This window comes from Archangium lansingense (genome assembly GCF_026626635.1).
Taxonomy (GTDB): Bacteria; Myxococcota; Myxococcia; order Myxococcales; family Myxococcaceae; genus Archangium; species Archangium lansingense.
The window spans coordinates 11,945,250-12,001,161 of sequence record NZ_JAPNKA010000001.1 but is presented as its reverse complement, the minus strand read 5'-3'; the positions used below and the strand labels follow the sequence as shown (position 1 = coordinate 12,001,161).

52 protein-coding genes and 1 pseudogene (2 of these 53 only partly in view) are annotated in these 55,912 nt (G+C 68.3%); 35 read left to right on the top strand and 18 right to left on the bottom strand.

Translation table 11 applies throughout. The features are described from left to right. Positions 1-856: the 3' portion of a dipeptide epimerase gene (locus OV287_RS48000; protein WP_267540790.1), read on the top strand. Its footprint begins 221 nt before the window's first position; the window shows 856 of its 1,077 coding nt (coding positions 222-1,077); its start codon lies off the left edge, out of view; its stop codon occupies positions 854-856. Positions 857-920: 64 nt separating this feature from the next. After that, positions 921-2,600 (top strand): FAD-dependent monooxygenase, encoded by a 1,680-nt coding sequence (locus tag OV287_RS47995; RefSeq protein ID WP_267540789.1) that lies wholly within the window; start codon positions 921-923, stop codon positions 2,598-2,600. Positions 2,601-3,035: 435 nt separating this feature from the next. Here OV287_RS47995 and OV287_RS47990 read toward each other — a convergent pair whose 3' ends face one another. Next, positions 3,036-3,884, bottom strand: coding sequence for a DMT family transporter (locus OV287_RS47990; protein ID WP_267540788.1), 849 nt, complete (start codon positions 3,882-3,884; stop codon positions 3,036-3,038). 80 nt (positions 3,885-3,964) lie between these two features. On the opposite strand from OV287_RS47990, the gene OV287_RS47985 reads away from it, so the two are divergent. Further along, positions 3,965-4,852 (top strand): EamA family transporter, encoded by an 888-nt coding sequence (locus tag OV287_RS47985; protein ID WP_267540787.1) that lies wholly within the window; start codon positions 3,965-3,967, stop codon positions 4,850-4,852. Between the two features lie 15 nt (positions 4,853-4,867). On the opposite strand, the gene OV287_RS47980 is transcribed toward OV287_RS47985, so the two are convergent. From OV287_RS47980 to OV287_RS47970, 3 genes are all read right to left on the bottom strand, one after another. Next, on the bottom strand, positions 4,868-5,737 hold the full coding sequence (locus tag OV287_RS47980; protein ID WP_267540786.1) for a DUF1206 domain-containing protein: 870 nt from the start codon (positions 5,735-5,737) through the stop codon (positions 4,868-4,870). Between the two features lie 131 nt (positions 5,738-5,868). After that, positions 5,869-7,728, bottom strand: coding sequence for a putative Ig domain-containing protein (locus OV287_RS47975; RefSeq protein ID WP_267540785.1), 1,860 nt, complete (start codon positions 7,726-7,728; stop codon positions 5,869-5,871). A 90-nt stretch (positions 7,729-7,818) separates the two neighbouring features. After that, the gene (locus tag OV287_RS47970; RefSeq protein ID WP_267540784.1) at positions 7,819-8,472 is read right to left on the bottom strand and encodes a proline and serine-rich protein 1 family protein; all 654 of its coding nucleotides are present in this window, start codon (positions 8,470-8,472) and stop codon (positions 7,819-7,821) included. A gap of 146 nt (positions 8,473-8,618) precedes the next feature. On the opposite strand from OV287_RS47970, the gene OV287_RS47965 reads away from it, so the two are divergent. The 4 genes from OV287_RS47965 (at position 8,619) to OV287_RS47950 (ending at position 13,550) form a co-directional block, all read left to right on the top strand. Beyond that, the gene (locus OV287_RS47965; protein ID WP_267540783.1) at positions 8,619-9,107 is read left to right on the top strand and encodes a transcriptional regulator; all 489 of its coding nucleotides are present in this window, start codon (positions 8,619-8,621) and stop codon (positions 9,105-9,107) included. 105 nt (positions 9,108-9,212) lie between these two features. Continuing rightward, complete coding sequence (gene grpE, locus OV287_RS47960; protein ID WP_267540782.1) at positions 9,213-10,160, top strand: nucleotide exchange factor GrpE; 948 nt, start codon at positions 9,213-9,215, stop codon at positions 10,158-10,160. Between the two features lie 6 nt (positions 10,161-10,166). Beyond that, positions 10,167-11,999 carry a molecular chaperone DnaK gene (dnaK, locus tag OV287_RS47955; RefSeq protein ID WP_267540781.1) on the top strand — a complete coding sequence of 611 codons (1,833 nt, stop codon included), beginning with the start codon at positions 10,167-10,169 and terminating at the stop codon, positions 11,997-11,999. Between the two features lie 45 nt (positions 12,000-12,044). Then, positions 12,045-13,550: a serine/threonine-protein kinase gene (locus OV287_RS47950; RefSeq protein ID WP_267540780.1), complete on the top strand. Its 1,506-nt coding sequence runs from the start codon at positions 12,045-12,047 to the stop codon at positions 13,548-13,550. Here the strand turns inward: OV287_RS47950 and OV287_RS47945 are convergent. Then, entirely contained in the window at positions 13,547-14,242 is a 696-nt protein-coding gene (locus tag OV287_RS47945; RefSeq protein WP_267540779.1) for a hypothetical protein, read from the bottom strand. The genes OV287_RS47950 and OV287_RS47945 overlap by 4 nt on opposite strands. Before the next feature lie 260 nt (positions 14,243-14,502). On the opposite strand from OV287_RS47945, the gene OV287_RS47940 reads away from it, so the two are divergent. From OV287_RS47940 to OV287_RS47920, 5 genes are read left to right on the top strand one after another with little or no spacing between them, the layout of a single operon-like run. Next, complete coding sequence (locus tag OV287_RS47940) at positions 14,503-15,708, top strand: ABC transporter substrate-binding protein (RefSeq protein WP_267540778.1); 1,206 nt, start codon at positions 14,503-14,505, stop codon at positions 15,706-15,708. Next, entirely contained in the window at positions 15,708-16,637 is a 930-nt protein-coding gene (locus OV287_RS47935; protein ID WP_267540777.1) for a branched-chain amino acid ABC transporter permease, read from the top strand. Before OV287_RS47940 ends, OV287_RS47935 begins: the two co-directional genes overlap by 1 nt. Positions 16,638-16,645: 8 nt before the next feature. Continuing rightward, positions 16,646-17,713: a branched-chain amino acid ABC transporter permease gene (locus tag OV287_RS47930; protein ID WP_267540776.1), complete on the top strand. Its 1,068-nt coding sequence runs from the start codon at positions 16,646-16,648 to the stop codon at positions 17,711-17,713. Next, positions 17,713-18,564 (top strand): ABC transporter ATP-binding protein, encoded by an 852-nt coding sequence (locus tag OV287_RS47925; RefSeq protein ID WP_267540775.1) that lies wholly within the window; start codon positions 17,713-17,715, stop codon positions 18,562-18,564. The genes OV287_RS47930 and OV287_RS47925 overlap by 1 nt, the downstream gene beginning before the upstream one ends. Then, positions 18,561-19,316 carry an ABC transporter ATP-binding protein gene (locus OV287_RS47920; RefSeq protein ID WP_267540774.1) on the top strand — a complete coding sequence of 252 codons (756 nt, stop codon included), beginning with the start codon at positions 18,561-18,563 and terminating at the stop codon, positions 19,314-19,316. The genes OV287_RS47925 and OV287_RS47920 overlap by 4 nt, the downstream gene beginning before the upstream one ends. A gap of 67 nt (positions 19,317-19,383) precedes the next feature. Here the strand turns inward: OV287_RS47920 and OV287_RS47915 are convergent, their stop codons facing one another. Further along, on the bottom strand, positions 19,384-20,394 hold the full coding sequence (locus OV287_RS47915) for a hypothetical protein (RefSeq protein ID WP_267540773.1): 1,011 nt from the start codon (positions 20,392-20,394) through the stop codon (positions 19,384-19,386). A 423-nt stretch (positions 20,395-20,817) separates the two neighbouring features. Here OV287_RS47915 and OV287_RS47910 point away from each other — a divergent pair, with 423 nt between their 5' ends. From OV287_RS47910 to OV287_RS47900, 3 genes are all read left to right on the top strand, one after another. Continuing rightward, complete coding sequence (locus OV287_RS47910) at positions 20,818-22,674, top strand: PQQ-binding-like beta-propeller repeat protein (RefSeq protein WP_267540772.1); 1,857 nt, start codon at positions 20,818-20,820, stop codon at positions 22,672-22,674. A 118-nt stretch (positions 22,675-22,792) separates the two neighbouring features. Further along, the gene (locus tag OV287_RS47905) at positions 22,793-23,530 is read left to right on the top strand and encodes a hypothetical protein (RefSeq protein WP_267540771.1); all 738 of its coding nucleotides are present in this window, start codon (positions 22,793-22,795) and stop codon (positions 23,528-23,530) included. A 126-nt stretch (positions 23,531-23,656) separates the two neighbouring features. After that, a complete protein-coding gene (locus tag OV287_RS47900; RefSeq protein WP_267540770.1) occupies positions 23,657-24,424 on the top strand; it encodes a methyltransferase domain-containing protein in 768 nt (255 codons plus the stop codon). 10 nt (positions 24,425-24,434) lie between these two features. On the opposite strand, the gene OV287_RS47895 is transcribed toward OV287_RS47900, so the two are convergent. The 4 genes from OV287_RS47895 to OV287_RS47880 form a co-directional block, all read right to left on the bottom strand. Beyond that, positions 24,435-26,738, bottom strand: coding sequence for a MopE-related protein (locus OV287_RS47895; RefSeq protein WP_267540769.1), 2,304 nt, complete (start codon positions 26,736-26,738; stop codon positions 24,435-24,437). 29 nt (positions 26,739-26,767) lie between these two features. Beyond that, positions 26,768-27,388: a YiiX/YebB-like N1pC/P60 family cysteine hydrolase gene (locus tag OV287_RS47890; protein ID WP_267540768.1), complete on the bottom strand. Its 621-nt coding sequence runs from the start codon at positions 27,386-27,388 to the stop codon at positions 26,768-26,770. Between the two features lie 86 nt (positions 27,389-27,474). Beyond that, complete coding sequence (thpR, locus tag OV287_RS47885; protein WP_267540767.1) at positions 27,475-28,023, bottom strand: RNA 2',3'-cyclic phosphodiesterase; 549 nt, start codon at positions 28,021-28,023, stop codon at positions 27,475-27,477. A 4-nt stretch (positions 28,024-28,027) separates the two neighbouring features. Beyond that, the gene (locus OV287_RS47880) at positions 28,028-28,561 is read right to left on the bottom strand and encodes a metal-dependent hydrolase (RefSeq protein WP_267540766.1); all 534 of its coding nucleotides are present in this window, start codon (positions 28,559-28,561) and stop codon (positions 28,028-28,030) included. A 72-nt stretch (positions 28,562-28,633) separates the two neighbouring features. Between OV287_RS47880 and OV287_RS47875 the strand changes: the two genes are divergently transcribed. From OV287_RS47875 to aqpZ, 7 genes and pseudogenes are all read left to right on the top strand, one after another. Next, the gene (locus OV287_RS47875; RefSeq protein WP_267540765.1) at positions 28,634-29,872 is read left to right on the top strand and encodes an adenylate/guanylate cyclase domain-containing protein; all 1,239 of its coding nucleotides are present in this window, start codon (positions 28,634-28,636) and stop codon (positions 29,870-29,872) included. A gap of 62 nt (positions 29,873-29,934) precedes the next feature. Further along, a complete protein-coding gene (locus tag OV287_RS47870; RefSeq protein WP_267540764.1) occupies positions 29,935-31,170 on the top strand; it encodes an adenylate/guanylate cyclase domain-containing protein in 1,236 nt (411 codons plus the stop codon). Positions 31,171-31,441: 271 nt separating this feature from the next. Then, positions 31,442-31,906: pseudogene (locus OV287_RS47865) on the top strand (arylsulfatase); the annotation flags it as partial. Positions 31,907-32,091: 185 nt separating this feature from the next. Next, positions 32,092-32,856 carry a DUF2092 domain-containing protein gene (locus OV287_RS47860; protein WP_267540763.1) on the top strand — a complete coding sequence of 255 codons (765 nt, stop codon included), beginning with the start codon at positions 32,092-32,094 and terminating at the stop codon, positions 32,854-32,856. Beyond that, positions 32,853-33,191, top strand: a complete 339-nt coding sequence (locus OV287_RS47855) for a hypothetical protein (RefSeq protein ID WP_267540762.1) — start codon at positions 32,853-32,855, stop codon at positions 33,189-33,191. Before OV287_RS47860 ends, OV287_RS47855 begins: the two co-directional genes overlap by 4 nt. 47 nt (positions 33,192-33,238) lie before the next feature. Continuing rightward, positions 33,239-33,700, top strand: coding sequence for a hypothetical protein (locus OV287_RS47850; protein ID WP_267540761.1), 462 nt, complete (start codon positions 33,239-33,241; stop codon positions 33,698-33,700). 56 nt (positions 33,701-33,756) lie between these two features. Then, positions 33,757-34,578 (top strand): aquaporin Z, encoded by an 822-nt coding sequence (gene aqpZ, locus OV287_RS47845; RefSeq protein WP_267540760.1) that lies wholly within the window; start codon positions 33,757-33,759, stop codon positions 34,576-34,578. Positions 34,579-34,599: 21 nt separating this feature from the next. Here the strand turns inward: aqpZ and OV287_RS47840 are convergent, their stop codons facing one another. Then, complete coding sequence (locus tag OV287_RS47840) at positions 34,600-35,607, bottom strand: formylglycine-generating enzyme family protein (protein WP_267540759.1); 1,008 nt, start codon at positions 35,605-35,607, stop codon at positions 34,600-34,602. 291 nt (positions 35,608-35,898) lie between these two features. On the opposite strand from OV287_RS47840, the gene OV287_RS47835 reads away from it, so the two are divergent. The 7 genes from OV287_RS47835 (at position 35,899) to OV287_RS47805 (ending at position 42,084) form a co-directional block, all read left to right on the top strand. Beyond that, positions 35,899-37,608: an arylsulfatase gene (locus tag OV287_RS47835; protein WP_267540758.1), complete on the top strand. Its 1,710-nt coding sequence runs from the start codon at positions 35,899-35,901 to the stop codon at positions 37,606-37,608. A 208-nt stretch (positions 37,609-37,816) separates the two neighbouring features. After that, on the top strand, positions 37,817-39,208 hold the full coding sequence (locus OV287_RS47830) for a DUF1254 domain-containing protein (protein WP_267540757.1): 1,392 nt from the start codon (positions 37,817-37,819) through the stop codon (positions 39,206-39,208). A gap of 106 nt (positions 39,209-39,314) precedes the next feature. Beyond that, positions 39,315-39,635 (top strand): hypothetical protein, encoded by a 321-nt coding sequence (locus tag OV287_RS47825; protein ID WP_267540756.1) that lies wholly within the window; start codon positions 39,315-39,317, stop codon positions 39,633-39,635. 27 nt (positions 39,636-39,662) lie between these two features. After that, on the top strand, positions 39,663-40,067 hold the full coding sequence (locus OV287_RS47820) for a hypothetical protein (RefSeq protein ID WP_267540755.1): 405 nt from the start codon (positions 39,663-39,665) through the stop codon (positions 40,065-40,067). 12 nt (positions 40,068-40,079) lie between these two features. After that, complete coding sequence (locus OV287_RS47815) at positions 40,080-40,247, top strand: hypothetical protein (protein WP_267540754.1); 168 nt, start codon at positions 40,080-40,082, stop codon at positions 40,245-40,247. Between the two features lie 150 nt (positions 40,248-40,397). Further along, the gene (locus OV287_RS47810) at positions 40,398-41,324 is read left to right on the top strand and encodes a DUF6310 domain-containing protein (protein ID WP_267540753.1); all 927 of its coding nucleotides are present in this window, start codon (positions 40,398-40,400) and stop codon (positions 41,322-41,324) included. A gap of 1 nt (position 41,325) precedes the next feature. Continuing rightward, on the top strand, positions 41,326-42,084 hold the full coding sequence (locus OV287_RS47805; RefSeq protein ID WP_267540752.1) for a DUF5953 family protein: 759 nt from the start codon (positions 41,326-41,328) through the stop codon (positions 42,082-42,084). A gap of 69 nt (positions 42,085-42,153) precedes the next feature. Here the strand turns inward: OV287_RS47805 and OV287_RS47800 are convergent, their stop codons facing one another. Both OV287_RS47800 and OV287_RS47795 read right to left on the bottom strand, forming a co-directional pair. Next, positions 42,154-43,089: a DUF2381 family protein gene (locus OV287_RS47800; protein ID WP_267540751.1), complete on the bottom strand. Its 936-nt coding sequence runs from the start codon at positions 43,087-43,089 to the stop codon at positions 42,154-42,156. Between the two features lie 105 nt (positions 43,090-43,194). Next, a complete protein-coding gene (locus tag OV287_RS47795; protein WP_267540750.1) occupies positions 43,195-44,898 on the bottom strand; it encodes a serine/threonine-protein kinase in 1,704 nt (567 codons plus the stop codon). 249 nt (positions 44,899-45,147) lie between these two features. On the opposite strand from OV287_RS47795, the gene OV287_RS47790 reads away from it, so the two are divergent. Together OV287_RS47790 and OV287_RS47785 are read left to right on the top strand one after the other, a co-directional pair. Further along, the gene (locus tag OV287_RS47790; RefSeq protein WP_267540749.1) at positions 45,148-46,074 is read left to right on the top strand and encodes a DUF6310 domain-containing protein; all 927 of its coding nucleotides are present in this window, start codon (positions 45,148-45,150) and stop codon (positions 46,072-46,074) included. 1 nt (position 46,075) lies between these two features. Then, positions 46,076-46,834, top strand: coding sequence for a DUF5953 family protein (locus OV287_RS47785; RefSeq protein ID WP_267540748.1), 759 nt, complete (start codon positions 46,076-46,078; stop codon positions 46,832-46,834). Between the two features lie 18 nt (positions 46,835-46,852). On the opposite strand, the gene OV287_RS47780 is transcribed toward OV287_RS47785, so the two are convergent. From OV287_RS47780 to sulP, 5 genes are all read right to left on the bottom strand, one after another. Beyond that, positions 46,853-47,257: a hypothetical protein gene (locus OV287_RS47780; protein WP_267540747.1), complete on the bottom strand. Its 405-nt coding sequence runs from the start codon at positions 47,255-47,257 to the stop codon at positions 46,853-46,855. Then, a complete protein-coding gene (locus tag OV287_RS47775) occupies positions 47,250-47,393 on the bottom strand; it encodes a hypothetical protein (protein ID WP_267540746.1) in 144 nt (47 codons plus the stop codon). The genes OV287_RS47780 and OV287_RS47775 overlap by 8 nt, the downstream gene beginning before the upstream one ends. 93 nt (positions 47,394-47,486) lie before the next feature. Then, on the bottom strand, positions 47,487-48,962 hold the full coding sequence (locus OV287_RS47770; protein ID WP_267540745.1) for an arylsulfatase: 1,476 nt from the start codon (positions 48,960-48,962) through the stop codon (positions 47,487-47,489). Between the two features lie 124 nt (positions 48,963-49,086). Then, entirely contained in the window at positions 49,087-50,100 is a 1,014-nt protein-coding gene (locus tag OV287_RS47765) for an HAD family hydrolase (protein ID WP_267540744.1), read from the bottom strand. Between the two features lie 46 nt (positions 50,101-50,146). Further along, positions 50,147-52,024 (bottom strand): sulfate permease, encoded by a 1,878-nt coding sequence (gene sulP, locus OV287_RS47760; RefSeq protein ID WP_267540743.1) that lies wholly within the window; start codon positions 52,022-52,024, stop codon positions 50,147-50,149. A gap of 276 nt (positions 52,025-52,300) precedes the next feature. On the opposite strand from sulP, the gene OV287_RS47755 reads away from it, so the two are divergent. The 4 genes from OV287_RS47755 to OV287_RS47740 all read left to right on the top strand — a co-directional run. Further along, a complete protein-coding gene (locus tag OV287_RS47755) occupies positions 52,301-53,356 on the top strand; it encodes a hypothetical protein (protein WP_267540742.1) in 1,056 nt (351 codons plus the stop codon). Positions 53,357-53,467: 111 nt separating this feature from the next. Then, entirely contained in the window at positions 53,468-54,061 is a 594-nt protein-coding gene (locus tag OV287_RS47750; RefSeq protein ID WP_267540741.1) for a DUF4136 domain-containing protein, read from the top strand. A gap of 101 nt (positions 54,062-54,162) precedes the next feature. Then, positions 54,163-55,401: a chemotaxis protein gene (locus tag OV287_RS47745; protein ID WP_267540740.1), complete on the top strand. Its 1,239-nt coding sequence runs from the start codon at positions 54,163-54,165 to the stop codon at positions 55,399-55,401. A 50-nt stretch (positions 55,402-55,451) separates the two neighbouring features. Beyond that, positions 55,452-55,912, top strand: the 5' end (the start) of a protein-coding gene (locus tag OV287_RS47740) for a hypothetical protein (RefSeq protein WP_267540739.1). It continues 469 nt past the right edge of the window; 461 of the gene's 930 nt are visible here — the first part of the coding sequence; the start codon lies at positions 55,452-55,454; its stop codon lies off the right edge, out of view.

Below are 55,912 nucleotides of genomic sequence, written 5' to 3'. Positions count from 1 at the left end.
GACGCTGCTGGGGAAGGATGCGCGGGGGTGGCGTCCCCTCGGTGCGCTCCTGGGCGAGGCCTTGCCGGGTGCTCCCTCGGCGCTCTGTGGCATTGAGCTGGCGCTGTTGGACGCGCTGGGCCGCCACTACCGGATGCCGCTGGCCACTTTCTTCGGCGGGTCGGGCACGGGGTTGGACATCGACATGACGGTGACGGCGGGTGATGAGGCGCACGCAGCGTCCTCGGCCCGGGCCATCGTCGCGCGGGGCATCCGCACCATCAAGGTGAAGGTGGGCGCGCTGTCGGCGGAGGAGGACGTGCGGCGCATGGTCATCATCCGCCGCGAGGCGCCCGGAGCGCGGCTGTTCGCGGATGCCAACGGGGGCTACACGGTGGCGCAGTCGCGCGCCTTCCTCGCGGGACTGGAGGCCGAGGGTGTTCCCCTGGCCCTCTTCGAGCAGCCCGTGCCTCGCGAGGACTGGGAGGGCATGGCCGAGCTGACGCGCTCGTCCCGGGTGCCCATCTGCGCGGATGAGTCGGCCCGCACGGCGAAGGACGTGCTGCGCCTGGCTCGCGAGGGCGGTGCGCACGGCGTCAACCTCAAGCTGATGAAGAGCGGCGTGGTGGAGTCGCTGGCCATGTGGAACCTGGCGCGAGCCTCCGGCATGGAGCTGATGATGGGCGGCATGGTGGAGAGCACCCTGGCCATGAGCAGCGCGGCGCACTTCGCGGCCGGGTTGGGCGGCTTCGACTACGCGGACCTGGACACGCACCTCTTCATCCGGGAGCACTCCTTCCGCGGGGGCCTGCGGATGCAGGATGGGCGGGTGGACATTGGCCACGTCCAGGCAGGCCACGGCGTCGATTTGGGCTGAGCGCGCCGGGTGCCTGTGCCAGCGTAGCCCGCGCCGGCGGTGTATGCCGGTTGGGGGAGACGGCATGTTGGACGCACTCGTGGTGGGAGCCGGGCCCACGGGCCTGACGATGGCCTCGGAGCTGGCGCGGCATGGCCTGCGGTGTCGAATCGTGGATCAGCTCGAGGCGCCCTCGGTGTTGTCGCGAGCGCTGGCGGTGCAGGCCCGCACGCTCGAGGTCTTCGACGACTTTGGCATCGCCGAGCAGGCCCTCGCGCGGGGGCGGAGGACCGAGGCCTTCAACGTGGTGGGTGGCGGAGGCGTACGCACCCGGGTGCCCATGCAGGCCTTCTCCTGGATGGAGACGCGCTTCCCCTTCATGCTCATGCTGCCGCAGGACGCCACCGAGGCGCTGCTCACCGAGCACCTGGGCGCGTTGGGCGGGAAGGTGGAGCGGGGCCTGGCGCTGGAGGACTTCCGGCAGGACGCGGACGGCGTGGAGGCCACGCTGAAGCGGACGGATGGCCGGGTGGAGAGAGTGAAGGCGCGCTGGCTGTTGGGGTGTGATGGCGCGCGCAGCCGGGTGCGCAAGGCGGCCGGCATCCCTTTCGAAGGCGAGACATACGACGACGCGTGCGTGCTGGCGGACGTGCGCGTGGACTGGCCGCTCGGGCAGGGGGAGCTGGTCATCATGCCGTCCATGCACGGCGTGGTGGGGGCCTTCCCCATGCCAGGGGAGTACCGCTACCGGCTGTTCTGCATCATGCCGCGGGACATGCTCCCGGAGGGAGATGAGTCGACGCCCCTCACACTGGAGGAGATGCAGGGGATATTGGAGCGCATGTCACCGGTGCCGGTGCGCGTGAGTGAGGCGCGCTGGCTGACGCGCTACCGGCTGCACCGCCGGGGTGTGCCGCGCTACCGCCAGGGCCGCGTGTTCCTCGCCGGAGATGCCGCGCACATCCACAGCCCCGCGGGAGGGCAGGGGATGAACACGGGCATCCAGGATGCCTACAACCTCGCTTGGAAGCTGGCGCTCGTCACCCGAGGCCGTGCACCGGAGTCGCTGCTCGACACCTATGAGCTGGAGCGACACCCCGTTGGGCAGATGCTGCTGGAGGGCACGGACAGACTCTTTGGCCTGATGACGCGAGGAGGGACCTTCTCTCGCTTTCTACGGGCGTACGTGGCACCCCGGCTCGCGAAGGGCCTGCTCGGGAGCACCTTCACGCAGCGGCGCCTGTTCCACTTCGTCTCGCAGCTCGCCATCCACTACCGGAGCAGCCCGCTGTCCACCGAGCGCATCTGGGGCGAGGAGGTGGGCGGCGTGCGGCTGGAGGACGGCCCCGCGCCCGGTGAGCGCATGCCGGAGCTGCCGGTGAAGGGGGAGGGCGTGGAGCGCATGCACGAGCTGCTGCGCGGCCCCCAGCACGCGCTGCTGCTGTTCACCGGATTGAAGCCCGAGGCGAAGGGGCGGGGTGAGCTGGTGACGCTCGCGCGGAGGCTGGAGGGGGTGTATGGGCCGCTGCTGAAGGTGCGCGTGGTGGTAGCGGGGGAGGGCACACCGAGCCCCTTCGTGCTGGCCGATGGGGATGGTGCGCTGCATCGCCGCTTCGGCGCTGGGGCGGAGTGCTTCTACCTGGTCCGGCCAGACGGGTACGTGGGGCACCGCGAGAGGCCCATTGAGCCGAAGCGGCTCGAAGCGGAGCTCGCTCGGCGCCTGGGTCCGCTCGGGGCAGGAGGCGAGAAACGCGTCGCGAGCTGAGCCCACGCCAAGACACCCTCTCCCTCTGAGAGAGGGCTGGGGTGAGGGTCATCCTGCTGCCAGAGGTACAAAAGTGCGTTGTTGCTGCTGGCCCGGTGCGTTTCACTGGTCACCGGTGACGAGTGGAATGGAGCCAGCGGGTTTCACTTGTCACCGGTGACAAGTGGAATGGAGCCAGCGGGTTTCACTTGTCACCGGTGACAAGTGGAATGGAGCCAGCGGGTTTCACTTGTCACCGGTGACAAGTGGAATGAACCCAGCGAGTTTCACTGGTCACCGGTGACGAGTGGAATGAACCCAGCGAGTTTCACTGGTCACCGGTGACAAGTGGAATGGTCCCAGCGAGTTTCACTGGTCACCGGTGACGAGTGGAATGGACCGGCCTCGTTTCACTGGTCACCGGTGACCAGTGGAATGGTCCCAGCCGGCGTCTCCTCAGCCCTGCGCCGCCTCCGCCGGGGAGGAGCTCCCGCCTCCGGAGCCGAGCAGCGTGCGCCAGGCGGTGGCCAGGAGGATGATTGCGCCACCTACGATCGCCCAGGGCCCGGGCCGCTCCCCGGCGAAGAGGAAGGTCCACACCGGGTTGAGCACCGGTTCGAGCAGGATGAGCAGCGAGGCCTCCACCGCGGGTGTCTCGCGCAGGCCGCGCTGGAAGAGGGCGTAGGCAAGAGCGAGCTGGAATACGCCGAGGAAGATGAGCAACCCGATGTCCAGGGAGGTTGGCGCGGGGCCGCTGAGCGCGGGAAACAGCACGCTGGCACCCGCGATGAGGTTGCCCCACACGAGCACCGACGAGCCCTCCTCACCCACCGCGCGCAGCCCGAGGATGCACAGCGCGAAGGCGACGCCCGAGCCCAGGGCAATCACATTGCCCCAGAGTTGCCCCGGGGCGAGCTGATCCAAGAAGAAGAGGCTCAGGCCGAGCAGGAACACGGGCACCGCGGCCAGCTCACCGCGCGAGGGGCGCTCGCGCAGCAGGAGTGGGGACAGGAGCAACACGTAGAGCGGTGCGGTGTCCTGCAGGAAGATGGCGTTGGCGGAGGTGGTGAGCTTGTTGGCGAGGATGAACGACACCACCGTGGCGGCGTAGGCCACCGAGGCCGCGAGCCCTCGCCAGGACGGAAGCTTGCGACCGGCGGGGATGGCGAGCGCGAGCACCAGGGCCGCGACGAGCGAGCGGCCGGAGGCGAGCTGCCAGGCCGACAGGGAAGAGAGCTTCACGGCGGCGCCGGCAGTGGACCAGAGCACGGCGGCGGCGAGCAGGTAGAGACGAGAGCGGAGCATGGGATGCGCGGGTGACTCATATGCCGGTCGCCCGGGGAAAACCACCGGCGAGGGGTGCATGCACTGCTACGATCGCAGCCATGAGTGAGGGACCCTCGGTCCGCAGCCCTTTGACCCTGCCGCCCATTCCGGCGGTGCTCATCGCCATCCTCTCCGTGCAGGGAGGAGCCGCTCTGGCCAAGGGACTCTTCCCGGCGCTCGGCCCGGCCGGCACCGCGGGGCTGCGCATCTGTCTGGCCGCGCTCCTGCTGCTCGCCGTCTTCCGCCCGCCTCTCACGCGCTTCACCCGGGAACAGTGGGCCGCGGTTCTTCCCTACGGCGTGGTGCTCGGCGCCATGAACCTCAGCTTCTACCTGGCCCTCGCCCGCATCCCGCTCGGGCTGGCCGTCACCCTGGAGTTCCTCGGGCCGCTCGGGCTCGCCGTGCTCGGCTCGCGGCACCTCTCGGACTTCCTCTGGGTGGCGCTGGCCGCGGCCGGCATCGTGCTTCTCGCCCCATGGAGCGGAAGGGCGGATGCGCTCGACCTCTGGGGCGTGCTGCTGGCGGTGTTCGCGGGTGCTTGCTGGGCCGCGTACATCGTGCTCGGAGGGCGCGTCTCGCGCCGGTTGCCGCATGGGCAGAGCGTCGCCGCGGGCATGATGATCGCGGCCCTCACGGTGCTCCCCTTCACGCTGACGGACGTGCTTGCCGCGTGCTTCACCCCCACGTTGATGGGGGCGGCCCTGGGCGTGGCGGTCCTCTCCAGTGCGCTGCCCTACACCCTGGAGATGATGGCGCTGCGGTCCCTGCCGAGCCGCACCTTCGGCATCCTGATGAGCCTGGAGCCAGCGGTGGCCGCGCTGATGGGCTTGTTGGTCCTCGGTGAGCAACTCTCGGGCCTGCAGTGGGTGGCGATCGTCTGTGTGAGCGCCGCGTCCGCGGGCTCCACGCTCACGGCCAGCCGTGTTCGCCCTCCCGTCGACGCGTGAGGGGACACGCCCCTTTCAGGCACCCAGGAAGCGCCGGTACCGGGCCTCGACGGCCATGTAGACGGCGTAGGCCACGAGGCCCGCGGCGGTCAGCGCCAGCAGCACGGTGCCGTGGGATTGGGCCGCGAGCGTCTCCAGCGCCCCATCCAGTCCCCGGGCCCGCCGAGGGTTGGCGGTGAGCGCCGCCTGGACGAGAAACCCGCCGATGAGCACGAAGACGAGCCCGCGCGCGAGGATGCCCAGCTTGGAGATTCGTACCGCCCACTCCGCTTGCTGCGGGCGCAGCTCGTCCAGCCGGAGCTTCTTGCGGAACTTCTCCTTCCAAGCCTTGTAGACCTGCCAGAAGCCCATGCCGGCGATGACGAGGCCCACGACGGCGACGAGGGCCTGTCCGAAGGGCTGCGACATCAACCGGGCCGTCCAGGACTGGGCGCTCTGGTCTCCACTCGCGCCGGTACCTCCCGTTCCCAGCACCAGTCGGAAGGCCGCCAAGGCGAGGAACGCATGGATGGCGGCACTCACCAGGTAGAACCCTCGGAGGAAGAGTCCCTTCGCGTCGGTGCCCTTGCCGTCCGGGTCCATCCAGGCCTGCACCACGCGCCAGAGGACGTAGCCCACCAGGCCCACCGCCACCACCGCGAGCAGCGCCTTGCTCCAGGAGCCCCGAGCCAGCGTGGCCAGTGCTCCCTTGGTGTCGGTTGTCCTGCCTCCCGAGCCGAAGGCGACCTGGAGCGCGAGCACGCCAATCACCGCGTACACCACGCCCTTGGCCAGGTAGCCGAGGCGGGCCAGCCGCTCCGTCCACGGGTTGTGCATTGCCTTCGCCCCGAGTCGGTCTCCCTGGTGCTTCAGTTCCGAGGCCTTACGGCCGAGCCCGTTCCCCATCGGTCCTCCCTCCCACACCGGAGCGCCAGAGCCACTGTCCGGCGGTGCGGTGCATCCTTTCGGAAGGTAGGCTCATGAAGCGTCGCCTCTCGGGGAGCGCCTGGCCGGAGGCTCGGCCTTCGGGCCACCGGCTAGAAGTCGCTCCCATCCGCCCGCTTGCCCGGCGAGGAACCGAGGGTCGAGTTCAACTCGTCGATGAACACCGGAGGGGGCCACGACACCGTGAAGGCGGTGTCGCTCTGGTCGGCTGCCGCCGGGGCCGAGGCATCGCTCACCCGCACGAGGGCCTGCGCCGTCGTCGCTGTCACCGAGGGCACCGTCCACGTGTACTGCCCGCTGGCCGCCGGCACACTTGGGGCCAGCACCTGCCACGTCAAACCGTTGTCGGGCGAGAACTCGAGCCTCACCGAGCTGATGCCATCTGCCGTCCAGGTGAGGGTCTGCACGGTGCTCGAGGTGAGCTGCTCGCCGCCGTTGGGGGAGGTGAGCCGCAGGGTTGAAGGAGGCGGGGACGTCACGTTGAACCTGAAGCGGCTGAGCACCGGGTAATGGTCCGAGGTGGTGTCCTTGTACTGGGGGATATATTCATCCGGCCGCAGCGCCTGGGCGGAGTTGCTCACGTAGGCCGCCTGCAGCTCGTTGCTGACGAGCTGGTGGTCGATGAACGCGGTGTTGCTCACCGTGCTGCGCACGTTGGCGAGCGACAGGGGCCGGGTGAGGAAGGTGTAGTCCGCCGGGTAATCCAGGAAGTTCTGGTACGGAGTGGGCAGGTAGGGGCTGCTCGAAGACTCCCGGGTGATGGACACATCCACGTCGTCATTCCAGTCGCCGAGCACGATGAAGGGGGTGTTCGGAAACTGTGCATCCAGGTAGCTCTTGAGCGCCACCGCGGCGTTTTTGCGGCGGTTGTAGGAGCCCGTGTCGTTGAACGCCTTCATGTGCAGCACGATGGCCACCAGGTCCACGCTCGTCCCGTTGCGCGTGATGCGCAGCTTCACCTGGAGCGGGGGCCGCGTACCGAATTCGTAGTTACTCGAGGTCAGGATGATCCGCGCGTCCTGCACGCTGACCACGTCCGAGCGGAAGAGGATGCCCACCTTCTGCTCGTCGGGGTCGTAGTAGGAAGTGCCGAACTCGACGATCGGGTCGTTGGCCATGAAGCCGTCGTAGCCGGGCATCTGCTTCAGCGCGTTGAACTCCTCGGCGTCCACCAGCTCCTGAAGGCCCCAGAAGTCCGCCCCGACGGTCGTGATGACCGTCTTCACGTTGTCGAGCTGCAGCGCATCGTCCGTGGGGCCTTGGCTCGCGTAGCCGAACCATTCGACGTTCCAGTTGGCCGCGCTGAACGCCAGGGAGGTCCCTCCGTCACCGCCATCACCTCCGTCGGGCGTACCCGGGCGGACCATCAGTCCGAGCAGCTTCATGGCCTGCGCGCCGTGGACGTCCTGCACGCGCACGGAGGGGGAGAATGAGCCCGACTCCAGCGGCACGCCCGTGAGCTGGCCGTCCTCGCCCAGCGTGAGGCCCGAGGGCAGCGAGCCGCCCACCAGCGTCCAGCGCAGGGGTCCCTGGCCGTCGCTGGCCTGGAGCTGGACCGTGTACGTCTCACCCACGGTGGCGGCGGGCAGCGAGGTGGTGCTGACGGCCGGAGCAGGGTGGACGCGCAGTGGGTACGTCCGTGCATTCACGGCGCCCGCCGAGTCCTTCACCTGCACCGTGAAGGTGTACGGGCCCGGTACCGTGGCCGGACCCTTCAGCAGTCCCTGGCCCGTGGTGAAGAAGAGGCCGGGGGGCAGCTTTTCCAGCGAGTACCGCAGGGGGGGCGTGCCTCCGGTGGCGGCGAAGCTCTGCTCGAAGGGCGCGCCCTCGGTGGTTTCCAACTGCTCCAGCTCGGGCAACTGGAGGGGCGTGTTTCCGCCGGGCGTCGGCCCGGGGCAGGCACCAAGAAAGGCGAGGACGGCGAGCGTCCCCAGCATGCGGGCGAATGGCATGGTGAGTCGGGCTCCGGACTCGGGACCGGGGTGGCCCCAGGGAGCCCGACTCTAGCGTGTCGGCTGGCCGACACAGAAGCAGGACGCGGCCTACGGCGTCGGCGCGGCCAGGATGCGCTTGAGCTCGTCCTTGTCGTTGGAATAGTCGAAGGACTCGTACAGCTTGAAGCCGTTCTCCAGGTCCAGCAGGCGCGGGCGCAGCATGCGCATCGCCTTCAGCCGGTCCTGGGAGAAGCGGAAGTTGCGGAGGATGTCCTGCGTCTGGGCCACCAGGAAGTACTGGGTGCTCACGGCCTCCTCCAGCACGGCGAGCTGGTCATCCGAGAAGGGCTCGTTGCGGATGGCGGCCACCAGCGAGCGCAGCATGGCCTCGGTGATGGGCTGCACCGTGGGCAGCGGCGGGGGCCGCTGAGGCTCCAGGCGCGTGGGGGGGGCATTCGTCACCTGCCGGCCCACCTCCTTGAGATCCGCGCGCGCGTCATCGATCAGCTTCAGCAGCTGCTTGTCCTTCTTGGCCTTGCTCGCGGCCTGGGCGAGCCTGTCGTTGATGACGGCCAGCTGCCGCATCAGCGTGTCGCGATCCACCACCACGGGGGTGGCCTGCGTGTTCGGGAGCGGGGCACCCGGACCCGGACCCGGGGGCGGCCGGAAGTCGGCCTTGGCGGTGGGTGGCTCCTGTTTGTTGTTCTGGGCCAGGGCCGGGGCGGCCAGCAGGGTCGCCACGGCAATCAAGACTGCTCTCATCCGTCTCTCCAGGGGTGAAGATTGCTTTGCGCTCCGGGCGGGGGTGCAGTCTGATGCAGTGGCCTGCGCTCGCCGGATGGGCGCGCACTATAGCTTGCCGGGCCGGATGCCGGCGGCTCGCACTGTCCGTGAGGGAGAAGAGACCGATGGCCGAGAAATGGGACAAGCAGCTGATGGACTTCCTCAAGCGCACCGGGGAGGAGCTCAAGCGCTCCGGCGAGGAGCTCAAGACCGAGGCGCAGCGCTTGATGGTGGAGGTGAAGGATCCCGCCAAGCAGGCCAAGGTGAAGGAGGGCATCGAGAACCTGCGTACCTTCGCGGTGACGGCAGGCAAGCAGGTGGCCGAGCGCATCGAGACCGCCGTGCGCCAGGTGGAGGAGACGATCGAGGGGGCCATCGAGGGCAACAAGGAGTCGCCCCCCCCGGCCAAGCCTCCTCGCACGGCCGCTCCCCCGGCTCCGGCCGCGTCCTCCGAGACCCCGCCCCCTACTGCGAAGAAGGCGGCGTCCAAGGCGGGCACCAAGTCGATTGGCCGCAAGAAGACGGCCACCAAGGCCCCCGCCAAGAAGGCCGCCGCCAAGACGGGGGCCAAGAAGTCCATCGGCCGGAAGAAGCCCGCCCGTCCGGCCTCCTGAGGAGCATTCATTCGCTCTGGAATCCTCTAGGAGGGCCACATGGGCGGCCTGCGTCTGGCCGCCCCGGGCGTTGGATCAACCTGCGCCCCATGACATAGTGCGCCCGTGGCCGGCTCCAATCGAGACGAGAAGGGCAGTTTCCAGACGGACATCTCGCAGGACGTCATCGACGCGGCGCTGGAGAGCGTCGATCGTCACGTCCAGCCTCCCGCCTTGGACGAGCAAGAGGAAGAGCTCCCCGAAGGCGCGAGGACGCTGGAGGTGGAGATGCCCGAGGGCGCGATGACCCTCGACGTGGAGATTCCCGAGGGTGGCTTCGGGGAGCCGGAGGCTCAGGAGGAGGCCAACGCCGGTGGGCTGCGGGCCGCGCTGCATGAGTCCCATCGCGAGCTGAGCGAGATGCGCCGCGAGCGGGACTCGACGCGCGAGCTGTTGGCGCAGGCCCGCCGCGAGCTGGAGGATGCGCGTCAGCAGCTCGAGTTCAGCCAGACCCGGAGCCGCGAGACGATGGAGCGCCTCAAGGACAGCCATGAGCGCGCCCTGCGTGCCGCGGCCGACCTGGAGAACTACAAGAAGCGCGCTCAGAAGGAGAAGGAGGAGGTCCAGAAGTTCGGCTCCGAGCGCCTGCTCAAGGACTTCCTCCCGGTGGTGGACAACCTGGACCGCGCGCTGGAGGCGGCCCAGAAGTCCGCTGACTTCGAGAGCCTGCGCACGGGCGTGGAGATGACGCGCAAGCTCTTCGACAGCGCCTTTGGCAAGCACGGCGTGAAGGGCTTCTCCGCCGTTGGCCAGCCGTTTGATCCTCGCCTGCACGAGGCCATGCAGCAGGCGGAGAGCGCCGCGGTACCCGCGGGCCATGTCCTTTACGAGGCCGTGCGCGGCTACACGCTCAACGAGCGGCTCATGCGGCCCGCGTTGGTCGTGGTGGCGCGCGCTCCGGCGGCCCAGCCGCCCGCGGCCGAGACAACTTCTTCAGAAACGACGCCGGGTGGTGAGCCCACGGGGGGGATCACCACCGAGCAGACCGGAACCACTCCCTCGGGGAGCCAGTAGGACGTCATGGGCAAGGTGATTGGAATCGATCTGGGGACGACGAACTCGTGCGTCGCCGTCATGGAGGGCGGCGAGCCGGTGGTCATCCCCAACAGCGAGGGCAGCCGCACCACGCCGTCGATGGTGGGTTTCACCGAGTCCGGTGAGCGCCTGGTGGGCCAGATTGCCAAGCGGCAGGGCATCACCAATCCGGAGAACACCGTCTTCGCCGTCAAGCGGCTCATCGGCCGCAAGTTCGACTCGCCCGAGGCCAAGAAGGCCATCAGCGTGAGTCCCTTCCGCGTGGCGCCCAGCCCCAACGGGGACGCCTGGGTGGAGATCCGCGGCAAGGGCTACAGCCCGCCGGAAATCAGCGCCATCGTGCTGATGAAGATGAAGCAGACGGCCGAGGATTACCTGGGTGAGCCCGTCACCGAGGCGGTCATCACCGTCCCGGCCTACTTCAACGACAGCCAGCGCCAGGCCACCAAGGACGCCGGCCGCATCGCCGGCCTCACCGTGCTGCGCATCATCAACGAGCCCACGGCCGCGGCGCTCGCCTACGGCCTGGACAAGGTGCGTGAGGCCGGCTCCGAGCGCATCGCCGTCTACGACCTGGGCGGTGGCACGTTCGATATCTCCATCCTGGAGCTCAACTCGGGCGTCTTCGAGGTGAAGAGCACCAACGGCGACACCTTCCTGGGTGGTGAGGACTTCGACCAGCGCCTCATCGACTTCCTGGCCAAGCGCTTCGCCGAGCAGAACAACGGCCTGGACCTGCGCAAGGACCGCATGGCGCTGCAGCGCCTGAAGGAGGCGGCCGAGCGCGCCAAGCACGAGCTGTCCAGCGCGACGGAGACGGAGGTGAACCTCCCCTTCATCACCGCGGACGCCACGGGCCCCAAGCACCTCACCGAGACGGTCGAGCGCAGCACCTTCGAGGCGCTGGTGGCGGACCTCGTCGAGCGCTCCATCGAGCCGTGCCGCATCGCGCTCAAGGACGCGGGCATTGCCGCGCAGCAGATTCAGCAGGTGCTGCTGGTGGGCGGCATGACGCGCATGCCGGCGGTGCAGCAGAAGGTGAAGGACTTCTTCGGCAAGGAGCCGCACAAGGGCATCAACCCGGACGAGGTCGTCGCCGTGGGCGCGGCCATCCAGGGTGGCGTGCTCAAGGGCGAGGTGAAGGACGTCCTCCTGCTGGACGTGACGCCGCTGTCGCTGGGCGTGGAGACGGCTGGCGGCGTCTTCACCAAAATCATCGACAAGAACACCACCATCCCCTGCAAGAAGAGCCAGGTGTTCTCCACGGCGGTGGACAACCAGCCCCTGGTGTCCGTGCACGTGCTGCAGGGCGAGCGCGAGATGGCGGTGGACAACAAGACGCTGGCTCGCTTCGAGCTGGTGGGCATCCCCCCGGCGCCCCGTGGCGTGCCGCAGATTGAGGTCTCCTTCGACATCGACGCCAACGGCATCGTGCACGTGAGCGCCAAGGACCTGGGCACCGGCAAGGTGCAGCAGGTGCGCGTGGTGGGTAACTCGGGTCTGTCCGAGGCGGAGATTCAGGGGATGATTTCCGACGCCCAGGCCAACCAGTCCAGCGACAAGCTGAAGAAGGAGCTGGCCGAGCTGCGCAACAACGCCGACTCGCTCATCTACACCACCGAGAAGAGCCTGGAGGAGTACGGCAATGTCCTCCAGGAGAAGGACCGCGAGGAGATCAAGGCCGACGTAGACAACCTCAAGACGTTGATGACGGGCCAGGATGCCGCCGCCATCAAGGAGGCCTACCAGCGCCTGGAGACCAGCGCCTACCGCATCGCGGATGCGCTCTACGCGGACCAGTCCAAGTCCGGCTCCTGAGCCGGACCGCGGGCCTCTTCCCGGGGCCCGCCTTCCCGGTGTTCAATGGGCAGCGTGGAATTCCCTTCGCTCGAAGCCGAAGTCGCCTTCCTGCGCGGCCTCAACGCCGTGGTGCGGATGTCCGATGACATCCTCGAGGACTGCCTCGAACGGGGCCTGAGCCTCGACGCGGCCGTGGATGTCTTCCTCACCCAGTGCGCGCGGCTGGTGCATGCCTCGGCGGGCTTCGTCAGCCTCCGAGGGACGGCGGGCCCCGTGCTCACCCGGGTGTTGGGCCAGCTCGGGACGGACGTCTTCGAGGCCGCGAGCTGGAAGGGTGCGCATCCCCTGTCCGATGGGCGGATGATCTTCTGCGCTCCGTTGGCGCTCGGCCGGCTGGAGCTGGGCACCCTGGGGCTGGTGGTGGAGGGGTGCTTCGACGATGGCGGCTGGCTGGTGATGAAGCTGGTGGAGGCCATTGGAGATCAGCTCGACAACGCGGTGCTGGCCTTCCTGTCGCTCACCGACGGCCGCAGCGTGCTGGAGCGGCTGGACGAGCTGGCCCCCGACGATGATCCAGTGACGGGGCCGCGCGGACGCATCGGCCGCTACGAGCTGGTGACGCCGCTGGGCACCGGGGGCATGGCGCAGGTGCTGGTGGCGCGCACGCGGGGCCCCGAGGGACTCGGCCGGCTGGTGGCGCTCAAGCGGATTTTGCCGCACCTGGTCTCGGACCCGGACATCGTGAAGCAGTTCCTGGACGAGGCCCGCATCGGGCTGCGGCTGTCGCACCCCAACCTCGTCACCTTCCACGACTTCGGCGAGTCGCAGGGCACGTACTACCTGGTGATGGAGCTGGTGCGAGGGGTGGACTTCGACCGGCTGCTGAAGACCACGCGGCCCTCTCCAGCCATGACGGTGGCCATTGTGCAGCAGGCGCTGCATGGGCTGCATGCGGCACACCTGGCGCGGGGCGAGGACGGGGCCCCGCTGCGGCTGGTGCACCGGGACTTGTCGCCGCACAACCTGATGGTGGGCTTTGACGGGCGGGTGAAGGTGCTGGACTTCGGCGTGGCCAAGGCGCGCGCCCAGCGCACCGTGACGCTGCCGGGCATCGTGAAGGGCAAGCCCCTCTACATGTCGCCGGAGCAGGCGCGCGGCGAGCGGCTGGATGCGCGCAGCGATCTCTTCGCCGTGGGCCTCATCCTCTATGAGGCCTTCACCGGCAAGCGCGCGTTCGACCGGGGGGACGAGCTGGAGTCCATGCACGCCATCTGCGACGACCGGCTGAGCCGACCGGCTAGCATCGCCCTGCCGCTCTGGGAGGTGTTGGAGGTGGCGCTCGCGAAGGAGCCGGGCAACCGCTTCGCCAGCGCGCTCCAGATGGCGGAGGCGCTGGCGGAGGCGTGTGCCCCGGCGCGCGAGGTGGACGTGGGCCGGCTCATGTCCACGCACTTCCCCGAGCGCCTGCGCGGCTTCGAGCGCCTGGAGCGCGTCCACCTCTCGGGGAACACGCCCGCGGCGGGCGAGACGCGCTTGCGCCCCGCCGTGCCGGACCGCTCGAACCGTTAGATGCCGCGCTTGTTCTTCGGGTCGGTCTCGCTGCTGAGGTCCAACTTGCGCGTGCCCTCCGTCTCGTCGCGGCGCGTCCGCATGTGGCCGTCCCCGTAGAGCTCGTCGTGGACCTTCTCCTCGTCCGTCAGTGCGCGGCTGCGGGCCGAGTCTTCTTCGGCGCGCAGGGGCGTCGTGACCACCGTCTCCTCATGGGTGGCGCGCATGACGGGCCGCTCCACCGGCTGCTGAGGGATGGGGATGCCCACCCCCGTGTCCACCGGGGTGGAGATGCCCGTGCGGCTGCCGGTGGAGGTGAAGCCTCGGGTCCGGTCCTCCTCGGTGAGGATGGGGCTGGCCCGAGCGCCCTCCGTGTTGTACGGGCCGATCTCCTGGGCTCCCAGGTCCTGCGTGGTCAGGCCCTCGGGGCGTGAGACGCGGCTGGTCCCGATTCCCTCACGCTGGGCGATGGTGTCGGAGCCATAGGGCATCTCGTCGGAGAACGACCGGAGGCTGTCCTTGCCGTGCGCCAGGATGACCTCCCCGTTGCGCAGCTCGCTGATCTCCGAGTACCGGACGGAGTAGTCCTTGGGGAAGAAGAGCCCCTTCTCGATGTGGAACTCCATGTCGCCTACGGCGTACACCTTGCCGAGCTTGTGCCCGTCGACGCTGCGGACGGTCATGCCTTCCTTGATGTCTCCTCGCTGATACATGTCCGCCTCCTGGGAATGTTCGTCTTCCAGAAAGGTGGGGACCGGGGGGCAGGAGGGCATCCTCCGGGAGGGGGGAGAGGAGGGCCTCGGCGGCTTGTTGGCCCTATAAAGGAGGGGATGCATGTGACTCCGGGTGGAAAAACCCCCGGGCGGGCATCCGGGCAAGGTGTTGCGAGCTTGACCCCTCTTTCGCATCCCCATAGAAAACCGGGGCTTTTGCCGTCGCCCCCATCCTCCCCCAGCCCCAGGAGATGCCCCGCATGCGCCGTTTCGCTCCGATGCTGCTCGCCGCGTTCGCGCTGTTCGCGGCCGCCTGCGAGAAGAAGACCCAACCTGCTCCCTCGGGTGAGGGAGCCCCGGGCGGCCAGGTTGCCCAGCCTGCGGCCGGTGGTGGGACCCCCTCGGATGCGAACACCATCCTGCTCGGCGAGGTGGGCAGCCTCACCGGCGCCCAGGCCACCTTCGGGGTGTCCACCCGCAACGGTATCGAGCTGGCCCTCAAGGAGGCCAACGCGGCCGGCGGGGTGAAGGGCAAGAAGCTGGCGGTGCGCGTCTATGACGACCAGGGCAAGCCCGAGGAGGCTGCTCAGGCTGTTACCCGCCTCATCACCCAGGACAAGGTGGTGCTCATCCTTGGCGAGGTGGCCTCGTCCAACTCCCTGGCCATGGCCGAGAAGTCCCAGGCGGCCGGGGTGCCCATGATTACCCCGTCCTCCACCAACCCCTCCGTCACCCAGAAGGGCGACTACATCTTCCGCGTGTGCTTCATCGATCCCTTCCAGGGCTTCGTGATGGCGAAGTTCGCCCGCGAGAACCTGAAGGCGGGGCAGGTGGCCGTCCTCCAGGACAACAAGAGCGCCTACTCCATCGGCCTCAAGGATGTGTTCACGCAGAAGTTCGCGGAGATGGGCGGCAAGATTGTCGCCACGGAGAGCTACTCCCAGGGCGACACGGACTTCCGCTCGCAGCTCACCACCATCAAGAAGACGAAGCCGCAGGCCATCTACGTGCCGGGCTACTACAACGACGTGGGCATCATCGCCCGCCAGGCGCGCGAGCTGGGCCTGACGGTGCCGCTGATGGGCGGCGATGGGTGGGACTCCGAGAAGCTCTTCGAGCTGGCCGGCAACACGCTGGATGGCAGCTACTTCTCCAACCACTACTCGCCGGACAACCCGGATCCGAAGGTGCAGAAGTTCATCTCGGACTACAAGGCGGCGTACGGCGGCGTGCCGGACGCGCTGGCGGCGCTCGGCTATGACGCGGCCAAGGTGGCCATCGCCGCGCTCGAGCGGGCCAAGGACCTGAGCGGCCCCTCCGTGCGCGATGCCATCGCCCAGACCAAGGACTTCCCGGGCGTGGCGGGCACCATCTCCCTGGACGAGAACCGGAATGCGGTGAAGTCGGCGGCCATCCTCAAGATCGCCAACGGCAAGACCGAGTTCGTCACCACCATCAATCCGTAATGTCCGAGCTCATTCAGCACCTCATCAACGGCATCGCCGCGGGTACCATCTACGCGCTCGTCGCGCTCGGGTACACGATGGTGTACGGCGTGCTCAAGCTCATCAACTTCGCCCACGGCGACGTGATGATGGTCGGCGTGTACATGGGCTACGCCACGGCGTTCGCGCTGGGGCGTGAGGCGCAGAGCTCGCCCTGGGGGGTGCTGACCATCTTCCTGGTGGCCATGGGCGGGTGTGCGCTCATGGGCTTCCTCATCGAGCGCTTCGCCTACCGGCCGCTGCGCGAGAAGCCGCGGCTCACCTCGCTCATCACCGCCATCGGCATCTCGTTCACGCTCTCGTACGGCTTCCAGCTCGACATCGGCTTCCTGCCGGGCTCGGCGCCGCGCGCCTTCCCGCAGATCATCAAGCCCTCGCAGTGGTTCACCCTGGGCGATCCCGAGTTCCCGGACGTGGTGCTGTGGAACTGGCAGGTCATCTCCCTGATTGTGGCGGTGGCGCTGATGGCGGGCCTGCAGTACCTCGTCTACAGCACGCGCTTCGGGCGGGCGATGCGGGCGGTCTCGTTCGACCACCGCGTGGCGGCGCTGATGGGCATTCCCACCGACCGGGTCATCTCGGTGACGTTCATGATCGGCAGCGCGCTGGCGGCGGGCGCGGGCCTGCTGTACGCCATCAAGGACACGTCGGTGAGCCCGCTGATGGGGCTGATGGTGGGCCTGAAGGCCTTCGTGGCGGCGGTCATCGGTGGCATCGGCAACGTGCCGGGGGCCGTGGTGGGCGCGCTGCTGCTGGGCCTGGTGGAAGAGTTCGTGGTGGGCTACGCGGCGAGCACCTGGCGTGACGCAGTGGCCTTCGGCTTCCTCATCCTCGTGCTGCTCGTCCGGCCCGGTGGTCTGTTCGGCCGGGTCGCGGCGGAGAAGGTCTGACGCCGCCCATGCAAACCGCTGCTGCTGTCTCTTCTGGTTCCGGGAGCTCCTCGGGAGTTCCCGCCCCCCTCCGGGGCATCCTGCCCGTGCTGGTGGCCGTGCCAGTGCTGCTCGTGCTGGAGTGGCTGCTGAGCGACTCGCCGTTCGCCACCTACCTGCTGTCCATCATGGCGGTGAACGTCATCCTCGCGGTGAGCCTCAACATCGTGAACGGGATGACGGGCCAGTTCTCCATCGGCCACGCGGGCTTCATGGCGGTGGGGGCCTATCTGACGGGCGTGACGTCGCTGGCGCTCAAGGACGTGGCCCTCTCCTTTCTTCCGGTGGCGGTGAGTGACCAGGTGTTCCTGGTGGTGTCGCTGCTGGTGGGCGGTACCGCCGCGGCGCTGGCCGGCTTCCTGGTGGGCCTGCCCAGCCTGCGCCTGCGGGGTGACTACCTGGCCATCGTGACGCTGGGCTTCGGGGAGATCATCCGCGTGGCGGTGACGAACACCGAGGCCTTCGGGCGCGCACTGGGCCTGAGCGGCATTCCCCAGACGTCCTCGGTGGCCATGGTGGGCTTCTGGGTGTTCCTGGCGGTGCTGGCAGCGCGCCGGATTGCCGGCTCCAGCCACGGCCGCAGCCTCTGGGCCATCCGCGAGGACGAGGTGGCCGCCGAGGCCATGGGCGTCAACACCACGGGCTACAAGGTGCGCGCCTTCGTCGTCTCCTCCTTCTTCGCGGGCATCGCGGGCGGGCTGTTCGCCCACTTCGTCCCCATCATCAACCCGGGCTCCTTCACCTTCGTGAAGTCGATGGAGATCGTCGTCATGGTGGTGCTGGGCGGGCTGGGCTCGACCACGGGCGCCATCGTGGCTGCGGTGTTCCTCACGCTGCTGCCCGAGGCGATGCGCTCGGCCTTCGCTACCTTCGGGGCGGGGAGCACCCTGGCGCAGCAGGTGGATCAGATCCGCATGCCGGTGTACGGCATGATGCTGGTGGTGCTGATGCTGTCGCGCCCTCAGGGCTTGTTCGGCACGAGGGAAATCTGGGAGGTCCTGCCGCGGTGGATTCCCCGCAGCCGGAAGGGGATGTGATGAGCGGCCCGCTGCTCGAAGCCGTGGGAGTGAGCATCCAGTTCGGAGGCCTCAAGGCGCTCTCGGACTTCAACCTCACCATCCACCAGGGAGACCTGCAGGGCCTCATCGGCCCCAACGGCGCGGGCAAGACGACCGCGTTCAACGTGCTGACGGGGGTGTACCAGCCCACCCAGGGCGAGGTGCGCGTGTCCGGGTTGCGCGTGAACGGGCGGCTGCCGCATCAGATCAACCACCTGGGACTGGCGCGCACCTTCCAGAACATCCGCCTGTTCCGGGCGCTGACGGCGCTGGACAACGTGAAGGTGGCTTGCAGGGGCCAGGCGGCGTTGCACTCGGAGGGCGTGGGCCTGGGCGCGAAGTTCACCGGGGCCGTGCGCAACTACCGCGACTGGTGGCGGGCGCTGCTGCTGACGCCGGGCTTCCAGGCCGAGGAGCGGGAGCTGACGCAGCAGGCCGAGCACCTGCTGGAGGTGATGGGGCTGGCGCACCGCCGCGACGAGGAGGCGCGCAACCTGCCCTACGGCGAGCAGCGGCGGTTGGAGATTGCCCGAGCGCTGGGCACGCGGCCCAAGGTGCTGCTGCTGGACGAGCCGGCGGCGGGCATGAACACCCGGGAGAAGGCGGACCTGATGGTGCTCATCCGCAAGCTGCGGGACGACTTCAACCTGGGGATTCTCGTCATCGAGCACGACATGAAGCTCGTGATGGGCATCTGCGAGAAAATCACGGTGCTGGACCACGGTGAGACGATCGCCCGGGGCGCGCCGGCCGAGGTGCGCAATGACCGGAAGGTCATCGAGGCGTACCTGGGAGACAGCTACCTGGAGTCGCACGGAGGCGCGGCGTGAGCGAGGCGCAGGTGAAGGTGCTGGGCGAGCGCCAGGAGTTCTCGCCACTGCTGTCGGTGGACGGGGTGAAGGTGTCCTATGGGGCCATTCAGGCGCTCAAGGGCGTGACGCTCAAGGTGGGCAAGGGCGAGGTGGTGGCGCTCATCGGCGCCAACGGGGCGGGGAAGACGAGTACGCTGCGGGCGGTGAGCGGGATGCTCAAGCCGGTGGGCGGGCGCATCTCCTTCTCGGGCGAGGACACGACGGGGGCGAAGGCGCACACCCTGGTGCCTCGCGGCATGGCGCACGCTCCCGAGGGCCGGGGCATCTTCCCCAACCTGACGGTGCTGGAGAACCTGGAGCTGGGCGCGTACCTGCGCAACGACGCGGACGGCATCGCGGCGGACATGGAGAAGAGCTACGGGCTCTTCCCGAAGCTCAAGGAGCGGCGCAAGCAGCTGGCGGGGACGCTGTCGGGAGGCGAGCAGCAGATGCTGGCGATTGCCCGCGCGCTGCTGAGCCGGCCCAAGCTGCTGCTGCTGGACGAGCCCTCGCTGGGGCTGGCGCCGCAGGTGACGGAGACCATCTTCCGCAACCTGAAGGACGTGAACGCCGCGGGGGTGAGCATCCTGCTGGTGGAGCAGAACGCGCACCTGGCGTTGAACTTCGCTCACTACGGCTACGTGCTGGAGACGGGCGAGGTGGTGATGGCCGGTCCGGGCAAGGCGCTGCTGGAGAGCCCGGAGATTCGCAAGGCCTACCTGGGCGAGTAACCCCCACTCTCATTCTCCCTCTCCCTTTGGGAGAGGGTCGGGGTGAGGGTCTTCGCGTGGGAGCGCTTCAGGGCAGGAAGCCGACGACGCTCACGCCACCGGGGCCGACCGAGAAGGCGGCGACACCGGGAGTGGGCGTGGCGGCCCGCCGGTCATCGAGCCAGAGGTAGACGCCGGTGCCGACGAGCGCGACCCCCACGGCGGCGCTCACGCCCGCGAGGACACGCTGCTGGGAGGCCTTCGCACGCAGCTCGCTGATGCGGCCCAGGTCGGACTGGGGCGGGTACTGGTTGTTCTCGTAGGGCTTGTTGGACTCGACCATCGCGTTGTTTCCGTCGATGACGAAGAAACCCGCGAGACCGAGCGCCGCGATGCCCACGCCCGCGGAGGTATAAGCCACGGGCTTCTTCCAGGAGCCTCCGGACGGGGCCTGCTTGCTGACGCCGAGGGCGTCAGGTGGGGCGGACACCGGGGGCGCAGGTTGCTCGGCTTGCGCCGTGTCCCGGGGCTGCTCGGAGACCTCCGCGGGAGGGGGAGCCGTCGTCACGAGCGGAGGGGGAGCCGGCTGCTCGACGAGGGGCGTGGCCTTGAGGGGCACGAGGTTGAGCTGCTCGCGCAGGCGGGTGATGGCGGTGCGGACGAGCTCGGCCTGGGGCTGGCCGCGGCTGCGGATCTGAATGCTCTTCTGGTCGACCAGCTCGCCTGTGGGGTTCACGACGAGGCCGGAGACGCGCGTGAGCTGCCCTGGGTTCAGGGTGATGAGGACGGCGCGGCTGGCCTGGGTGGCGGTGGCGAGCCTGCCGAGGCACTCCGAGGGCTTCTTGGCCAGCGCGCACGACTTCTTGGGCTCCTTATCGAGGAAGGCGCGGACCTGATCAGACGGCACGAGCTGCACATCACCGCGGGCGATCTCCGTCGCGCAGGTGGCCTGGTAGTCCTGGATGGTGTTCTTGTCCTTCTCACCGACGATGGCACACGGGTGCAGGGCGATGGAGTCCGTCTGCGCCGAGGCGGCGGGAGCGAGCAAGAGACCGAACGCGAGGAGGAGAGGGGGCCGCGAGGCGGGAAGAATTTTCACGGTGGGCCCTCGAGAAGGGACAGGTTGGTGGCGGAACGGTCATCGTGTGGGGATGACCAGGGGAGCGCAACTTCCGCGAGTAGGGGCACCATGCTATCCACCAGAGGAGGTGGGCCGTCAAATGGGTTTGGAGAGATGACCGTGATGCTTCGCAAGGTCCTCGGAACGGTGCTGCTGTTGGGGGCACTGGTGGGATGCACCGCACCGCTTCGCGTGTGTGAGTCGAACGCGGATTGTCCGGGCGGTGGAGTGTGCGATCCGGAGCGAAAGTTGTGCTTCTCGGGGAGCGCGGAAGGGGGCTCGTGTGAGCCAGCCTGTGCGCCGTACCAGGCGTGCACGCCGGCGAACGTGTGCGTGCAGCGGTACACGGCGCTGACGGTGACACCAGGGGACGGAGGCGTGGTGGGGGCAGGGGCGGTCCAGGTGCGGGCCGAGCTGCTGGTGGGCACTGGATTCGCGGGGAACTTCCCGGAGACGCTGAACTTCAGTGTGGCGCGGAGCGACGGTGGGGTGGGTGGCACGCTGGCTGCGGTGACGAGGAGCGAGGGGGTTTACACCACGCAGTGGACGCCGGCCGGGGAGGGCGAGTTCCGCCTGACGGCAGCGCATCCGGAGGCGGGAGGCCCGAGCACCACGGTGAACCTGACGGCGGACACGACGGGGCCCTCGTTTGTGGTGGTTGTGCCCCAGGCGGATGCGGGCGTGCCTGGTGGGGGGACGGCGTATGGGGACCCGGCTCTCGCCAACGCGTGGCGCCGTGATCAGGTCGTGCCGGTGGAGATTCGGACGAACGAGCCCAACCTGGATTTGAGCACGGTGACGGTCACGTTGGTGGGCACGGATGGAGGGAGCGTGCCTGGAGGCTCTGTCACTGCGTTTGCGCAGAGCGAGAGCTGCGACGCGGGATTCTGCGGTGTGGCCCAGGTGAAGCTGTGGGAGCCTCCGTTCGATGCCTTCCGCGGGACGATGACTGTCGATGTGCAGGGCGAGGACACGGTCGGCAATACAGGCAGTGGAGCCGCGACCTTCAATGTCACGCGCTGGAAGTGGGCGTTCGATGTACAGACGGGAGTCATCAAATCCACGCCGGCCGTTAGTCAGCAGGGAACCATCTATTTTGGGACGACGACAGGAACGGACGGGAAGGTGTTTGCCGTCAGTCCTGATGGTCCTAAGCAGTGGGAGACGGGGACGGGTGTTGTCGTCAGTGGGCCAACGGTAGGGGTTTTGAATTCAGGCGTGGAAAAGGTCTACGTTGGCATCAACCCCAGCAGCACTTCAGCCGCGTTGGTTGCATTTAATGGGAGCACTGGTGCTGAGATTGTCCGCTGTGATGTCAATAAGGGACAGATTGCAAGCAGTCTCGCCCTGACGCAAAGCCCGGTCGAAACAGCATTGGGGGTTGTCAATGTGAATGTGGGGGGGCCGACTGGGGTTGTTGGAGCCCTGCTTGCAATCCGTCCAGAGGGAGCTGCAACGACCTGCAATTCGACTGATCCCATCGCTCGCAGCCAGGTGAGCAGTAGTGGTGTGGGACCTCTCGTCATCGAGAGTGATGCGGTCTTTTTCTCTGACGCATCGGGGCGGCTGACAAGCTATCAGCTTGGCTCAACAACCGCGCGCTCGGGTTGGCCCGTACCAACAAGCTTTCCAATCAACGGATTGGCACTGGCTGGAACCGATGTCGTTGGGGCGAATGGGGGTTCTTTCTCTGATCAGGGGCAACTCTTCTCGGTTCCGAAGGTTGGTGGCGTAGCGTCTCCTCCCTGGCGCTATCCCTCTACGACGGACATGTTCATCAACCAGCTTTCTGTCGGACCGGCGAATGTCATCTTCTTCGGTTCGGAGAACCTGCCGAATCCTCCTGGCTCGGCGGGGCTGGCAGCCATTCCGTTGAGCGGGAATACGCTCAATGCTCTTCAGGCCGGAGCAGGCAGCTTCAAGGGGGCTCCTGCAATCGGACGTGGTGGCATGCTCTATGCTGCGACTGAGGGAACAGGGCTGGTTGGCGAGTGGTCTACGGACAACTTCAGCAATCGCTGGACGCTGGCCAGTGGTATTGGACCCACCTCTATTTCGCCTGCGCTCGACTGTGCCCGTGATGGGGCGGGGGCGGCGCGTGATGAGAATCTCGGCGTCCTCTACGTCCCCGCGGGCGGCAAGCTGTACGCCTTCGTCGTCGACAGCCGCGGTCTGGACACCTCGGCCCCTTGGCCCAAGTACCAGCACGACTCGCGCAACACCGGCAACCCGGCCACTCCCATCACGTCTTGCCCTTGAGGGTGACGCTCCTCGTGAAAGCCGTCACTCCCGATACTCCCCCGTAGCGACCGGCGGCGAACTCGTCGTAGGTTCCGCCGCTATCTCTTTCCACCCCCAACCTTCAGGACTCGCTCTTATGTCATCGCTGTCCCGACTGTTCGCTGCTCTTGTCACCATCTCCCTGCTCGGCGCCGGCTGCGCCACCAAGGAGGGCGCCACCACCGCCGGTGGTTCCTCCACCGTCGAGGATGTCCCCACCGAGGGCAGCACCACTCCCGCCGAGGAGGCCAGGCCCCCGGTGCAGTTCCAGAAGCTGGAGGCTCCCGAGGGCTTCACCGTGATGTTCCCCGGTGCTCCCGAGCCCCAGCGCGGTGAGGTCGCCATCCCCGGTGGCAAGGTGAAGACGGCTGCCTGGACGGCCAACCACCCGAGCGGCGTCCTCTACTCCATCAGCACCGCCGACTACCCCGAGAAGGTGGTCGCCTCCAACCCCGCCGCCGCCTTCCTCAACGAGGGCAAGAACGGCCTCGTCAACCAGCTCAAGGGCACCGTCAAGGCCGAGGAGGACATCACCCTCCAGGGCTACGCCGGCAAGGCGTTCACCGTCTCCTCCGACGCCGGTGAGGTGCGCGCCCGCAACTTCCTCGTCGGGCCGCGTCTCTACACCCTGCTCGTCCTCTACAACCCGAGCATCGGCGCTCCCGAGGCTGATCAGTTCCTCACCTCGCTCGCGCTGATCAACCCGCCGCCCGCCATCACCCCGGCTGCCCCTGCCGCCGCCCCGGACGCCGGCACGGGCACCCCCGCCCCCGCCCCCGGCGCTGGCACGGGCACCCCTGCCCCCGACTCCGGCACCGCCGCGCCGCGCAAGTAGTCCCACCGGGACACGCGGGCTTTGCTGCTCGCGTGTCCTGGCCCGCCCGGCGCGGTGTCCTCATCCGCCGGGCCATCTGCCGTACCGGATTGGCCCCGTCGTCCCCGGCTCTCGCGGAGGTACGCCATGTGGGATCCCCAGCAGTACGAGCACTTCCGCGACGCGCGAAAGCGCCCTTTCTTCGAGCTGCTCGCACGCGTGCCGGTGTCCTCACCCGGTCTCGTTGCCGACCTCGGGTGTGGCACGGGAGATCTCACCCTCACCCTCGCTGAGCGCTGGCCCGGAGCCCGCCTGGTTGGCGTCGACTCCTCCGAGTCGATGATCTCCGAGGCCCTCCGCCGTCCCGCTCCTGAGCGCGTCCGCTTCGAGCTCGCTGACCTCGCGGCCTGGAAGCCCGCCGCGCCGCTCGATGTCCTCGTCTCCAATGCCGCCCTGCACTGGCTGCCCGACCATGCGGCCCTGCTCTCGCGGTTGGTGGGACTGCTCGCTCCCGGCGGTGTGCTCGCCTTCCAGGTGCCCGCCAACTTCGAGGAGCCCTCGCACCGGCGCATCGACGAGGTGCGCGCGCTCCCCCGCTTCGCCCCCTCGCTGGCCTCCGTGCGCCGCGGGCACGCGGAGTCGCTCGCCTTCTACGAGGCCCTTCTCGCCAGACTCGGCTTCTCCGTGGACGCCTGGGAGACGGCGTACCTCCACGTGCTCCCGGGTGAGGACGCTGTGCTGCAGTGGCTGCTCGGCACAACGCTGCGGCCGGTGCTCGCCGCGCTCGGCCCTGGGGAGGAGCAGGCCTTCCTGGACACCCTCCGGCCGCTGTTGCGCCAGGATTACCCGGCGGCCCCGCACGGCACGCCCTTCCTGTTTCACCGGCGCTTCGTCGTGGCCGTACGCCCTTCCTGAGGCCCCTCGCTCAGCGGGGCCAGTGGAAGCGCTTGCCCTTCTCCCCCACCACCCAGATGTCCTCCGGGCTGCTGCCGGCGAGGTCGTTGAACGCGTTCCCGCTGCTCACGCCGGACACCTGGCTCCAGGAACTGCCGTCGTACCGGTAGACCTTTCCGTTCGCGGCGGCCACGTAGACGGCGTTCCTTCCGAAGGCGAGCACCGAGAGCAGATCCTGCGTGTTGGGCCCGGACATCGGGCTCCAGGACGTCCCGTTCCAGATGAGCATGGCGCCGTTCTCCCCGACGGCATAGGCCAGCCGCGGGTTGACGACCCAGACGCCGCGGAGGCGGCCGTCCACCACGCCCGGGATGTTGTGGACGTTCTCGTCCTCCCAGACGCCCTGGTCCGGTTTGTAGCGGTAGAGGCGTGCGTTGATTCCAGTGATGGAGATGTAGCCGCCCACCGCGAAGAGGACCTCGCGCGAGATGCCATGCACATCGAGGAGCGGGTCCGCCACGGTGCCATTCTGGAAGGGGCCGCCGGTGGACCGGAGCACGCGTCCTCCGTAGGGATAGACATTGTTGAGGCCCACGAGGTGGTACTCGTAACTGCTGTCCGGCAGGCGGACTCCGGCGACTCCCTGCACATCCGTGTCCGTGGCGTCGGTGCTGTTGGTGCAGACCGTGGTTCCGGTCGCGTGATACCCGAGGGCCGCGCTGTTCCCGCCGAGCGTGGCCTGCCCATTGCGCGGATCCGCCCAGACGGCATTCCACACCCCGGTGCACTGCCCATTGAGGCTCACGAAGGAGGTCTGCCCCGGAGGAATCTCCCCCAGGAGGTTGGTACCTCCAGCGACCCAGACGCCCCCATCACCCCAGACGGACACGGACTGCCAGGTGTCCGAGCCCCCCGAGGACTTGTCCACCCAGCTTCCGCCGCCCGCGGGGCAGGCGTTGCCCTCGTCCGGCGAGCCGTTGCAGTTGTTGTCCTCCTCGTCGCACAGCTCGCGCGCGTCCACGTGCGTGAAGGGGTTGCCGTCGTTGCAGTCGCCGCCCGCGAGGATGTAACCGGCGCTCGGCGCGCAGGTCTGGACGCCCGCGTCCGCCTTGCCGTGCAGGTCGAGGTCGTCGTCCGGGTAGTAGGTGGAGGGCGGGGTGACGAAGGCGCAGAGGATGCCACCGTCCGTCTCGCAGGCCTTGGCGCCCGTGCAGCCAAGGCCCGGGTCGCAGCTCGCGCCCAGGTCGAGGCCTTCGTCTGGCGAGGTGTCGCAGTCGTTGTCCAGCGTGTCGCAGAGCTCCGGGGCGCCGGGGTACACCTTCGCCCGGGTGTCGTCGCAGTCGGTCGAGTTGGAGACGTAGCCGGAGCGGGTGGGCCCGCAGTTCGTCACGCCCGCGTCCGCCGCACCGTAGGAGTCCTGGTCGTTGTCCGCGTACAGCACGGTGGGCGTGGGGCTGTTGCACATCACGCCTCCGTCCGTGCCGCAGACGCGCGTGCCCGTGCAGTTGCCCGCGCCCGTGCAGCTGAAGCCCAGCTCCAGCCCGTCATCCGGCGTGCCGTCGCAGTTGTCGTCCACCGTGTTGCACAGCTCGGGTGCACCCGTGTAGCGCTGGGCGTTGGAATCGTCGCAGTCGAGGGCGTTGGCCACGTGGCCGGCCGGCGGGGAGCAGCTGGTGACGCCGGGGCCCTGGCTCGAGCCCTGGCCGTCCTTGTCCGCATCGGGGCGCCACTGGCCCGGCTTCGCCACGCAGGTGCGCGTGCTCTGGGAGTCGCATGACCAGGCGCCCTTGCAGCCGTCCGTCGCGTCGCAGAGCTGGCCTACTTCGAAGCTCTCGTCCTTCTTGCCGTCGCAGTTGTCGTCCCTGTCGTTGCACAGCTCCTGCGCGCCCGGGTGCAGCCCGGAACTGGAGTCGTCGCAGTCCGTGCCCCCCGTGGACTGGGACACGTACCCGTCGCCGTCCGCGTCGGTGGCCGCCAGCTTCAGCTCCTTCTCGGCCACCTCGCCCTGGGCCACCGTCACCGTCTCGGAGGTGGTGACTACTGGGGTGCCCGAGCACTGCGTCTCGAAGGCCTCGGCCGTCGCGGTCAGGGTGGTGCCCCAGCCGGACTCGCGGAAGGCGGCCACCGTCACCGTACCGCCGGTGACCTCGCCCTTGCCCGCGAGCTCCGTGGTGCGAGGCTCGCCCGCCCCCTGTGCGTCCTGCACCCCCACCCGAATGCAGCCGGGCTTGAAACCCGAGTACGAGACGGTGAGCTTCACCGCTCCGTCATTGTTGCGACAGCCGAGGCCGATGAGGGCCAGGAGGCCAACGAGGTTCAGAAGGCGCGGAGGCATGGCCTCCTATTATGCCTCCATTCGGGCGTTCAGCGGACTCCGGGGAAGTCTGTATGCACCACCGTGAGGCGCTCGTCCGCGGCGAGGCTCGCCGGGGTGATGAGCTCCAGGTTCAGGGGAATGTTCCCGCCGTAGCGCTGCTGCAGCGCGGGCCCCAGCTTCTTCACGTTCAGTGTGCCCAGGCGCTCCATCTTCCCGTAGTCCACGCCCGCGGCGGCCGAGTACGCCTTCCGCGCCAGCTCCGAGCAGTACATGGCCTTGTCATCCCAGCCGAAGCGCAGATCGTACGGCTTGCCCAGGTGCCGCTTCGCCTCCTGCACCGCCGCCACCCGCTGCTCCTCCGAGAGCTGCTCGGGACGCAGCACCAGGATGCGGCCATTCAACCCGCGCGCCTTCCACTTCGCGAAGGGAGTCCGCTTCACCGGCTGCACCGCCTCCACCACGAACACCCCCGCGGGCGTCACCTCCACCAGCCCCACATGTGACAGGGGGCTGTTCGTTGCCGCCTGGATGGGCGCCGATTGCTGCGAGCGCGAGGTGTGGAAGACGAGATCTCCCGTTTGCAGCTTCCCCACCAGGGGTTGTGGCTCGGCGGCCGCGGTGTGGGCCAGGAGCGACAGCGACAGCAGCGAGAGCTTCAGCCAACGCATGGAAACCCGGTCCTTTCGGGCGCGATCCCCGCGCCTCGCCGTCTTCCAATGCAGGGTGGATGCCAGGAGCGCTGTGGGAGAGGGTGTTACTTGCTCAGGGGGACTTCGGCACGGGGGTGGTACTTACCGCCCAGGCTCTCGAAGAGGACGAGCCGGTCCACCCGGGCCTCGCCCCACTTCTCGCCCTGGAGCGCACGCACGCACTCAGACAACTGCCGGTCTCCGCGGGGCACCTTGGCTCGTGCCAACGTGAGGTGCGCGGCGTACTCGCGGTGCTCGGGCTCGAAACCCAGCGGCTTCAGCCCCTCCGCCACGTCCGCCTGCAACGCCCCCAGGGCCTTCGTGTTCCCGCCCACGCCGGCCCAGAGCACCCGCGGGTGTGCTGGCGAGCCGAAGCTACCTCCGCCCTGGATGGTGAGCACCAGCGGGGCATGCGCCGGGCCCACGCGCGTGAGCACCTCCTTCACCGCGGGCAGCCGCTCCGCCTCCACCTGCCCGAGGAAGTTCAGGGTGAGGTGCAAGTTGGTCGTGGGCACCCAGCGCGCATGGGGCGCCAGGGCCTTGATGCGCGGGAGGGCTGCTGAGGCCTGGGACTCGACGCCTTGTCCGAGTGTGACGGCGACGAAGAGGCGCATGGTGTCATCCCTCCACCGTCCGGACGGCCCTTCGACGCGGCCAGATTGCGTAGGCCCAGAAGGGCAGGAAGAGGAGCAGCTCCACGGTGACGACATACAGGCCGCGAGCGGAGAGCATGCCCGCACCGATGGGGGCCACGGGGATGGGGCGCAGCGGCAGGAAGTAGCGGACGTTGTCGGCGGGCCAGAGGAGCGCCGCGCCCAGGCCTCCCGTGGTCATCGCGTCCAGCACGCCGTGGCTCCCCATGGCGACGAGGGTGAGCAGCCCCGCCTTCACGGCCGGCCCCCGTGCCAGGCGCGTCCCGGCCGCCACCGCCAGCGCCACCACCGCCGCGAGGAAGAGCGAGTGCGAGGCACCCCGGTGCCCCCACGTGGCCGCGTAGGGAATCCGCAGCGCGAAGGCGATGACGTCCGCGTCTGGCAGCATGGCCAGTGCGGACATCCCCACCATCCAGGCGCCGGTGCGTCCCGGGGACGCCTCGCCTGCGCCCAGCCGCCCGAGTGCCATGCCTATTGCCACGTGACCGAAGCTCGCCATTGTACCTCCAACCATAGCCTGCCCCGCCCCTCTCTGGAGAACGCGCGGGCGCTGGACTAGCCTTCCTGCTCCGTGGTGACCGAGTCCGTTCTCGACGACATTCTTCGCCAGAGGCTCGACGCACAGCGCGTGCGGATGGGGCGCTGGGTGTACCGCTTCCGCGCGCTGGGCGCCCTGGGCTGGCTCGCCTGTGCCTGGGTTTTCGACTGGGCCGTGCCCCTGGCGAGCGTGGCCGCCTACGTGCTGCTCGCGGCGGCCTTGTGGGCGGGCGGCCGCTTCGTCCCGTTGCTCCGCCGCAGGCCGGACCTCGCCGTGCCGCTGCTGGACATGCCCGCCGTCTTCGTCATCCAGGCCCCGGCGGTGGCGCTCTCGTCCAATGGCGAGGTCATCGCCGGCATCTCGGTGGGCATCTACATCATCCTGGTGATGATGACGGCGCTGCTGGGGGGCTCGCGCGTGATGTTGGCCCTGGGCACCCTGCTGGGCATTGGCCTGGAGACGGCGCTGGTGCAGCGGACCGGCCGGGGCGTGGCGGACAACCTGCCGGGCGTGGCCCTGGTGCTCGTCATGGCGGCAGTGGCGGCGGAGTACACCCGCCGGCAGATGCACAAGCTGGTTCTCGAGGTGTCCCAGGAGCAGACGCACCGCACGCGCCTGGGTCGCTACTTCTCCCCCGAGGTGGCTCGCCGCATCCTCGAGGCCGGCGCCAGCTCTGACGGCGCGCAGGGCGAGCACCGTGAGGTGACGCTGCTGTTCGCCGATATTCGCGGCTTCACCTCCATGTCCGAGCGGATGGAGAGCCCGCAGGTGGTGCGGCTGCTCAACGAGTATCTGGCGCGCATGGTGGAGGTGGTGTTCCGCCACGGGGGCACGCTGGACAAGTTCATCGGGGACGGGATTCTGGCGTACTTCGGGGCGCCGCTGGATCTGTCGGGACACCCGCAGGCGGCGGTGTCGTGCGGGCTGGCGATGCTGGACGCGCTGGAGACGCTCAACGCCGAGCGCCGTGCCCGGGGCGAGGAGCCCCTGAACATCGGCATTGGCCTCCACACGGGCAGCGTCGTCGTGGGGGACGTGGGGCCCCAGCAGCGGCGCGAGTACACGGTGATTGGGGACGCGGTGAACCTGGCCAGCCGCATCGAGGGGCTGACCAAGAAGGTGGGCGTGTCCCTGCTCGTGTCCGAAGCCACGCGCGTGCGGTGCGGCGACGAGTTCCATTTCGAGGCCGCGGCCCCGCTTCCGGTGGCGGGCAAGAGCGAGCCGGTGGCCACCTTCGTCCCGTCGCGCAAGCCGCTTCGCGCCGCGGGGTAGGGGCGGGGGTTCTCCCGGAGTTCGTGGCGGCAGCACGGAGAGTGGTTTAGCCTACCTCTCCCGTGTCCCCGGATCCTTCCAACCTCGACGACCTCATCCAGCAGCGGTTCGAGGTGCAGCGCGCCAGGGTAGGGCGCTGGACGAACCTCCTGCGTGTCCAGGTAGCCCTGGCCTGGTTGCTCGTCGCCTGGCTGTTCCACTGGAGCGTGCCCCTGACGGCGGTGGTCGCCTACCTGCTGCTCGCGGTGGGTCTCTGGCTGGGGAGCCGGTTCCTCCCGGGCCTGCTCTGGCGGCCAGGGCTCAGCCTCCTGCTGGTGGACATGCCCCTCTTCTACTTCATCCAGTTCCTGGGGCTGGACTCCTCGCTGGACAGTGCGCTCGCGGTCGGGCTGACGGCCTGCATCGCCGGCTGTCTCGTGACGGGCATCTCCATGCTGAGCGACTCACTCAGGAGCGTGGGCGCCGCCACCGCGCTCGCCATCGTCCTGCAACTGGTGCTGATGTCCCGCCTGGGCTTCATGTCGGCGAACCGGGCCTCGGGGGTGGTCCTGGTGTTGCTCATCGTCGCGGCCGTCTCCTCGCTGGCCAGCCGCCAGGTCCGCGGGCTCGTCCGCGAAGTGACCCGTGAGCAGGTCCGGCGCACCCGCCTGGGCCGCTACTTCTCGCCCGAGGTGGCCCGCCGCATCGCCGAGCGCGGCACCAACGAGTCCACGGGGGAGCACCGCGAGGTGACGCTGCTGTTCGCCGACATTCGCGGCTTCACCGCCATGGCCGAGCGCATGGAGAGCCCGCAGGTGGTGCGGCTGCTCAACGAGTACCTGGCGCGCATGGTGGAGGTGGTGTTCCGCCACGGGGGCACGCTGGACAAGTTCATTGGCGACGGGATTCTGGCGTACTTCGGGGCGCCGCTGGAGCTGCCCGGGCACCCGCAGGCAGCGGTGGCATGCGGACTGGCGATGCTGGATGCGCTGGAGACGCTCAATGCCGAGCGCCGTGCCCGGGGCGAGGAGTCGCTGAACATCGGCATCGGCATCCATACGGGCCGGGTCGTCGTGGGAGACGTGGGGCCCGAGCAGCGGCGCGAGTACACGGTGATTGGGGACGCGGTGAACCTGGCCAGCCGCATCGAGGGGCTGACCAAGAAGGTGGGCGTGCCCATGCTCGTGTCCGAGGCCACCCTGTCGCGCTGCGGTGGCGAGTTCCACTTCGAGGCGGCGGCCCCGCTGCCGGTGACGGGCAAGAAGGAGCCGGTGGCTACCTACGCCCCGGCTGCCAGGACGCTTCGTGCCACGGGGTGAGGGAAGGGGTGTTCTTCGCGGCGAGCAGGTTCCTGGCAGGCAGGCGCGCCCGGTAGCTGCCGGAGGCCGGTGGCAGCGTTGAAGCCCTGACTGCCAGGCGCCCGCACGGCGCCCAGGCCGAGGACGCTTGCTGGTCGGTTGCGTCCGTCGTCCCTGCGCTCAACGTTCTCGTGAGAATCCACGTCGTGGGGAGCCGTGGATTGCCGTGAGGCGCGCTGGAGGGAACATGGCGGACAAGAAACCGAACATCCTCATCATCTAGGGGGACGACATCGGCTGGTTCAATCCCAGTTGCTACCACCAGGGAGCGATGGGTTACCGCACGCCGAACATCGACCGCATCGCCAACGAGGGTGCACGGTTCACCGATTGGTATGGGCAGCAGAGCTGCACGGCGGGGCGTGCCGCCTTCATCACCGGCCAGTTCGGCAAGAACCACCTCGGCGACCGCGACGAGTTCCTGCCGACCCACCACGGCTTCGACGAGTTCTTCGGCAACCTCTATCACCTCAACGCCGAGGAGGAGCCCGAGCACCCGGACTATCCCAAGGACCCCCGTTTCCGGAAACGCTTCGGGCCGCGCGGTGTGCTGCATTGCTGGGCCAATTCTGACGGCACGCAGAAGCTCGAGGACACCGGCCCCCTCACGAAGAAGCGGATGGAGACGGTGGATGAGGAGTGCTTCTCTTGTCATGACGGGGTCCAGCGAGCGGTTCGAAGAGGGCTCGGATGGCATCCAGGTGCCGCGGGTTGAATCTCCAGGAGCTGCTCATCAGATTCTCAACAACTCGCAGCTCCACGGTCTGATCCACCTGGGACGCGATGGATTGCGGCCGGGGGCGAAGAATGGGGGATGTAATGACACGGGGACGGCATCTTGGAACCGCCACATTCCTGAGGCGGTGGGTCGGGTCGATCGCGATGCTCGCCGCGTTCGCTGGCGGAACCGCGCGGGCAGAACCCCCGGAGAAAGACAGCGACAAGAAGCCCGCCGTCGAGCCCAAGGCCCGCGCGCTGCTCGAGAAGATGAGCGACTTCCTCGCCAACCAACGGCAGTTCAGCGTCCAGACGGATGGCTCGATCGAAGTCGTGCTCCAGTCGGGAGAGAAGGTGGAGTACGACTACTCGAGCGACGTCCGCGTCAAGCGGCCCGACAAGCTCAGGAGCGACCGGCACGGAGAGAAGACCGACGCGGAGTTCTATTACGACGGACGCACCTTCACCTTGTACGGGAGGAACAAACACTACTACGCGACCGCTGATGCCCCGGGCAACCTCGACGAGGCGATCGACGCGGCGCGCGAGAAGCTGGGTATCGAGGCGCCCGCGGCGGATCTGCTCTACAGCAAGCCCTTCGAGATCCTGATGGAGGACGTCGTTTCGGCGACCTACCTGGGACCGAGCAGCATCCGCGGCGTCTCCTGCGAACACCTGGCGTTTCGCGGAAACGAGACCGACTGGCAGATCTGGATCCAGGACGGGCCCAAGCCGGTGCCGTGCAAGTTCGTGATCACCTCGAAGAAGGTCCAGGGCTCGCCCGAGTTCACGGTCGAGTTCTCGCAGTGGAACCTCTCGCCCAGGCTCGGTGAAGAGGTGTTCCGCTTCACTCCGCGCGGCAATGACAAGCGCATCGACTTCGCCGACAGGTCCAAGGCCAGCCCGGAGACGAAAGGAGACAAGAAATGAAACGCATCCACCTCTCCGCACTTTCTCTCGTGTTCTTGTTCGCCTCCAGTGAGGCCCTGGCGGTGATTGGCAGGCCCCTGACGCCCATGAGCTACGCGGGTGTGGCCCGCCGCACCACGCGCCGAGCGGTCTACGCGGGAGCGGGTGTCGCCGCCGCGACGGCCGTGGTGGGCACGACGGCCGCGGTAGCAACGACGGCCGCGGTGTTGTCCACGCTGCCCGCTGGATGCGTCGAGGTCGTCACCGCGGGCGTCGCGTACCAGAGGTGCGGGAGCACCTATTACCGGCCAACCTACGACGGCCCCAACCTCGTGTACGTCCCGTCGACGCCGTGAGGCCCCGGCCCGGAATCCCTCTGAGGGCCACCGCGACTCGGAGGGCCGTGCCATGCATCCTCATCGCCGTCGTGCTGGCGCTGGGAGACCTCATCCGCCGCGCCGCTCATCCTCACGATGCGGTGCTCGGCGAGCGTGAGGGCGTCCCCGGCTACCATGACATCGAGCGGCACGAGGGAGCCGAGACTGTGCCCGGCCTCATCATCTACCGCTTCGACGCGCCGCTCTTCTTCGCCAACGTGCGGCACCTCGCCGAGGCGGGAGCACCGGCCAGTGCTTCTCCGTCTCCCCCTGCGGTGCATGAATCCTTTTCAGGTGGGTCCGTGATGGAGTGCCCGCGGCCATATCCCCTCTCCCGAAGGGAGAGGGGATATTCACTCGAGAGCGGGCACCGAGCGGGAGACCGCCATGTCGAGGGGTTGCCCTGTCAGCGTGGGCCCAGCGGAGACGGACGAGTGCATGGCCGGAGTGATTGCTTCGTGAGGCACCGTGCACAGCGTGACCCGTGAAACCCGTTGGGTGGGAACCGGAGCGGGTTCCGGGCTCCTGCCGGGTGAGGCTGGCCATGGACAAGGTCGAGGTGAAGTCCGTTGCTCCCTCCGGTGGAACGGAGGCGATGCGGCGCTACGGGGCGGAGCTCGTCGGCACGTTTACCCTGCTGGTCGGAGGCGTGGGTGCTGCCGTGTTCGCGGGGGAGCAGATTGGCTTCCTCGGGGTGTCCTTCGCGTTCGGGCTGTCCGTGCTAGCGATGGTGTATGCCATTGGCCCCATCTCGGGCTGCCACCTGAATCCCGCGGTGACGCTCGGCCTGCTCCTCAGCGGGAAGCTGGAGCGCCGCTATGCCCTGGGGTACGTGGTGGCCCAGTGTGTAGGAGCCATCGTGGGCGCGGGCGTGGTGTTGCTGCTGGCGAAGGGTGGACCGGAGGGCTACTCGGCGGCCACCCAGGGACTGGCGGCCAACGGCTTCGGGGACCACTCGCCAGAAGGCTATGGCATCGGCGCCGCCTTCCTGGCCGAGGTGGTGCTCACCTTCTTCCTGGTGCTGACCGTGCTGGGCTCCACGGACGCTCGCGCTCCCGTGGGGTTCGCCGGAGTGGCGATTGGCCTGGTGCTGACGCTGGTGCACCTGGTGGGCATTCCCATCACCAACACCTCCGTCAATCCAGCGCGCAGCCTGGGGCCTGCGCTGTTCGTGGGAGGCTGGGCGTTGAGCCAACTCTGGGTGTTCATCGTGGCGCCCCTGCTGGGAGGGGCCACGGCGGCGGCCGTATACCGCACGGTGCATCGCCCCGCGGCGGCCATCACCGCCGCCGGTGCCGAGCGGGCCCTGGAGAGCGAGCGGGCCGAGCGCGTGGCCACCCGGCGCCCGGTGGATACGTCCCCCTGAGGGAGTCCCGTCCCGTGCGGCTCACTGAAAGGGGGGCCGCACGATGCAGCGGAAGCCGATGTGGCACGAGCCGCTGTCCACCGCCTGAGGGGAGCGCGCGGCGGGGCGGTAGCGCAGGCAGTAGTTGGGCGCACACAGGTGGCTGCCCCCCTTGAGTACCCGTCGCGGGATGGTCACCTGGGGCGTTCGAGGGTCCTGGCTGCCCTCGGGGCGGGCCGGCCCGCGCGGGTTCATCGGGATGCAGCAGGCCTTGCCCCGGTTGCCCTGGTGCTGGTCCTGGTACCAGTCCATGGTCCATTCCCAGACGTTGCCGATCAGGTCGAAGACGCCGTAGCCGTTGGCGGGGAAGGCGCCGATGGGAGAGGTCCCCTCGTAGCCGTCCTCGAGCAGGTTCTGCATGGGGAACTGCCCCTGCCAGGTGTTGGCCATCATCCGGCCCTCGGGCGAGAGCAGGTCTCCCCAGGCGTAGATCTTCCGGTCCAGGCCTCCGCGCGCGGCGCGCTCCCACTCGGCCTCGGTGGGCAGCTCCTTGCCGGCCCAGGTGGTGTAGGCCTCTACGTCCTCGAAGCACACGTGGACGACCGGGTGCTGCTCGCGTCCCTCTTGGGTGCTGTCGGGGCCCTCGGGGTGCCGCCAGCAGGCGCCCGGCACGTAGGCCCACCACTGCGAGAAGTCCTTGAGGCTGACGCGCTGGGTGGGCTTGCGGAAGACGAGCGAGCCGGGGACGAGCAGCGCCGGATCCGCCCCGGGGTAGTCCTTGGGGTTGAGCGGGCGCTCGGCCACGGTGACGTAGCCGGTGGCCTCCACGAAGCGGGCGAACTGCGCGTTCGTCACCAGGTGGAGGTCCATCCAGAAGCCGGACACCGCCACCTGATGGGCGGGTCTCTCCTCTGGGTAGTGGTTGTCCGAGCCCATCCAGTAGGTGCCACCGGGAATCCACACCATGTCCGGAAAGGGGGCCTCGCACGGGGCGGACTGCTCCTGGCGCTCGAGCTCCGGGGGCGTCGTTCCACCAAGGACTTCCGTCATGGCTACTCTCCCTGCGGGCGGGGGCGATGGCGCTCCTCTCGCAGGCGCAAGCTTGGGGATCGCCTGGGAGCGGGACCATCCAGCACGTTGGGACGAGGCCCGTGTTGCCCGGACGCCGCTCGTCCCTCCCCGGAAGACAGGGCGCGGGCGCCGTCATGCTGCCGTCTGCCTCCTCGTTGCCCGGTGTCGCTCCGGATGAACACGAATTGGCCCGTAGGACACACCCGCGAGCACCGTCGCCCGAGGCGGTGAGCCCGGAGCCGCTTGTTCCCACCAGAGAGGACGCAGCACATGCCGCACAGCAAGAAGACGGGCAATGGCCACGACAAGAAGGGCAACGGCCACGGCAAGCACGAGGAGCGCAAGCAACCCAACATCCTCGTCATCTGGGGAGATGACATCGGGTACTGGAACCTCAGCGCCTACAACCAGGGGATGATGGGCTACCGCACCCCGAACATCGACCGCATCGCGAAGGAAGGGGCGCTGCTCACCGACTGCTACGGGCAGCAGAGCTGCACGGCGGGCCGGGCCGCCTTCATCACCGGCATGAATCCGCTGCGCACGGGGCTCACCACCATTGGCATGCCGGGCGCCAGGTACGGGCTGCAGGACTCGGACCCCACCATCGCCGAGATGCTCAAGCCACTGGGCTACGTGTGCGGCCAGTTCGGCAAGAACCACCTGGGAGACTCCAATCCCTACCTGCCCACCGTGCACGGCTTCGACGAGTTCCACGGCAACCTCTATCACCTCAACGCCGAGAACGAGCCGGAGTGCTCCGACTACCCGAAGGACCCGTCGTTCAGGCAGAAGTTCGGGCCTCGCGGCGTGCTCCACTGCTGGGCGACGGACCGGGACGACCCGACCGAGGATCCGCGCTGGGGCCACGTGGGCAAGCAGCGCATCGAGGACACGGGGCCGCTCACGAAGAAGCGCATGGAGACGGTGGACGACGAGTTCCTGGACTCCTCGCTGAAGTTCATCGAGCGGGCGGCGAAGGAGGGCAAACCCTTCTTCGTCTGGCACAACACCACGCGCACCCACGTGTGGACCTACCTCAGCGACAAGTATCAGGGCAAGACGGGCAAGGGCCTCTACGCCGACGCCATGGCCCAGCTCGATGACATCGTGGGCGCCCTGCTCGCCAAGCTCGAGGAGCTGGGCATCGCGGACAACACCCTCGTCGTCTTCTCCACCGACAATGGCGTGGAGAAGATGAGCTGGCCCGATGGCGGCAACGCGCCGTTCCGAGGAGAGAAGGGTTCCACCTGGGAGGGCGGTGTCCGTGTCCCCTGTGTGGTGCGCTGGCCGGGCGTCATCGAGCAGGGCACCGTCATCAACGACATCTTCTCGCATGAGGACTGGATGCCCACGTTCGTGGCGGTCGCGGGCGGCCCCGAGGAGCTGGTCGAGCGGTGCAAGAAGGGCTTCCAGGTGGGCCAGAAGAAGTTCCGCGTGCACCTGGATGGGTACGACCAGCGCGAGCTGCTCGCCGGCAAGGGGCCCGGCAAGCGCCATGAGTACATCTACGTGCTCGACAGCGGCAACCTCGCCGCCGTCCGCTACGACGACTGGAAGCTCATCTTCTCCTACCAGGATGGCGAGGGGCCGGACATGTGGTTCAGCGGCAAGCGCTTCAACCCCGCCTGGCCGTACATCATCAACCTGCGCTCCGACCCGTTCGAATACGCCACGAAATCGGGGCTCTACACGAGCTGGTACGGCGAACGGATGTTCCTCTTCGTGCCAGGGCAGATGCTCGTCCGGCAGTTCGCCGAGAGCCTCATCGAGTACCCACCCAGCCAGGCGCCGGGCAGCCTCAGCATCGGACCGCTCAAGGACAGGGTGCGGGAGAAGATGAAGGAGAAGGCGGCAAAGCAGAAGGCTCAGCATCAGGAAGAAGGGGAGGGCGCATCCACGAACATCGGCGAGGTGCTCCATCACTTCGCTGATCAGGTTGACCAGGCCATTGCCCGCTTCCAGCAGGCGCACGCCTGAGGACGCGGTGGGGCCGCCCGTCACGGCGGGCGGCCCCGTGCCTCACATCCTCAGCAGTCTCGGACCGGCTCCTCCGCCACCGGGAGGGCACACGAGGGCCGCCCGTGCGAGGTGCCCCTGCGTGCCGCGCCTTGTTGGCCCGTGGGCCCATCACCACCGTCTTCGGGGAGAAATGCGGCCTGGTCTGCTCTGGCCGAGGAGACAGCTCATGAATCTGCGGACTCCGCTCACGACGCCCCATGTGTTCGAGCACGGCTTTCCCACGCCCGACACCGCCAGGAGCATCTACGACGAACAGGACTTCCACCGGGCCGTGGAGGCCTATCGGTTCTTCTACCCGACGGTGTCGACGGAGGGCATCTTCAACGGCAACCGGGAACTCGGCATCGAGGATGGCACGGGCCTCGTGGTCCTCGCCGCTGGCCCACGGCACGTGGTCTTCACCGCGAACTCCGATACGCCCTATGCCTCCGGGACGCTGGATCTGCTGGCAATGGGCCCCGTGGTCGTGGACGTGCCTCCCGGGCCATACATCGGGCTGATCAACGATCACAATCAGCGATGGGTCATCGACATGGGCATCCCGGGCCCTGACGCGGGCAAGGGAGGCAAATACCTGCTGCTGCCGCCCGGCTTCACCGGGGATGTTCCCGCCGGTTATCACGTGGGGCGGTCACCGACGTACAAGGTCCTTCTCGCCCTTCGCGCCCTTCCTCTCCAGGGCGACACGCCTGGCGCGATGAACGCTCTTCGTCAGGTGAAGGTCCATCCGCTCTCCAACCCGGCGGCCGTGCTCCCCTACATCGACATCACGAATCGAGCGCTCGACGCCACCCCGCTGCGGTGGGAGGGCAATCTCGAGTACTGGAAGCGGCTCCATGCCGTCATCGACGCCGAGCCCACGCTCGAGGAGTTCCGCCCGATGTACGGAGTGCTCGCGGCGCTGGGCCTGCAGAAGGGGAAACGCTTCTCCCCGAGCGAGCGGACGCAGAGCATCCTGGAAGCCGCGGCCAGGGTAGGCCTCGAGCAGATGCGCGTCGAGGGCTTCGCCAGCCAGCGAGCGGACCGCCTGGTCTGGGAGAATCGCCGGTGGGAATGGGTCGGCCTCGTTCCCGACAACGGTGACTTCGAGACCGAGGACTACCTCGATCTCCAGGCGCGCGATCGGTGGTTCGTGCAGGCCATCATCGCCTCACCGGCCATGTTCAGGAGGCAGGTCGGGGTCGGTTCGGTCTACTACCTCGCCGCGAGAGATCAGACCGGCGCCTACCTCGATGGCGGTCGCTCATACAAGCTCACGGTGCCGCAGCCCGTGCCCGCGAAGCTGTTCTGGTCCGTCACCGCATACGATGCCAGGACGCGCTCGCAGGTCCAAACGCCCCAGGACAAGGCCGTGCTGGGCTCGCTCTCGGATACGTTCGAACGGAGCTCCGATGGCTCCGTGGAACTCTCCTTCGGCCCCAGTGCGCCGGCCGGCAAGGAAGGACAGTGGATCCAGACCGCACCGGAGACCGGTTTCTTCCTCTACTTCCGCATCTACGGCCCCGAGGTGGCGAGCCTGGACGGCACGTGGCGGCCCAGCGACGTGTCGCCCCTCTAACGAGCGCCTGAGGACTCCGAGGAAGCATGCGGGGGCTGCCCGTCCGAGCCGCACATGCCGTTGTGCGCTCCTGGCGGGCTCCTCAGCTTGTCATGGGGAGGACGTCATGAAGAGAGAGATTGGCGGAGGAGTGCTTCTGGCGGCCGTGGTGGGGCTGGCCAGCCTGTCCGCGTTCGCTGGGGGCGCGGCCACGGGCGCGGTGGTGGGCGCGGCAGCGGACGGTCTCGACGGAGCCGTGAGAGGCGCCGCCGTGGGCGGGACGATGGACGCGCTCACCTACACACCCGGGGAGCACTCGCACGTCACCACCCGCGCGGAGGTCCGGCGCGGCGCGACGACGGGCGCGGTGGTGGGCGCGGCAGCGGACGGTCTCGACGGAGCCGTGGCGGGTGCCGTCGCGGGTGGAGCCCTGGCGCATATCGATTGACGAGGTGTTTTTCCCTGAGGTGAGCACATGAAATCCAGACACATCATCGCGACGGCCGTGGCCCTGCTCGGACTTGCGGGGGCCGCCGGTGCACAACCGCCACCGCCCGCACAGCCTCCACCACCCCCCACCGCGAAGGTGCCCGCACAGCCACCCGCCGTGGCCAGGCCGGTACCGGCGGAGCAGCTCGATTACCTGAGCTGCCGCGAGGCCTGGCGTCAGTCGGGGAAGTCGGCGGAGCAATTCATTCCCATGCTGCGCTCGTTGGCCAACCAGTCCCTGCAGGAGCGCAAGCTGGCCCTCCCCAGTGATCGGGAGACCGGACTTCAGCTTGGCAAGGCCATCATCGAGGGGTGCGTGAACGACCCCGAGGAGCACCTCTCCAGCGTCGTGGATCGCGAAGTGCGGAAGGTCGCCGTTCCGAAGCAGTGAGTCACCTTCGACGTGGGCTGGGACAAGGGGACCGCGGTCACTCCGGAGTACGGGTCCAATACGAAGTTCACTGGGCGGGTCCTCCGCGTGGACTTCGATCTCAAGCCCGACTTCCACCCCGACTACGAGCCCGACAAGCAAGCCGAGGCGAAGTTCGCCCACCAGATGCTCCGCCAGTAGCGCTGGCGAGGTAGGCAGGGCACCACGAAACACACGCGCTGTTTCGCGGTGCCCCGGGCATCATCGCTCGTCGCTGCCGGGGCGCACCGGCATACTCCGGACAATCCCGCCAGGACTCTCTCAGTCCTGGCCTGGTTGGAGGATGTAGCCATGCGAGTCCGAGCGTGCATCGCACTTCTGCTCTTTGTGTCAGCCTGCGCTGCGTCAGCGCCGAGCCCCAGAGAGCCAGCGGTCCGGGACCCGAGGCGCGCCAACCTCCAGCGAGCGGCGACGCTGCCCTGGACGGACGGAGGGCGGTGCGCCGTCCAGGAGGCTTCCGAGCCCTGGCCCGTGCTGGCGGAGCGGTGCTTTCATGCCCTGGACCATGAGCGGCTCGAGTTTCACGACACCACGGGAAGATGTGCGGTTGCCTCCGCGGGGGCGGCGGCCGTGGGTCTCGGGGTCTGTGTCCTGGCGGCTCCGGAGCTCGTGGTGGGGGCGGTGATCGTCACGGGAGTGGTGGTGGTGGGCTTCGTCATCAAAGAGGCCCTGGATGCGTATGAGCTGTTAGGGGCCGAGCCCGAGGACGCAAGGCCCGCGCCTGAAACGTGGCTCGTGCCAGAAACGAAGCCCGCCCCGCAGAAACCCTCGCCGGAACAAAGGCCCAAGCCGGAGCCAGAAGGGCCGGACCTGCCTCCCCTGGGGCCAATCGAGACCTCGGAGCGGGAGCGCCGCCCGGAGTGCAAGCCTGTCCCGGTGCCACACTTGGGCGGTAATGACCCGCACAACGAGTGCGCCGACAAACTTCCGAACAACAGCTTCCCCGGCTGGGATGTGTTCGTGAATGGGAAGAACTTCGATGCGCTGCAACTGGCCACGCGCACGCTGTGGGACGTCAAGACGGATGACTTCGACAAACACTCGTCTCGGTCCCAGGACTTTTTGGCTAGAGTGAAGTTGCCGGAATTGCAACGCGAGGACAGGCTTGCCAGACAGTGTGGGTATAACTTCATCGTTGGCGTCAAAAGCGCCGCGCACAAAGCCGTATTGTTTAAACTAGACCGCACCCTCAATGTTGTCGTCATGGATTGGTGCTGAGATGGCAGCCACACAAAAATCTTTACTCCTTAGCGTCTACGCACCTGCGCTTGTGGGCGACGATGGGCGCCCTCTTGCCATCGTCCATGGAATGGAGCGCGCGGTTCCCGGCTTGCGGCTGGGGTGGACGACTTCTGAAAAGGACGACCTCATTGCATTGCCGCATCGTGATGAGTGGGTCGCGACAGACAGGACAGACAACGGGTTTCCGTTCCTCTGCAATGACGACGAGAATCGCGTCGTGACGCTTACCGGATGGGAGAACGCGAGAGGTCTTGCCGCAGACATGACACCACACTTTGAAGTCCACGCGAGGCTGCCACACGACGAAGCAGGTGTTTCGGCGGCAGCGGATGCGCTGGAAGCCGTAGCGGAGGGCGCTCGCGCGATCTGGGGACACATGGATCCGGATGAGGTGGCCGAGACAGTGGCGCAGCAGTTTCGCCACCCGGGGGATGAGCCTCATATTCCGCCCAAAGGTCTACCCGCTCTCAAACTCTCATGGGACATCCCCGCGCCTGAGATTCCGCATTACCTGGGGTGGCTGAACTACTGGTCGGCCGCCGCCGCACGAGCCATCGGTTTTCCGGATCCGGCGCGTGATGCGGAACTGCTCTCGCGCTCACGGCGTACCGCGACGGGCGGGTGGGTTGTCAGGCTCACCGATGCGCCGCTCGACCTGGACAACCCCGCGCACCTGGACGCGCTGAAGCGGGCCTACGAGCGCTTCCCGGAGATCGGCGGGCGCGCGGCCCCTTGAGGCCCGGCAAAGCTCGTGGTGGCCGTGCTCGAGGTTCCGCCTTTGGGCTCGCGAGCGGGCGCCCGTGAGCTACGGGAACGTCACCCCATCGAAGAACTCCGCGGTGCCAGCGTCCTGGCTCCACAGCTTCAGGGTGAAGGTGCCGCGCGCCTCTATCTCCGTCATCTCCACCTCCACCCCAACGAGGCGCTTCTCCCCCGGGGCAATGGGCTCCTGCGCCCACACGCCGAGCGCCTTCCACTCCACTCCCTGGTGACCCACCAGCACCGCCCCCGCAGGCGTCCAGGGTGTGTTCCCTGTGTTCAGCACCAGCTGCTTCACGATGAGCCGCACCACCTTCCGCTCGCCCTCCATGCGCCCGGTGTCCGAGCGGTAGCTGCGGGCCTCGATGGAGTGGAGTCTGTTGCCCGGGCGCGAGGTGACACGCTTGGTGATGTTGCTACCGGCGATGCCGTCCTTGCCCAGCAATTCCTGGGCGAGCAGGCCCAGCAGACCCATCCGCCCGGCACATTCCGCCTCCAGATGCACCTTCTCCTCCTGGCATTGCCGCGCTTCCGCCCGCGCCTGCTGCTCACCCTCCCGGTAGGAGGCCAGCGTGCGCGGCTTCCGCGTCACCTCCACCTGCCGCTCGGCTTCGAAGGGGTGCACCACCAGAGTGAAGGTGACGCCCGCCGGGGCCGCGCCGTCCTGAAAGGAGACCTTCAGCGGCACACGCTCTCCGTCTCCCAGCGCCACCGTGGGCACGAGCGTGAGGCCCGTCTCATCCGCTATCACTCGGAACCACTCCCGCCTGGCCAGCTCCACGTGTGCCAGCTTCGCGTCGAAGAAGACGTTGGTGGAGAGCCCGGGATGGATGCACACCTCGTGCGCCTCGCTGGGCGAGTCCGCTGTCAGCTCAAGGTAGCGCGTGCCCTTCTCACATACAGGCAGCGTGGAGGGCACAGTGGCGGTGGGCTCGGCGGGCAGGCTCACTCCCACGACGATGGCGAGGGGCAGGACGAACACAGGACGCAAACCTCCAGGGAAAGCGGACGAGACCGGGGACGTTGGCCTCTACCACACCTCCTCTCCGGTGGTGTCCGGTCCCGCCCATCTGGACTCCGGGCCGCCCTATTTGAAACGGTCCACCACCCGTACGCGCACAACAGGGTCGACCATCATCTTCCCCGGCTCGCTGCCGGGCTGGAGCTCGAGGCCGACGTTGTCATCCGTATCCATCAACTCCAGGCACATCGGGTACGTCACACCGTCGGGCGTGCGAGCCGCAGTCAGGCGGCCGTACACTCTCCCCTCCCTGACGTAGAGCCGCCCGGAAATGCGGGTTTCGTCTGGCAGCGCAATCTTGTAGCCCTTGCCCGTGAAGTCGGCCCCCGCCTCCCAGTGGCCCGGCACGCGGACTGGGGTGTTCTCGTACACGCGCACGGACCTGCCGCGCACGTCGCTCCAGTCGACGCTTGTCTTCTCCCCGATGCTCAGGCCGAGAATGCGCGTCATGGTCTCCACGGCCCCGGCGGGGCACTCCTGGGGAGGCGGAGCGGGGGGCGCGGGTGGCACCTGCTGCTGGCCAGCCACGCAGGCCTGGAAGGCGAAGCCGGTGAGGCCGGCACACGCGTTGCGCACGGCGGCGCCCCAGCTCTTGGGGGCTGCTTCAGGCGGAGCGTTGGGCGTCTGCTGCTGCTGCTTCACGGGGGCACTGTCCTTTCGGGGCGTCACCGGCGGGGCGGCGGCCGCGGGAGAGGGCACCTCGGGTGCGGGAGGCGCGGCCACGGCTCGCACAGGTTCTGGCACGGGCTCTGAGGGCGCCACTTCCTGGCCGGAGCCGAGCCACCACGCCCCCAGCGCCAGGGCCAACCCCAGTCCCACCCCCGCCAGCATCCGGCCCCGGCGCGCCCACGGCTTCACCGCGCGCCGCCTCTCCGGGTGCAGCGGCAGCTTCCAGGATGCGTCCGCCCCGGCCTTCACCGTCTCCAGCGCCTCGTACAGCGCCACCGCGCTCGGGTAGCGCTCCTCGGGCTTCTTGGCCAACAACCGCAGGCACACCGCCTCCACCTCCCGGGGCACACGCGGGTTGACGAGGCGCGGCGACAGCGGATCCCGGTGCAGCACCGCCTCCACGTCCACGCCTCCGTCGTCGGTGAAACGGAAGGGGAAGCGGCCCGTCAGCAACCGGTAGAGGACGACGCCCAGCGCGTACAGGTCATCCCCCGGTCCGGCCCGGTAGTGCGCGCCCGCCACGCCCACGTGCGCGCGGCCATAGGCCCAGGCCTCCGGAGCGCGGTAGGGCAGCGTGCCCGGGGGAAACATGCCTTTGGTGAGGGTGGGGTTCCCCTTGCGGTAGCTCACCCCGAAGTCCACCAGCACCGCCTGTCCGTCGCTCTCGCGCACCAGCACATTCGCTTCCTTCACATCCCGGTGCACCATGCCCGCCTCGTGCATCACCGCCAGCGCGCGCGCCAACTCCAACATCCGCTCCAGCACCTCGCCCACGGTGCGCCCGGGCACCAGGCCCCACTCCTCCAAGGTGGGGCCGTCAACCAGCTCCAGCTTCAGCCAGACGAAGCGGGGCTCGTCCTCGGGCCACTGGCCGCCGCCGAGCTGGCGCGCGAGGTTGGGGTGACGCAGGCGCATGCCCAGCGACAGCTCGCGCCAGGCGCGCGCGGCCCGCTCCTCGCCCTGGTCCAGGGGCAGCAACTTGAGGGCGGACAGGCGGCCGTCCGGGTCGCGCACCAGGTACACGGTGGCGAAGCCGCCGGAGCCCAGCTCGCCTTCCACCACCTCTCCGGCGATGCGGGTGCCGGGTGACAGCGGGGTCATGTCGGGCGGACGCAGGGCCCCCATTGCCGCGAGGGGAGACGAGGGGCTCGGGACTGGGGAAGGAGGATGTGCGGACACGCGGGCCTACCTCTCAGGACCTCAACGTATCAGAACGTCGCAGGTCGAGTGTCCCGGCCAGTGCCTCGCTCACCCCGCGTGCTCGTTCTCGTCGCTGCCGGAGCGCGCCGGCATACTCCGGACAGCCCCGCCAGGACTCTCTCGGTCCTGGCCTGGTTGGAGGACGTAGCCATGCGAGTCCGAGCGTGCATCGCACTTCTGCTCTTCGTGTCAGCCTGCGCTACGTCAGCGCCGAGCCCGAGAGAGCCAGTGGCCCGGGACCCGAGGCGCGCCAGCCTCCAGCGAGCGGCGACGCTGCCCTGGACGGACGGGGGGCGGTGCGCCGTCCAGGAGGCTTCCGAGCCCTGGCCCGTGCTGGCGGAGCGGTGCTTTCATGCCCTGGACCATGAGCGGCTCGAGTTTCACGACACCACGGGAAGATGCGCGGTTGCCTCCGCAGGGGCGGCGGCGGTGGGACTCGGGGTCTGTGTCCTGGCGGCTCCGGAGCTCGTGGTGGGGGCGGTGATCGTCACGGGAGTGGTGATGGTGGGCTTCGCCATCAAAGAGGCGCTGGAAGCGTATGAGCTGAAATGGGCTGAGCCCGAGGACGCAAGGCCCGCGCCTGAAGTGAAGCCCGCGCCTGAAGTGAAGCCCGTTCCGCAGAACCCCTTGCCGAAGCAAAGGCCCAAGCCGAAGCCAGAAGGGCCGGACTTTCCTCCCCTGGGGCCAATCGAGACCTCGGAGCGGGAGCGCCGGCCGGAGTGCAAGCCTGTCCCGGTGCCACACATGGGCGGGAATGACCCTCACAACGCGTGCGCCGACAAACTTCCGAACAACAGCTTCCCCGGCTGGGATGTGTTCGTGAATGGGAAGAACTTCGATGCGCTGCAACTGGTCACGCGCACGTTGTGGGAAGTAAAGACTGATGATTTCGACATACAATCGCCTCATTCCCAGAGGTTCTTTGCCCGGATGAAACTGCCGGAAATACAGCGCGAGAAAAGGCTTGCAGAAACATGCGGATATAACTTTGTCGTTGGCGTGAAAAGCGCCGCACATAAATTTGCTCTTGAGAAACTAGATCCCAACCTCAACATCGTCATCATGGATTGGTGCTGACATGGCGGTCTTTTCTGATGAACTTGGCATCATCGTCTATGCGCCTGCACTCGTGGGCGAAGATAGGCGGCCTCTCGCTATCGTTCATGGAATGGAGGGCGCTCTGCCCGGCTTGCGGCTGGGTTGGACGTTCTCTGAAAAAGAGGAGTTCATCGTACTGCCTCACCGCGATGAGTGGGTCGCAGCAAACAGGACAGACGGCGGGTTTCCCTACCTTTGCAACGATGACAGAAACCGTCCAGTGACGCTTACCGGGTGGGAGAACCCGAACGGGCTTGCCGCACGGAGCCCGCCTCACTTTGAAGTCCATGGATCGTTATACCTGGACGCAGCTGGCATTGCAGCGGCAGCGGATGTGCTGGCGGCCATTGGGGAAGGTGCTCGTGCTTTCTGGGGGCACGCGACGCCGTCCAACGCAGCCGTTGTGATTTCGCAGCAGACGAGAGATCCGGTGCGTAAGCCGGGGAGCCCGCCACGGGGGCTGCCAGTGCTCAAGCTCGCGGAGCACATCCGGTCGCCCGAGATTCCGCATCGGCTGGGGTGGCTGAACTACTGGTCGGCAGCCACCGCACGAGCCATCGGCTTTCCAGACCCGGCGCGCGACGCGGAGCTGCTCTCGCGCTCACGGCGTACCGCCACGGGCGGGTGGGTGGTGAACCTCACCGATGCGCCGCTCGACCTGGACAACCCCGCGCACCTGGACGTGCTGAAGCGGGCCTACGAGCGCTTCCCGGAGATCGGCGGGCGCGCAGCCCCTTGAGGCGCGGCAGCTGCGTCATCAGTTCTGTCTGCGGGCACGGTGGTGGAAGAGGCCGCGGGCAACCCGGTTCACCGGACCGCGCAGCAACACGTACGGCACGATGGCCAGGAACACGGCCACGAGCAGACCTTCGAGGGGCCGCAGCTCCTTGAGCACGAGGACCTGATAGATGAGGTCCATCGCCACGGCGAGGATGAAGACCCTGGCGACCGAGCTCCATCCAGATTGCAGCAGCTCGCGCCGGTGCGGCTTGTCCGTGAAGAGCGCCCACAAGTAGGCGGGCCGCCCCTCGTGCGCGTCCTTGATGCCGTCGCGCATGGCCAACAGCATCGCCATCACCGGTTGGAGGTAGAAGCGGAAGGCCATGGGCCCATCGGGGCGCTCGACGATCTCCCGCCACAACTGATTGAGCATGTCAGCCATCGTGAGCCTCCAGCGCCTGGGCGGACCGCGTCTCCTCCGTGCCGGGCTCGGCGCTCGCTTCCGTTTGCGCGGCAGCGCTGGCCGAGATCAGCAGGAGGACCGACACACTCATCGCCGTGAGTGGGTGTGTTCTCATCTTCGGACCTCTCGTGTGAACGGGCAGTCATGAGTCGGACCACCGGCACCCGCCCCCTGGAAGGGTTCTCAGGGGGCGGACGGCGCGTCACCGTCAATTGGACGTGCTTTGAGAGTTCTCCAGCTTCTCCATCACCTGGTCGATGGTGAAGCTCGCCGGCTTCTGGCGCGGCGGGAACTCCTTGAAGCTCTCGAGGAACCGGGCCACATACTGCTGGGCCGGGAGGAGCAGGAAGGTGTGGTCGATCAGCCAGGTGTGGTAGCCGACTCCATCCTCCCCCCGCTCGAACGGGTCCGCCCCCAGGTCGTAGACGAGTGGCGCCCGGCGCATCACGAAGGGCGTGGACCAGACATCGATGCCCTCGGCCTTCTGCTCGGCGAAGATCACCTTGATATGCCCGTGGCGCACGGCGAGCAGCTCGCCATCGTCGCCGAAGTAGAAGAACTCCTGGCGCTGGGAGGGCCCCTGCCCCGCGAGCAACTGGGTTTGATCGTAGCCGTCCAGGTGCACCTTGAAGGTCCTGTCATTGGCCTCATGGCCTTTCAGGAGCTTGTCCTTGACGTTCGGGTCGCCCGCGGCGGCCACCAGCGTGGGCAGCCAGTCCTCGGACGAGAAGAGCGCGTTGAGGCGGGTGCCTGGTTCGATGACGCCTGGCCAGCGGACAAGGCACGGCACGCGGAACGCGCCCTCCCAGTTGGTGTCCTTCTCTCCGCGGAAGGGCGTCTGTCCGCCGTCCGGCCACATGTTGGACATGGCGCCGTTGTCCGTGGAGTAGATGACGATGGTGTTCTCCTTCAGCTCCAGCTCGTCGAGCTTGGCCAGGAGCTGGCCGACGTGACCGTCGTGCTCGACCATGCCGTCGGGATAGAGCCCGATGCCCGTCTTGCCCTGGGACTCCGGCTTCAGGTGCGTGTGGATGTGCATGCGCGTGGTGTTGAACCACACGAAGAAGGGCTTGTCGGAGTCCGCCACGCGCTCGAGGTAGTCGATGGCCGCGGCGAGGAACTCCTCATCGGCGGTCTCCATGCGCTTCTTCGTGAGCGGCCCGGTGTCCTCGATGCGGCCGTCCGCGTAGGCGCGGATGACGCCGCGCGGGCCGAAGCGCTTCCGGAACTGGGGATCCTTCGGGTAGTCCGGGTTCTCGGGCTCCTCTTCCGCGTTGAGGTGGTACAGGTTGCCGAAGAACTCGTCGAAGCCGTGATTCGTGGGCAGATGCTCGTCCCTGTCCCCGAGGTGGTTCTTGCCGAACTGGGCGGTGTGGTAGCCCATCGACTTGAGCATATCGGCGATCGTCGGGTCCTCTTCGCTCAGGCCCACCTTGGCTCCCGGCATGCCGACCTTCGTCAGGCCCGTGCGGAAGGGGCACTGGCCGGTGATGAAGGCCGCGCGGCCCGCGGTGCAACTCTGTTGCCCGTAGTAGTTGGTGAGCAGCGCACCTTCCTTCGCCAGACGGTCGATGTTGGGCGTTTCGTAGCCCAGCATTCCCTGGTTGTAGGCGCTGAGGTTCCAGTAGCCGATGTCATCTCCGAAGATGACGAGGATGTTGGGCGCTTTGACAGCTCTGGCCATGGTGTCTTCTCTCCTTGCAACAGAATTGCGCCGTAGATGATGTGCATGCACCGGGTGGGGGCCGTCTGGGTCTGGCTGCTCGGTCAGCCCGGAAGGGTGGGGTCCTGGATTCGGACTCAACCCCTCACTGCTTGAAGACTGTCTTCCAGTCGTTCTTGATGCTCACCACCGTCCAGCCATGCGCCTTGGCGGCGTTGAGCGAGGCGTTGTCCTTCTCCTGGTAGGAGAACTCCCGCTGCGCGTCGTCGTGGTTGACGAGGAGCTGGAGCGAGGGCCCCTCGCGGCCCTGGGAGTATTCGAGCATCGCGATGTCACCGCTGGAGCGCTCGTTGCCGGCCGCGAGCACCGGGCGTCTGCCAATGTGCAGGTCGATGTTCACCGGCTTGGTTTCCTTGTCGTTGACCGCGCCGGGCTCGGGTTTCCTCCAGAGCACGGACTTTCCGCCCTGGTCCTTGAACTCCTTCTTCAGGGAGCTGCCGATCACCTGCTCCGGCGGAATCCCATACATCTGCTGGGAGATGGCCCGCATGAAGTCGATACCGCCCCCCGAGGAGATGTACGTGCGGAAACCGTTGGCGCGGAGGTACTCCAGCAGCTCCACCATGGGCTGGTAGGCGAGCTGGGTGTAGGGCACGCCGAGCTTCGGGTGCTTCGCCGTCTGGAAGAACTCGCGGACCTCCTGGTCGAACTGCTCGTCGGTCAGGTTGGCGGAGGTGATCGCGAACAGCTCCATCAGCGCCTTCTCACCGGCCCGGGTCAGGTACTCGAGGTCTCCATCGAGGGCGGCCTTGACCGCGGGCTTCTGCTTGAGCGAGGGCTCCTTCGCGACGCGCTTCTGGAGCTGCGCGAGCACGAAGGCACCCTGGATGACGGGCTGCTCGGGCCAGAGCGTGCCGTCGTTGTCGAAGGTGGCGATGCGCTCCTCGACGGGGATGAAGTCCGGGCTGCCCGGCGTGGTGACACGTTTGACGAAGTCGAGAATGGCCTTCTTCGGTGCGCCCTCATTCCAGGAGGGAAGTGGATCCTCCCGCGTCGCGGGTGCCTGGGCGGGAGAGGGGCTGCTCGCGGCGAGCGCCGTCAGGCACAGCAGCGGCAGGACCACCTCGCGGGCGGTGCGGAGTGCTGGGGATGTCCTCATGATTCACTACCTCCGTGGACTGTCTCCGAGAGTTCGTGCGCGTGTGTCAGTGAGGGCCGGAATCCCGTGGCTCTTCCAGCACGGACTCGCCCTGGCGGAGCTTTTGCCGCATCCGCTCCAGTTGATCTCGCTCCTCGGCCGGCATGGAGTCCTCGACCTCCTCCGCCAGGGTTTCCAGCCGGTGCAGGCCGTCGTGGAAGAACGCCCGCTCTTCCTCGGCGTAGGGGGCGTACCGGGCCAGGTAGTCCACCACTCCACTCAGCACGTGCGGGTAGAGGTGGTCTCGGCCCACCTTCTCTAGCAAGCCGGTGCGCTCCATCATCTCCCGCGTGGGAGCGAGCGCCCGCGCCAGCAGCAACGTCACCCCCTGGGTCTCCAAATCCTCGTGGAGGTCGGCCAGCATGTCGGCACCGGGCACGTCCAGATCCGTCGTCGCCTCGAGGTCCAACAGCACGGTCCGGACCGGGCGGGGACTGCGCTGGATGCGCTCCAGGATCTCCTCGCGGAGCGACTCGGCGTTGGCGAAGAAGATGCCCTCGTTGGGGCGGAGGACCATCAGCCCGGGCAGGGGATGCGCCGAGGGCTGGTGCCGCATGTCGACGAAGTCCAGGGTGCCCGCGGCTCGCCCCAGCTCGCTCAGCCGAGGGAGGCTGGCGCGGTAGATGGTGAGCAGCAAGGAGAGGCCCACCGCGAGGAGCAGGCCCGGCAGCACGTCGAAGACGAGCACGCCCAGCAGGGCGGCCATGGCCACGAGGAAATCGGGGCGGCGCATCCGGAACAGCCGCCGCAGCTCGCCCACCTCCATCATCCCCGAGACGGCCACCACCACGATGACACCCAAGGTGGCCTCTGGCAGGGCGCGGAAGAGGGGCGTGAAGAAGAGCGCCACCAGCAGCGTGAGGCCGGCCGCCACCAGAGAGGAGACCTGGCTGCGTGCCCCCGCCTGGTCGTTGGCCGCGGACTTCGACAGGCTGCAGCCGATGGAGAAGCCCTGGAAGAGACCGGCGCCCATGTTGGCGCAGCCCAGGCCGATCAGCTCCCGGTTGGCGTTCACCGTGTAGCCATGCCGGGCCCCGAGCATTCGTGCCGGGCCGATGGCCTCCGCGAACGCCACCAGCGCGATGCCGCACGCCCCTGGCAGCAGGGCCAGCACATCGCTCCACTTCATGTCCGGCAGCCGTGGCGCCGCGAGCCCGGCCGGGATGTTCCCTACCACCGCCACCCGCCGCGCCTGAAGGCCGAGCAGGTGGGATGCGAGGATGGCCAGCACCAGGACCACCAGGGCCGCGGGGAGGCGCTCCGAGATGCGCTCGAGGACCACCAGCAGCACCAGACAGCTCGCGCCCACCAGGAGCGTGGGCAGGTGGCTCTCCGGGAGGTGGGTGAGCACGAACCACAGCTGCTCGAAGAAGCCCTCCCCGGCGCCCTTCAACCCGAAGAGCTTGGGCACCTGCTTCATGGCGATGACCAGCGCCAGCCCGAAGACGAAGCCGGTGAGGACGGACGGGGAGAAGAACTGGGCGATGCGCCCGAGCCGCAGCACGCCCGCGAGCAGGGAGATGAGGCCCGCCAGGATGGCCAGGCCGGCGGTGAGGGCGAGGTAGTGGGCCGAGCCAGAAGGAGCCAGTGCGCTCACGGTGGCGGCGGAGAGGACGGCCACCGTGGCGGAGACGGCCACCACGAGCTGGCGCGAGCTGCCCAGCAGGGCATAGAGCACCAGGGCCGCCGGGCACGCATAGAAGGCCGCCTGGGGTGGTGCGCCAGCGAGCTGGGCGTACGCCATGCCCTCGGGGATGAGGAGGGCCGTGATGGTGAGCGCTCCAACCAGGTCTCGCTTCAGCCAGCCCGGACGGTAACCCCGCATCGAGCCCAGCAACGGGATGACGGCGGAGGGTCTGGCGAGGGTCGTGCTCCGCTGGCGCATGCTCGGCTCCGGTATGGAGTGCTTCTGTCCGCGAAACATGAGTTGCTTCCGCGCCGGGGAGCACCCGGGTGTGCTCATTCGAGGAGTCCAGGGGTGACTTGCCTGTCTCCACACCCTCGCGCGCTTCCTGCACCCCGGGGCCAGAGGCTGTCGTGGGATGGACGGGCGAGGCCTGCTGTGGGGCCGGGCATCCTTCCGCCAGCGTTCACCAATCCGCATCCCCTCCCACCCGCGAGCAGGTGCTACCACCGCACTCGGGGCTCATATCCGGGCCATATGAGCCTGACTGCGATTGCGTTGCTTCTGTCCTTGAGTACCGCGGCCACCGAGCAGACGAATGCTCGTGAGACTCCAGCATGTGAGTGTGAACAGGGTCGTTCGCGCCAGCTCGGGGGCCACACCTTCCTCTTTCCCATCCTCCAGCAGAGCGCCTTCGTCTCCAGCTACGTGGGCCTTCACGAGGGTGTCGTGGTGTACGACGTGCCGGACCTGCCCATTGGTAGCCTGGGGTTGCAGGACGTGTCGCTCACGGGCTTCCAGCAGACGCTGGATCTGGGCCTGCGAATCACTCCCTGGCTGGGCCTGTGGGGCCAGGCGCGAGGTATCGCCTACACCGGCCTGACGGTGGGCTCGTTCGTGTCGGATGGCGCCAGCTACCGCGTGGGCGGCGACGCCGGTCTCGTGGTCCGGCTGCTGCACTTCGACTCGAGCGGCACGCAACTGTCGCTGCGCGCTGGCGCCGGCCTCGAGGGTGGCCGGGAGTTCACGCTGCTGCCGCTGCTGAGCTCCATCGTGGACACTCCGGGGGTGACGCTGGTGAGCATCCTGCGCGGCAACCTGGGTGAGCTCCTCATCGTCCCCATGTCGGAGAGCTCGGTGAATGGCGGCGCGTACTTCGCCCAGAAGCTCGGGACTCCCGTCCTGGGACTCCAGGCCTCGGCCTCGGCGATGCACGCCTGGCGCACGCGCAAGCCCTTCGATCCCACCACGGGCGCGCGCGTCGACCAGGACACCACCGCCTTCCGCTTCAACCTGGCGGCCGCGCTCACGGCGGACTTCAAGCCGCTCGGCGTTCCCCTGGCGCTGATGGGCGAGTACCTCTTCACCGCGGGCAGTCAGTCGGAGGTGGCGCTGGCGCGCACCGACCTGAACACCAGCTCGATCGCCCTCGGCCTCTACTACTCGGGGCGGCCCAACCTGCAGCTCGGCCTGGGCGGCGTGGCCGTGCTGCACGCCGAGCCCCGCATCGGCCGCGACGCGGATGGCAACCTCGCGAAGTCCGGCAGTCCCTCGATCAACTACGGCCAGCTCATGCTCCGCTACATCTGGTGAGCCTCCGACTGGAGGGAGGGGCAGGCGGGCTCGCGGCTCCCGGCGCGGGAGGACTCCCAATGCCTATCGTCGGGAAGTGAACCGCCCCTGGGGGGCTCGAGGGAGATTGTCATGTCCTTGCCGTCGCGTCTGGCCGGTGCGCTGCTGGTGCTGGGGCTCGCTTCCTGTACCACCATCAAGACGAACACGAACTACGACCCCAACGCCGTGCAGCAGGTGAGCGCGTACCGCACCTACTCCTGGCTGCCCGCCAAGGAGGGGGGAAACCCACGCGTCTACAACCCCATCATCCAGGCGCGTGTCCAGCAGGCGGTAGACCGGGAGCTGCAGGCGCGCGGCTACCAGAAGGTGGAGGAGGGACAGCCCTCCGACTTCAAGGTGGGCTGGCACGGCGCCATCGATCACAAGGTGGATGTGGACTACATCAACTCCTATTACGGCTACGGTTGGGATCCCTGGTACGACCCGTTCTACGGCCCGGTCGCCTACGGCGGCGCCGGGGTGACCACTCCCGTCGTGCGCGAGTACAGCGAGGGGACGCTCATCCTCGACGTCGTGGACGCCGACGCGAACAAGCTCGTCTGGCGCGGCACGGCGCAGGCCGAGCTGTCCGAGAATGTGGATGCGAACAAGAGCCAGAAGCTCATCAATGAGGCCACCCACAAGCTGCTGGAGAAGTTCCCGCCCCAGCCCGAGCCGAAGTAACGGGTAGCTGCCGCCGGGCGTCCGGCGCATGACGCGGCCTCGCCCCGTGGGGCCGCTCGGCGGGGCGGCAGGGGGTGCGCATGCTGGGGGCCGGTCCTCCCATGTGCACCTTTCCCCGGTTCTCGTCCCTCCTGTTCACGGTGCTGCTGGCGGCGCTGCTGACGGCCTGTGCCGCGGTGAAGGTGGAGCCGCGCTCGCCCCTCTACGAGCGCGTGGGCAAGTCGGAGTTGAGCGTAGGCGTGCTGCGCATCCGCGTGCGCGACATGGCCCGCCGCTTCCCGGGAGTCCTCGAGGCCACCGCGGATGAGCTCGCCGCGCTCTCCCGCTCGCCCTCGGACCGCGAGAAGATGGTGCGCTTCAAGAGCAACGCGGTGCCCGCCATGCAGGGGGCACTGCTCCAGCCGGATCCGGTGGCGGCGTTGATCGACGCCTGGGCGCTGCTGGCCCAGATGCAGCAGGTCCTGCCGAAGTGGGCGGAGGGGGCGCCGCCGGAGGTGATGGACACGGCCCAGCGCTCGCTGGGGATGTTGGAGTCGGAGGTGGAGACGCTCTGGCGGGAGCTGTCGGGCCGCGAGGATGTCTCCCAGTTGCGCCAGCTCGTGCACGGGTGGGCCGCCGAGCATCCGTTGACCGGACCGATCATCACGCGCGAGTCCACGGTGCCCCTGCTGGCCGCCTTCACGGATCGCTCCGGGGTGGGCCTGCTGGGCTCGACGGCCGCGCTGCTCGCGGACACGCAGGACCTCGTCACCCGGGTGGACCTTTATGCCGGCAGCCTCCCCCGGCAGGCCCGCTGGCAGGCGGAGCTCGCCGTCCAGGAGATGGTGGAGGGGACTCCGGTCCTGACTTCGGCCATGGACGAGATGGGACGGGCCGTGGACGTGCTCGTGCGGATGGGCGCGCTGGCCGGCACCACCCCAGCGGTGGTGACTCGCGAGCGCGAGGCGCTGCAGGACTTCATCTCCTCCGAGCGGCTGGCCGTGCTGGAGGGCATGCGGGGCGAGCGCCTGGCGGTGATGGACTCGCTCCACACCGAGCGGGTGGAGACGCTCGCGCAGACGGACACGATGGGCCGGGGCTGGGTGGACCATGCCTTCGATCGGGCCGAGGCCCTGGTGGACCACATCTTCCTGTGGTTGCTGGGGCTGACGGCCCTGCTGGTGGCGGGGGCGCTCGGGGTTGCGGCGCTGCTGGCGCGAGGAGGACGCCCTGGTGCGCGCCCACGCTGGGGCCGTTGGCGCCGGGCAGGGGGGCCGCCGAGGGACGAGGGGCCCGCGGTGCCTGGGCCCGAAGTGGAGCACGGCCCGCCCGGCGAGCACCCCGGCGAGCCCCACCATTAGGGGCTGTTCACCGGGTCAGGAGGTGCCCATCGTCTCCTCTAGGAGGAGCGATGAGCAAAGAGGCGCGCCTGTCTCCGGTCGAGCTGCTGCGGCAACTCACCCTCTCGGTCGAGCGCCTCGCGGCCCAGGGACTCGCCAGCGGCGCGGTGCGCGGTGCCTCCGAGGAGTTGCGGGCGAGGCTTCCGCAGCTCGATGGGCAGCTCCAGGAGGTCTTCGAGGATGTGTTGACGCTGCTCGGGCGCATGGCGCACGAGGCCGCCGAGCGCCCGGCCCGGCCTCCCGAGGAGTGGTCGCGACTGGCGGCGGAGGGCGCGGTGCGGGGAGCGGTCGAGCAGCTGCGGCGCTCGATGCCCGGCCTGGACGCGTTCTCCCGTGAGGTGTTGGAGCGGCTGAATCAGTTGCTCGAGCGCTCCACGCGAGTCGCGGCGAACCGGGAGTGGGAGCTTCGCACGCCCGGGGAGCGTGCCCAGCTCGCCGCCGCTGGTGCGGTGCGGGGCGCACTGGAACAGCT

Excerpts from the sequence above, each read along its gene's own strand:
- OV287_RS47780 (WP_267540747.1), bottom strand. The coding sequence starts at position 47,257 with ATGGCTGACATGCTCAATCAGTTGTGGCGGGAGATCGTCGAGCGCCCC.
- OV287_RS47755 (WP_267540742.1), top strand. The coding sequence starts at position 52,301 with ATGAGCCTGACTGCGATTGCGTTGCTTCTGTCCTTGAGTACCGCGGCC.
- OV287_RS47830 (WP_267540757.1), top strand. The coding sequence starts at position 37,817 with ATGAATCTGCGGACTCCGCTCACGACGCCCCATGTGTTCGAGCACGGC.
- OV287_RS47890 (WP_267540768.1), bottom strand. The coding sequence starts at position 27,388 with ATGCGTTGGCTGAAGCTCTCGCTGCTGTCGCTGTCGCTCCTGGCCCAC.
- OV287_RS47835 (WP_267540758.1), top strand. The coding sequence starts at position 35,899 with ATGCCGCACAGCAAGAAGACGGGCAATGGCCACGACAAGAAGGGCAAC.
- OV287_RS47825 (WP_267540756.1), top strand. The coding sequence starts at position 39,315 with ATGAAGAGAGAGATTGGCGGAGGAGTGCTTCTGGCGGCCGTGGTGGGG.
- OV287_RS47905 (WP_267540771.1), top strand. The coding sequence starts at position 22,793 with ATGTCATCGCTGTCCCGACTGTTCGCTGCTCTTGTCACCATCTCCCTG.
- OV287_RS47855 (WP_267540762.1), top strand. The coding sequence starts at position 32,853 with ATGAAACGCATCCACCTCTCCGCACTTTCTCTCGTGTTCTTGTTCGCC.
- OV287_RS47945 (WP_267540779.1), bottom strand. The coding sequence starts at position 14,242 with ATGTATCAGCGAGGAGACATCAAGGAAGGCATGACCGTCCGCAGCGTC.
- OV287_RS47805 (WP_267540752.1), top strand. The coding sequence starts at position 41,326 with ATGGCAGCCACACAAAAATCTTTACTCCTTAGCGTCTACGCACCTGCG.
- OV287_RS47950 (WP_267540780.1), top strand. The coding sequence starts at position 12,045 with ATGGGCAGCGTGGAATTCCCTTCGCTCGAAGCCGAAGTCGCCTTCCTG.
- OV287_RS47940 (WP_267540778.1), top strand. The coding sequence starts at position 14,503 with ATGCGCCGTTTCGCTCCGATGCTGCTCGCCGCGTTCGCGCTGTTCGCG.
- sulP (WP_267540743.1), bottom strand. The coding sequence starts at position 52,024 with ATGCGCCAGCGGAGCACGACCCTCGCCAGACCCTCCGCCGTCATCCCG.
- dnaK (WP_267540781.1), top strand. The coding sequence starts at position 10,167 with ATGGGCAAGGTGATTGGAATCGATCTGGGGACGACGAACTCGTGCGTC.
- OV287_RS47820 (WP_267540755.1), top strand. The coding sequence starts at position 39,663 with ATGAAATCCAGACACATCATCGCGACGGCCGTGGCCCTGCTCGGACTT.
- OV287_RS47995 (WP_267540789.1), top strand. The coding sequence starts at position 921 with ATGTTGGACGCACTCGTGGTGGGAGCCGGGCCCACGGGCCTGACGATG.
- OV287_RS47900 (WP_267540770.1), top strand. The coding sequence starts at position 23,657 with ATGTGGGATCCCCAGCAGTACGAGCACTTCCGCGACGCGCGAAAGCGC.
- OV287_RS47970 (WP_267540784.1), bottom strand. The coding sequence starts at position 8,472 with ATGAGAGCAGTCTTGATTGCCGTGGCGACCCTGCTGGCCGCCCCGGCC.
- OV287_RS47895 (WP_267540769.1), bottom strand. The coding sequence starts at position 26,738 with ATGCCTCCGCGCCTTCTGAACCTCGTTGGCCTCCTGGCCCTCATCGGC.
- OV287_RS47880 (WP_267540766.1), bottom strand. The coding sequence starts at position 28,561 with ATGGCGAGCTTCGGTCACGTGGCAATAGGCATGGCACTCGGGCGGCTG.
- OV287_RS47965 (WP_267540783.1), top strand. The coding sequence starts at position 8,619 with ATGGCCGAGAAATGGGACAAGCAGCTGATGGACTTCCTCAAGCGCACC.
- OV287_RS47790 (WP_267540749.1), top strand. The coding sequence starts at position 45,148 with ATGCGAGTCCGAGCGTGCATCGCACTTCTGCTCTTCGTGTCAGCCTGC.
- OV287_RS47985 (WP_267540787.1), top strand. The coding sequence starts at position 3,965 with ATGAGTGAGGGACCCTCGGTCCGCAGCCCTTTGACCCTGCCGCCCATT.
- OV287_RS47860 (WP_267540763.1), top strand. The coding sequence starts at position 32,092 with ATGCTCGCCGCGTTCGCTGGCGGAACCGCGCGGGCAGAACCCCCGGAG.
- OV287_RS47775 (WP_267540746.1), bottom strand. The coding sequence starts at position 47,393 with ATGAGAACACACCCACTCACGGCGATGAGTGTGTCGGTCCTCCTGCTG.
- OV287_RS47990 (WP_267540788.1), bottom strand. The coding sequence starts at position 3,884 with ATGCTCCGCTCTCGTCTCTACCTGCTCGCCGCCGCCGTGCTCTGGTCC.
- OV287_RS47975 (WP_267540785.1), bottom strand. The coding sequence starts at position 7,728 with ATGCCATTCGCCCGCATGCTGGGGACGCTCGCCGTCCTCGCCTTTCTT.
- OV287_RS47980 (WP_267540786.1), bottom strand. The coding sequence starts at position 5,737 with ATGGGGAACGGGCTCGGCCGTAAGGCCTCGGAACTGAAGCACCAGGGA.
- OV287_RS47930 (WP_267540776.1), top strand. The coding sequence starts at position 16,646 with ATGCAAACCGCTGCTGCTGTCTCTTCTGGTTCCGGGAGCTCCTCGGGA.
- OV287_RS47770 (WP_267540745.1), bottom strand. The coding sequence starts at position 48,962 with ATGGCCAGAGCTGTCAAAGCGCCCAACATCCTCGTCATCTTCGGAGAT.
- thpR (WP_267540767.1), bottom strand. The coding sequence starts at position 28,023 with ATGCGCCTCTTCGTCGCCGTCACACTCGGACAAGGCGTCGAGTCCCAG.
- OV287_RS47745 (WP_267540740.1), top strand. The coding sequence starts at position 54,163 with ATGTGCACCTTTCCCCGGTTCTCGTCCCTCCTGTTCACGGTGCTGCTG.
- OV287_RS47840 (WP_267540759.1), bottom strand. The coding sequence starts at position 35,607 with ATGACGGAAGTCCTTGGTGGAACGACGCCCCCGGAGCTCGAGCGCCAG.
- OV287_RS47785 (WP_267540748.1), top strand. The coding sequence starts at position 46,076 with ATGGCGGTCTTTTCTGATGAACTTGGCATCATCGTCTATGCGCCTGCA.
- OV287_RS47795 (WP_267540750.1), bottom strand. The coding sequence starts at position 44,898 with ATGACCCCGCTGTCACCCGGCACCCGCATCGCCGGAGAGGTGGTGGAA.
- OV287_RS47810 (WP_267540753.1), top strand. The coding sequence starts at position 40,398 with ATGCGAGTCCGAGCGTGCATCGCACTTCTGCTCTTTGTGTCAGCCTGC.
- OV287_RS47935 (WP_267540777.1), top strand. The coding sequence starts at position 15,708 with ATGTCCGAGCTCATTCAGCACCTCATCAACGGCATCGCCGCGGGTACC.
- OV287_RS47750 (WP_267540741.1), top strand. The coding sequence starts at position 53,468 with ATGTCCTTGCCGTCGCGTCTGGCCGGTGCGCTGCTGGTGCTGGGGCTC.
- OV287_RS47925 (WP_267540775.1), top strand. The coding sequence starts at position 17,713 with ATGAGCGGCCCGCTGCTCGAAGCCGTGGGAGTGAGCATCCAGTTCGGA.
- aqpZ (WP_267540760.1), top strand. The coding sequence starts at position 33,757 with ATGGACAAGGTCGAGGTGAAGTCCGTTGCTCCCTCCGGTGGAACGGAG.
- OV287_RS47765 (WP_267540744.1), bottom strand. The coding sequence starts at position 50,100 with ATGAGGACATCCCCAGCACTCCGCACCGCCCGCGAGGTGGTCCTGCCG.